The sequence below is a fragment of the Streptomyces sp. H39-C1 genome, assembly GCF_027158125.1.
GTDB classification, from domain to species: domain Bacteria; phylum Actinomycetota; class Actinomycetes; order Streptomycetales; family Streptomycetaceae; genus Actinacidiphila; species Actinacidiphila fildesensis.
In genome coordinates this window covers 1-55675 of record NZ_JAPVLS010000008.1, presented here as the reverse complement: position 1 = coordinate 55675, position 55675 = coordinate 1, and the positions used below count along the sequence as shown (strand labels likewise).

Below are 55675 nucleotides of genomic sequence, written 5' to 3'. Positions count from 1 at the left end.
GCCCTCGCCCATCTTGTGCCAGGCGACGGTGCCGCCCTCGCCGGAGTCGCCGAGGACCCGCAGCGCCCGCTCCTCGCCGACCTTCCACTTCGCCGACTTGACGAACTGGAACACCCCGATCGGCCACCCCTGGTTCCATGCGCGCAGCGCGAGCCCGAAGGCGGCCGTCGACTTCCCCTTGCCGATGCCGGTGTGCACGATGGTCAGCGGCCGGTTGCGGCGCTGGCGCGTCGTGAGCCCGTCGTCCGGCACGCTGCTCGGCTGTCCCTGCGGCATTACGCGGCCCTCCGCACATCACGTACGAGCGCGGACACGGTGTCCGCGCGCAGTTCCTCCAGCGTCACGGCGGTCCCGGCGAGGTCGAGCGCCAGCGCGCCCGCCAGGCCGAGCCGCACGGGACCCGACTCGCAGTCGACGACGACCGACGCCACGCCCTCGGCGTTCAGCAGCCGCGCCGCCCGCGAGGCCAGCTGTACGGGCTCGGGTCCGCCGGTCGCCCGGCCGTCCGTCACCACGACCAGCAGCGGCCGGCGGGACGCGTCCCGCAGCCGCTCGATCCGCAGCACCTCGCGCGCCTTCAGCAGCCCGGCCGCCAACGGCGTCCGGCCGCCCGTCGGCAGCACCTGCAGCCGCGCCGCGCCCGCCTCGACCGACGACGTCGGGGGCAGCGCCAGTTCGGCGTCCGCGCCGCGGAAGGTGATCATCCCGATCTTGTCGCGCCGCTGGTACGCGTCCATCAGCAGCGACAGGACGGCGCCCTTGACGGCGGTCATGCGCTGCCGGGCGGCCATGGAGCCGGAGGCGTCGACGACGAACAGCACCAGATTCGACTCCTTCCCCTCCCGCACCGCCTGCCGCAGATCGTCCTTCCGGATCACCAGACCGGGACCGCTGCGCCCGCGGGCCCGCTGGTGCGGGGCCGCCGCGTGCACCGTCGCCGCCAGATGCAGCTTCGTCAACTGGCCCTGCGGCCGCCGCGCGCTCGTCGTCCTGCCGTGCGCGGTCCGCGCCCGCGACCGGCGGCCTGCCGCGCCCTCGCCCATACCGGGGATGGTGAACGCCTTGGTCTTGAACGGCTCGCCCGCCGGCGCGGCACTCTGCTCGCCACCGCCCGACGCCCCGCCCTGCTGCTGACCGGCGGACTCGTCGGGTGCGGGAGTCTCCTCCGGACTCTCCTCGGGCCCGTCCTGCGGTCCGTCGTCAGGACCACCCTCCGGCGGCTGCCCGCCGCCGTCGTCGGGGCCGTCCGGATCCGGGTCGTCCTCCGGGTCCGGGCCGCCGCTGTTCTGCTCCAGCGTGTCGTCGAGCTTCGACTCGTCGAGGCCCGGCGCGTCGAAGGGGTTGCGGCGGCGCCGGTGCGGCAGCGCCAGCAGCGCCGCCTGCCGGACGTCCTCCGCGATGACCTCGGTCCGCCCGTCCCACGCGGCCAGCGCGGTCGCGGTACGCGCCATCACGATGTCCGCGCGCATCCCGTCGACCTCGAACGCCGCGCAGGTCGCGGCGATCTGGCGCAGCGCCCGGTCACCGAGCACCACGGACGGCAGCAGCGCCCGCGCCGCCACTATCCGCGCCCGCAGCGCGTCCTCGTCGCCCGACCACTTCCCGGCGAACGCCGCCGGGTCCTCGTCGTACGCGAGCCGGCGCCGTACGACCTCGACGCGCTCGTCCGTCTCGCGGGACGCCGCGACCTCCACCGTCAGCCCGAACCGGTCGAGGAGCTGCGGGCGCAGCTCGCCCTCCTCCGGGTTCATGGTGCCGACGAGCAGGAAGCGGGCCGCGTGCCGTACGGAGACGCCCTCGCGCTCGACGTAGGAGGCGCCCATGGCGGCGGCGTCCAGCAGCAGGTCGACCAAGTGGTCGTGCAGCAGGTTCACTTCGTCGACGTAGAGCACGCCCCGGTGCGCGTCGGCCAGCAGCCCCGGTTCGAACGACTTCTTGCCCTCGGACAGCGCCCGCTCGATGTCCAGCGAACCGACCAGCCGGTCCTCAGAGGCACCGACCGGCAGCTCCACCATCCGCGCGGCGCGGGCGGTGCCCGCGCCGATCGCGTGCGGGCCGTCCGGGCACGCCGGGTCCGGCGCCGCCGGATCGCACGAGAACCGGCACCCGCCGACGACGGCGACGTCCGGCAGCAGCGAGGAGAGTGCCCGCACGGCCGTCGACTTGGCGGTGCCCTTCTCGCCGCGCACGAGCACACCGCCGACCGCCGGCGATACGGCGTTCAGCAGCAGCGCGAGCCGCAGGTCGGTCATCCCGACGATCGCGGTGAACGGATAGGGGGTGCTCATGAGTCGCCTTCCAGGTCGCCTTCGAGCTGCAGATAGATCTCGCGGAGCTGGTTCAGGGTCTCCGGGTCGGGCTCGGCCCACAGACCTCGGTCGGCGGCCTCCAGCAGCCGTTCGCTGATGCCGCGCAGCGCCCAGGGGTTGGACTTCTTCATGAAGTCCTGGTTCTCCTTGTCGAACACGTACTCCGCCGCGAGCCGCTGGTACATCCAGTCGTCCACGACGCCGGCCGTCGCGTCGTACCCGAAGAGGTAGTCGACGGTCGCGGCCATCTCGAAGGCGCCCTTGTAGCCGTGCCGGCGCATGGCCGCCATCCAGCGGGGGTTGACCACGCGGGCGCGGAAGACGCGGTGCGTCTCCTCGCCCAGGGTGCGGGTCTTGACCTGGTCGGTGGTTGCGCTGTCGCCGACGTAGGCGGCGGGGGAGACACCCGTCAGGTGGCGGGTCATCGCCACCATGCCGCCGTGGTACTGGAAGTAGTCGTCGGCGTCGACGATGTCGTGCTCGCGGGTGTCGACGTTCTTCGCGGCGACCTGGATCCGGCGGAACGCCTGCTCCATGTCCCCGCGCGCCGCGCGGCCGCCCAGGCCGCGCCCGTACGCGTAGCCGCCCCAGACCGCGTAGACCTCGGCGAGGTCGGCGTCGGAGCGCCAGTTGCGGGCGTCGATCAGCGGCAGCAGGCCGGCCCCGTAGGCGCCCGGCTTGGAGCCGAAGATGCGGGCCGTGGCACGGCGGCGGTCGCCGTGTTCTGCCGTGTCCTCGTCGGCGTGGGCGCGGACGTAGTTGGACTCGGCGGGCTCGTCGAGTTCCGCGACGGCCTGGACGGCGTCGTCGAGGAGCTGGATGACGTGCGGGAAGGCGTCGCGGAAGAAGCCGGAGATGCGGACCGTCACATCGATGCGCGGGCGGCCCAGCTCCTCCAGGCCCACCACCTCGAACCCGGTGACGCGGCGTGAGGCGTCGTCCCAGACCGGGCGGCAGCCCAGCAGGGCGAGGATCTCGGCGATGTCGTCGCCCTGGGTGCGCATGCACGACGTGCCCCACACCGTCAGGCCGACGGACTTCGGGTACGCGCCGGTGTCGGTGAGGTGCCGCTCCAGCAGCGAGTCGGCCAGCGCCGTGCCGACGTCCCAGGCGAGCCGGGACGGGATGGCCTTCGGGTCGACGGAGTAGAAGTTGCGGCCGGTCGGCAGGACGTTGACCAGGCCGCGGGTCGGGGACCCGGACGGGCCGGCCGGTACGTAGCCGCCGCGCAGCGCCCGCAGGATGTTGTCGATCTCGTCGGTGGTGCGCTCCAGCCGGGGCACGACCTCCTCGGCGGCGAACTCCAGGATCCGCACGGCGTCCCGGACGGGCGAGCCGAGCACCTCCGTCACGATCCCGGGGGCCGCGGCCCGGCTCCAGCCGGACTCCTCCATCGCCCCGGCCAGCCGGCGCGCGAGTGTCTCCAGCAGGTCGACGGCGTCGGCAGCCGTTCGCGCCGGCCCGTCGGCCAGCGCGGTCAGTGAGGCCGGCACCGCGAGCCGGGCGCCGGGTTCGGCGAGCAGCGCCTTCTCGTCGAGGCCGAACGCCTCGGCCATCGCGGCCCGCAGTCCCGGCAGCGCGGCGCCGACGCCGCCCCACACCTGGGAGGAGCGCAGGATGGCGAGCACCAGGTTGACCCGGGCCCCGCCGACGGGGCCGCCGCCGAGGATGTGCAGACCGTCGCGGATCTGCACGTCCTTGATCTCGCAGAGCCAGCCGTCGATGTGCATGACGAACTCGTCGAAGGCGTCCTCGTCGGGCTGGTCGTCCACGTGCAGGTCGTGATGGAGCTCGGCGGCCCGCACCAGCGTCCAGATCTGGCTGCGGACGGCCGGGGTCTTCGTCGGGTCCAGGTCCGAGACGAGCGCGTACTCGTCGAGGAGCTGTTCCAGCTTGGCGAGGTCGCCGTAGGTGTCGGCGCGCGCCATCGGCGGCACCAGGTGGTCGACGACGGTGGCGTGGCCGCGCCGCTTGGCCTGCGTGCCCTCACCCGGGTCGTTGACGATGAACGGGTAGACGAGCGGCAGTTCGCCCAGCACCGCGTCCGGCGCGCAGCCCGCCGACAGGCCGAGGCCCTTGCCGGGCAGCCACTCCATGGTGCCGTGCTTGCCCATGTGGACGATGGCGTCGGCGCCGAACGTGTTGTCGAGCCAGCGGTAGGCCGCCATGTAGTGGTGCGACGGCGGCATGTCCGGGTCGTGGTAGATCGCGATCGGGTTCTCCCCGAAACCGCGCGGCGGCTGGATCATGACCACGACGTTCCCGAACTGCAGGGACGCCAGGACGATGTCCTCGCCGTCGAGGTAGAGGGTGCCCGGCGGCTCTCCCCAGTGCTCCAGCATCCCCGCGCGCAGCTCGGGGTCGAGCGTCGCGAACCACCGCTGGTAGTCGGCGAGCGGAACCCGGGCCGGGGCGGCGGACAACTGCTCCTCGGTGAGCCACTCGACGTCGTGGCCGCCGGCGGCGATCAACCGGTGGATCAGCTCGTCGCCGTTGTCCGGGTACCCGTCGACGGCGTATCCGGCGCCGCGCAGCGCGTCCAGCAGGCCGACGGCCGAGGCGGGGGTGTCGAGGCCGACCGCGTTGCCGACCCGCGAGTGCTTGGTGGGGTACGCGGTGAAGACGACCGCGAGCTTCTTCTCCGGGTTCGGCTTGTGCTTGAGCGCGGCGTGCCGGACCGCGATCCCGGCGACGCGCGCGGCGCGTTCGGGGTCGGCGACGTACACCGGGACATCGCCCTCGCCGGTCTCCTTGAAGGAGAACGGGACGGTGATCAGCCGGCCGTCGAACTCCGGGATCGCCACCTGCATCGCCGCGTCCATCGGCGACAGCGCCGCGTCGGAGGCCGCCCAGGCCGCGCGGGACGAGGTCAGGCACAGGCCCTGGAGGACCGGGATGTCCAGATCGGCGAGCGCGCCGATGTCCCAGGCCTCGTCGTCCCCGCCCGCCGAGGCGTCGGAGGCGCGGGTGCCGCCGGACGCCAGGACGGTCGCGACCAGTGCGTCCGCCCGGCCCAGCAGTGCGTACAGGCCGGCGTCCGCGCCGCGCAGCGTCCCGCAGTACACGGGCAGCGCGTTGGCGCCCTTCGCCTCGATCGCGGCGCACAGCGTGTCCACGAAGCCGGTGTTCCCGGACAGTTCGTGGGCGCGGTAGAAGAGCACCCCGACGGTCGGGCGGCCCTCGGTGAACGGGTACGCGCCGTGCGTCCCGTACTGCGGCATGGTGGCCGGGGGTTCGAAGCCCTCACCGGTCAGCAGCACCGTGTCCGACAGGAAGCGGGCCAGCTCCACCAGGTTCGCCGAGCCGCCCTCGACCAGATAGCGCAGCGCCTCCGCGACGACGCCCGCCGGAACCGAGGACTCCGCCATCAGTTCGGCGTCCGGCACCGACTCCCCGCCGAGCAGCACCGTCGGGATGCCGGACGTGCGCAGCGCGGCGAGTCCGTCCTCCCAGGCGCGCTTGCCGCCGAGCAGCCGCACGACGGCGATGTCCGCGCCCTCGGTCAGCGCGGCCAGGTCGCCGGGGCCGACCCGGGTCGGGTTGCCGATCCGGTAGTCCGCACCGGAGGCGCGGGCCGCCAGCAGGTCGGTGTCGGCGGTGGACAGCAGCAGAACGGTGGTCACGGTGCCCCCGGAGCAAGGAAGGGTAGGCCGGCGGGTGCGCCGTCCTCGATGAGCCGCATGAGCGCGGCGGTGTCCGCGTGTTCTTCGATCAGGTCGCCGAGGCGGTCGAGCTGTTCCTCGCGCAGCGCCCCGAAGGAGGTGCCGGGTGCGGGGACGAAGCGGCGGCCGGCCTGTTCGGCGATCCGGCGCAGGAAGGCGCGGCGGAAGCCGTCGCTCTCCAGCGAGCCGTGCCAGTGGGTGCCCCAGACGGCGCCCGACCGGCAGCCGTCCAGTGCCCGACCGTTGTCGGCGGTCATGAACGGCCCGTCGCCGCCGAGCACTTCCGCGACCCCGTGGTGGATCTCGTACCCCTCGACCGGTTCGCCGAGCGCCTCGCCGACCGGCCGGGCCAGGGTCTTCTCCGCCGCGAACCGGACGCGGACGGGCAGCAGTCCGAGCCCGTCCACCCGGCCGGCGCGCGACTCGATCTCGTCCTCGATCGTCCCGCCGAGGATCTGGTAGCCGCCGCAGATGCCCAGCACCGGACGGCCCTCCGCGGCCCGCCGGACGATCGCGTCGGCGAGCCCGCGCTCGCGCAGCCAGGCCAGCGCTCTGACAGTGCCCCGGGTGCCGGGCAGCACCACCAGGTCGGCGTCGGCGAGTTCCTGCGGCCGGTCGACGAAGCGCACGACGACGCCCGGCTCGGCGGCCAGCGCGTCGACGTCGGTGAAGTTCGACATCAGCGGCACGGCGACGACCGCGACCCGCAGGATGTCCTCGCCGTGCGGCGGGGTGACGACGGACTCCCGTACGGCGCCGCGCATCGAGACCCGCAGCCCGTCCTCCTCGTCGATGCCCAGCCCGTGCGCGAACGGCAGCACGCCGTACACCGACCGGCCGGTCAGCCCGCGCAGCATGTCCAGGCCCGGCTCCAGCAGCGAGACGTCGCCGCGGAACTTGTTGACGAGGTAGCCGCAGACCAGTTCCTGGTCCTCGGGGCTGAGCAGCGCCGTCGTGCCGAAGAACGAGGCGAAGACGCCGCCCCTGTCGATGTCGCCGACCACCACGACCGGCAGCCGTGCCGCGCGGGCCAGGCCCATGTTCACGATGTCGTTGTGCCGCAGGTTGATCTCGGCCGGACTGCCCGCCCCTTCACAGATCACCGCGTCATACGTGCCCCGCAGTTCGGCCAGGCACTCCACCACGACGGGGAGCAGCGTGGACTGTTTCCCACCGTGGTAACCGCGGGCGCTCATCTCTCCCACCGGCTTGCCGAGCAGCACCACCTGGCTGCTGCTGTCGCTGCCGGGCTTGAGCAGCACCGGGTTCATCAGCGCCGTCGGCTCGACCCGCGCCGCCTGCGCCTGCATGGCCTGCGCCCGCCCGATCTCCGCGCCCTCGCGCGTCACGAACGAGTTCAGTGACATGTTCTGCGCCTTGAAGGGCGCGACCTTCACACCCTGCCGGACCAGCCAGCGGCAGATGCCCGCCGTGACGACGCTCTTGCCCGCGTCGGACGTGGTCCCGGCGACCAGCAGCCCTCCGCCGGTGCGGCTCGCGCCGCGCGTACTGCTCATCGGGTTCCCTTCTCGGTGGATGCCGACAGCGCGGTGACGGCCAGCCGCCCGCCGGCGCAGACCGCCAGCGCCAGCACGCCGACGCGGCGCGAGAGCCGTACGGCGCGGGCGATGTCGGCGACCTCGGGCGGCCGGTTGCCGGCGCCCAGCACGGCGCGGTGCTCCACGCGGCCGGCGTAGGCGAGGGTCCCGCCGAGCCGGACGCCCAGCGCGCCCGCGAAGGAGGCTTCCACCGGGCCGGCATTGGGGCTGGGGTGGCCGGCGGCGTCGCGGCGCCAGGCGCGCAGCGCGCCGCGCGGATCGGGTCCCGCGAGCGTGGCGAGGACGGCGGTCAGCCGGGCGCCGGGCCAGCCGGCGACGTCGTCGAGGCGGGCGGAGGCCCAGCCGAACCGGCGGTAGCGCGGCGACTTGTGGCCGGCCATCGCGTCCAGGGTGTTGACGGCGCGGAAGCCGACGAGCCCCGGGACACCGGCGGCCGCGCCCCACACCAGGGCGCCGACGACCGCGTCCGAGGTGTTCTCGGCCACGGATTCCACGACGGCCCGTGCGATCTGCGCGGCGTCCAGGGCCTGCGGGTCGCGGCCGCACAGGTTCGGCAGCCGCTCACGGGCCGCTGCGAGGTCGCCCGCCTCCAGCGCCGCGGCGACCGCCAGCGCTTCACGGCCCAGCGAGGTGCCGCCCAGCACCGACCAGGTGGCGGCCGCGGTCAGGGCGACGGTGGCGGTGGGGGAGGAACGGACGGTCCGTGCGGCCAGCGCGGCGGCGGCGGTCGCGCCGCCCGCGCACAGCGCGGTGTACAGCGCGCCGTGGCCGCGGTGGTCGCGCCACAGCCGGCGTTCGGCGGCGGCCGCGGCGCGGCCGAACACGGCGACCGGGTGGCCGCGGCGTGGATCGCCCGCGATCAGGTCGCCGAGATGGCCGAGGGCGGCGCCGCACGCGAAGGCGTGTCCGGCTCGCACGGCGTCAGCCCGCCGTCACGCCTCGACGGGACAGGGCCTGGGGATCCGGTGGAGTACGACGGCGGCCGGGCATGGCAGGAGTCCTCACTCAGGGTCCGCGCCCTGGTTCGACGTGACCGGCGGTTGAGAGTCTCCTGGCTCCCGGGTCCGCGCACCCCGGACCGTCCGGCCGATCGCTCGGGCCTGACGTTCGGGTTGGGGTGCACTCCCCGGTGACAGTGGCGGGACCGCGCCGGATTCACACCGGACTTCCTCTCCTACCGCCGTATGGCACCGGGCAGTCCACCACGTGCCGCGAACCCCGTCAACTCGCTGTTGACCTGCGACGGAAGATGTGCGAAGGCCCACACCCGCGGGTTCGCGGATGCGGGCCTGCGCCGTCGGCGCGCCGTGCGTCGCAGAGGATCAGGCGACGATCAGGAAGATGCCGTACGCCACCGCCGCCGCGCAGAGCGCGAAGCACGCGTAGGCGCCGGTCCGGGTCAGGACGGCGGAACCGCCGGAGACGGCGGCTCCGTCCGTGCCGGACTCGCGCTTGGCGAGTCCGACGATGCCGAGGGTGAAGACGCCCACCAGCCCGATGGTCACCGCGAGGGTGACGCCGAGGACGGTACCGAGGGCCTGCCAGTCGATCTGCATGGTGCTGATTCCTTCCGTGCCGGGATCAGGCCGTGGCCGGTGCGGCGTCGGCGGGGGAGGCGACGGCCGCGGGAGCCGGGATGGTCGCGGCGAGCGGGGCGACCGGTCCGGCGGGCGGCGGGCTGACGGCCGCGATGGCGGCGGTGACCGCACCCTGCGACTCGACCGGGAGCTCGTTGACGTTGCTGTGGTCGATCGGCTTGCGGCGCGAGGCGAGCCAGATCGCGGTGCAGGCGGCGAGCGCCAGGACGGCGACCCCGGCGATGCCCCACGTGCCCTGGTCGGCCAGCAATGCGGCCCCTGCGGCCACCAGGCCGGCGGCGGGCAGCGTCAGGCCCCACGCGGCGACCATGCGGCCCGCGGTGCTCCAGCGGACCACCGCGCCCTTGCGGCCGACACCGGAGCCCATCACGGAGCCCGAGCAGACCTGGGTGGTGGAGAGCGCGAAACCGAGGTGCGAGGAGGCCAGGATGGTGGCCGCGGCGCCGGTCTGGGCGGCGAAGCCCTGCGGTGCCTCGATGTCGGTGAGGCCCTTGCCCATCGTGCGGATGATGCGCCAGCCGCCGAGGTAGGTGCCGAGCGCGATGGCGGTGCCGGCCGAGACGATGACCCACATCGGCGGGTCGGCGTGCGGGGCGACGACTCCGCCGGTGATCAGCGCGAGGGTGATGACGCCCATCGTCTTCTGCGCGTCGTTGGTGCCGTGCGCGAGCGAGACCAGGCCGGCCGAGGCGATCTGCCCGGCCCGGTAGCCCTTGGCGGTCGCCTTCGGGTCGCTGTTGCGGCCGATCCGGTAGGTGAGCTTGGTGGCGAGCATCGCCGCCAGGCCCGCGACGACCGGGGCGGCGAGCGCCGGGATCAGGACCTTCATGACGACCTTGTCGCCGTTGACGCCATGGGCGCCGACGGAGACCAGGGTCGCGCCGATGAGGCCGCCGAACAGTGCGTGGGAGGAGCTGGACGGGAGCCCGGCCAGCCAGGTCAGCATGTTCCAGACGATGGCGCCGACCAGACCCGCGAAGATGACTTCCGGTCGGATCCCCGCGCTCTCGTCGATGATGCCGCCGGAGATGGTCTTGGCGACTTCCACGGACAGGAAGGCGCCGAGGAGGTTCAGCACGGCGGACATGGCCACCGCCGTCTTGGGCTTGAGCGCGCCGGTGGAGATGGTGGTGGCCATCGCGTTGGCGGTGTCGTGGAAACCGTTCGTGAAATCAAACACGAGAGCGGTCACGATCACGATTCCGATCAGGAGCGTGATGTGTTCCATTTACCCAGGCAATCGTTTGATCGGACAGTGGCGGTGGCGACCGTACGGAGCCTGAGTGAACGGAAGGTTAACTGGCGGCGGCCGCATGGTGCCGGTGCCCGCGGACCGGATTCTTCAGGCCATGCCGGGTGTTGGGGCGACTGCGCTGCCGCCGGGGACCCGGCCCGGCACCGCCCCCGGAATTCGTTTCAGTGCCGCCCGGAGATCCGGTCCGCGACGCGTGCCACCGGGTCCGTTTCGCTGCTGCGCCCGGACAGCTCACGGCGGTCCGCGCCACGGTAGGCCGCGTACATTCCGTGCACCCCGATCCAGCGGAACGGCTCAGGCTCCCAACGCCGCACCCGGTGGCCCACCCAGGGCAGCGCGGTCAGTTCGGTGCCGTGCCCCTGACCCGAGTCCAGCTGCACCAGATCGCGCAGCGTGCGCGCCGCCAGGTTCGCCGTCGCGACGCCGCTGCCGACGTAGCCGCCCGCCCAGCCGAGCCCGGTGGCCCGGTCCAGCTCCACGCTCGCACACCAGTCGCGCGGCACGCCCAGCACCCCTGACCAGGCATGTTCGATCGCCACCCCGGCGGTCGCGGGGAAGAAGCGGACCAGGATCTCGCGCAGCGCCTCGACCGTGGCCGGCTGCGTCCGTCCGTCGTTGTCCGTCCGCGAACCGAAGCGGTACGGCACCCCGCGGCCGCCCAGCGCGATCCGGTCGTCGGCCGTGCGCTGCGCGTACATGTACGCGTGCGCCATGTCGCCGAGCGTCTCGCGGCCCTCCCAGCCGATGGTGTCCCACACCTGCCGCGGCAGCGGCTCGGTGGCGATCATCGAGGAGTTCATCGGCAGCCAGGACCGCTTCTGCCCCTTGAGTGAGGCCGTGAAGCCCTCCGTGCAGCGCAGCACGTACGGGGCGCGCACCGTTCCGTACGGGGTGATCGCGTGTTTCGGCTTGATCTCGGTCACCGTGGTGGACTCGTGGATCACTACGCCCAGCGCCTCGACGGCCTTCGCCAGCCCCTGCAGAAGCTTCACCGGATGTATACGGGCGCCGTGCGGCGTCCAGGTGCCGCCGGAGGTCCCGGCGACCCGGATCCGCTCCGCGGACTCGCCCGCGCCCAGCAGCAGCCGGTCCTTCTCGCCGAAGGCCACCTCCGCCGCGTGGAACGCCTTCAGCCGGGCGAGCTGCGCGGGGGAGTGCGCGACCTCCAGCACCCCGCCCTTGACGATGTCGGCGTCGATGCCCTCCTCGGCGGCGATCCGCACCACCTCGTCGACCGTCTCGTTCATCGCGTGCTGCAGCGCGACCGCGGCCTCATGGCCGTGCAGCTTCGCGTACCGGTCGCGGCCCGCGATGCCGTTGTACAGCCAGCCGCCGTTGCGCCCCGACGCCCCGTAGCCGCAGAACTTCTGCTCCAGCACCGTGATCCGCAGGAACGGCACGGCCTTCTTGAGGTAGTAGGCGGTCCACAGGCCCGTGTAGCCGCCACCGACGATGCAGACGTCCGCGGTCGTGTCACCCGGCAGTGGCTCGCGCGGCGCGGGTACGCCGGTCTGCGAGTACCAGAAGGAGATGCCGCCGTTGACGGTGGTCATGATGCCCCTGCAATCCGTGATGCGATCCGGTGGGCCGTGGTGTGCGGCCGGTGGTGTGCGGGACGGTACTGCGCCCCGCGAGGACGCGGCAACGCCCAACCTGTAAGGATCGACGGATGCGCGATGCCATGGAGAAAGCCTGGTCGGAGCTGGTCGCCACGGCCCGGCGCAGTGTCACGGACGGCCTGGTGGTCGGTACGTCCGGCAATGTCTCGGTCCGGGTGGGCGATCTGGTGCTGGTGACGCCGACCGGCGTCCCGTACGACCGGCTCGGCCCCGTCGACGCGGTCGCCGTCGATCTGGACGGCCGGCAGGTCGCCGGACGGCTGCGCCCCACCAGCGAGCTGCCGATGCACCTGGCCGTCTACCGCGGCACGGGTGCGCGGGCCATCGTGCACACCCATGCGGTGCACGCCACGGCCGTCTCGACCCTGGTGGACGAACTTCCGGCGATCCACTACATGGCGGCCGCGATGGGCGGCCGGATCCGGGTCGCGGGCTACGCCCCCTACGGCACGGACGAACTGGCCGCGCAGGTGTTGCGGGCACTGCGCGACCGCAGCGCGTGCCTGATGCGCAACCACGGCACGCTCGTGTACGGCGCCACACTCGATCAAGCGTACGACCGTACGGCGCAGCTGGAGTGGATGTGCCAGGTCTGGCTCACCGCCCGCTCGGTCCCCGGACTGACCCCCGCCCTGCTGTCGGACGCCGAGCTGGACGACGCGGGCGGGCGGCTGCGCGGCTACGGCCAGCCCGGCTGACACCGCCCGGCCGGAACCGCCGGTGACCCGGCCGGCCGCTGTCCACTGGCCGCATCGCGCCGCCCCGCCGACACTGGAACCGATGCGTATACGAACCGTGGCGGCCGTGGCCGCCACCACCGTGCTCGGTGCCGGCGCGGCCGCTGTGGCGGCCGGACGGTACGTGTCCGACCTCGCCCTCAAACCGTCCACCGACGGCCCGGAACCGGACGAGCGGGTCACCGTCCACGCCACCGCGCCCGGCCAGGTCAGCATGACCCGCGCCCTGGCCTCCCTGCGGCCGGGCGTCTACGGGCTGTCCGGCGACGGCGTGCACGCCGCGGTCGGCGAGGTGCTGTGGACGACACCGGACACGGTGGCCCGGCGCCTGGACCGCGTCTACAGCGGCGCCCTCGACCCCGGCACGATGGTCCGGATGACGGCCCAGGTCCACGCGGGCGACCCGCGCAGCGCCCTCGGTCTGGACTACGCCGAGGTGCTGGTGCCCGGCGAACTCGGTCCCCTGCCCGCCTGGTTCGTGCCCGGGGCCCGCTCGACGTGGGTGATCACCGTGCACGGCCTCGGCGCGACCCGCGAACTCCCGCTCAATGTCCTGCCGGCCCTGCACGGCCACCGTTTCCCGGTGCTCGACCTCGCCTACCGCAACGATTCCGGCGCCCCGCCCTCACCGGACGGCCTCGGACACCTCGGCGACACCGAATGGCGCGACCTCGACGCGGCGATGAAGTACGCCGCGGAGTACGGCGCCGAGCGGTTCGTCCTCTACGGGTGGTCGACGGGCGCCACGATGGCGCTGCGGGCCGCCGACCACTCGGCGCTCCGGGGCCGGATCAGCGGGCTGATCCTCGATTCACCCGTCCTGGACTGGAAATCGACCGTGCGCGCCGCGGCGTTTTCCCACGGCGTGCCGGGAGCGCTCGTACCGCTCGGGGTGCGCGCCGCGGAGGGCCGCACCGGGCTGCATGCGGAACGCATCGCGGACGCCGCGGACCCCGCCCGGCTGAGCGTTCCCGCACTGGTCGTGCACGGCCCGGACGACACCCTCTCGTCCTGGTCAGGATCGCGCCAACTCGCCGCGAGGCGACCGGATCTGGTCACGCTCCACACCGTCCCCGGCGCCTCCCACAGCGCTATGTGGAACGTCGACCCGGCGTCGTACGAAGAGGCCCTGCGACGCTTCCTGACCCCTCTGATGTAGCGCTCGGCACGGAGCCGGGAGCGCAGCGTGAGGGGCGCCGCCCCGGAGCGCGTTTGGGATTCTGGGGCCTCACCCGGGACACTGCTCCAGTGACGTCCCGTACTTCGCGAGACACGCCGCTCCGCCTTGTCCCCCGACGACCCTCCCTGGCCTTCGCGGTGGGGGGCTCCGCCGCCCGCCCCACGGCGACAGCGCGGCGCTCCCGCCCGCCGCGGCCGCCCGAGGGCACCCCCGCGCTGTCCGAGCTCGCCCGCCAGGCGCGCGCCGAACTCGCCGACACGGTCCGCCTCGCGCGGTGGGCCGAAGCGGGACCCGGTACCGCAGGTCCGACCGGGATACTTCCGGACGCCGACGTCCAGCAGGCAGCCGCCGCGCTGGAGTTGACGGAACGGCAGATCCGGTCCGGTTGGGACCGGGCCCGGCTCGCGGGCCTGATCGAACTCCATCAGGGCGCCGCCCGCCCCGGCTGGCGGCTGCGCGCCTGGGACCGCGACAACACCGCGGTGCTGCGCGGCTGGGTCGCGCTCTTCGACGCCTGGTCCCTCGCGCATCCGCCCGGCGACCCCGCCGAGGCGGATCCCTCGCTGGTGGCCGAGGTCATCGAGGCAACCCCTCAGCTGCTGTCCTTCCTGCACCTCTCCTCGGGCCCGGTACCGGTCGACACCCTGCTGGACCTGCTGCGCCAGCGGGTCGCGGAGCTGCGGACCGAACGGCACGAGCCGCCCGCCGACGGCGCCCACGACCCGCTGCCCGCGCTCCTGAACTGGGTGCTCGACGCGGTCGCCGGGGTCGGGGCGCTGTATCCGCGCGACGCCTGCTCCGACACCCAGGAGGCCGCGCTCACCCCGCTCGGCAACTGGGCGGTCTGGGTCAAGCTGGAACAGATCTGTGTGGCCGCCCAGGGCCCGGCCGGCCATATCGAGCAGTCCGCGGAGAAGATGCTGCGCGCCTGCGCTCGGCTCTCCCCGGGCCCGGCCCGCGCCGAGTACCGCGCCTGGCTCGCCGCCCGGCCCGTCGGCCTGGCCGTCGCCGAACTGCTGGAGACCGCCCGAGGTGAGGACGCGCTGCTGCGCGGTCTGGCCTTCGAGGCGCTCCGGGTGGTCGGCGCGCCCGCCGAGCCCGCCGTCCGCGCCTCCTCCGAGGAGCCGACGCTGCGCCCGTACGCGCTGCTGTGGCTGGCCGAGCAGGACGGCGGTGACCCGGAGGCCGTCGCGGGGCTGCTGACCCGCGAGGAGACCGCCTGGCTGTGGGTGGACACCGCCGCGGCCGTCGCCGACCACGGCGAGGGGCAGCTGCTGGTCAGCCATCTCGACGCGGCGGTGGAGGGCTCGGTGCGGTCGCTCCTGGTGGAGATCCGCGGCGCGGGGCACCCCCGTACTGTCCAGGTGCTCGTGGCGCTGGCCGCCGCGCACCCGGACCCCGCGGTCGCCAAGGCCGTCCGCCGGGCCGCCTTCCAGGTGCACACCGGCGGCGCCTGACCGCTCGGGCACCGGGACGACGACGATCGGCGACGGCCCGGCGGGAACACCCGCCGGGCCGTCGCCGTCCCTCCCTGCTGTGGGGCTATCCGAACGTGTCGCAGCGCGCCGGGTCACCGGTCTGCAGACCGGTGGTGAACCACTGCTGGCGCTGCGCCGACGAGCCGTGCGTCCAGTTGTCCGGGGTCACCCGACCCTGCGCGCGGGACTGGATCGCGTCGTCGCCGACCGCGGCCGCCGCGTCCAGGCCGCGGGCGATGTCGTCCGCCGTCACGGCGGTGATCAGCGGTCTGCCGGTGGCCGGGTTGATGGTCATGGTGGCGTTCTTCGACCACAGGCCCGCGTAGCAGTCCGCCTGCAGCTCGACCCGTACCGACTTGCTGGTGGCCCCGGTGCGCCCGTCCTGGGCGGCGCGCAGCGTCCCCAGCAGGTTCTGCACATGGTGCCCGTACTCGTGGGCGACGACGTAGCTCTCCGCGAACGGCCCGCCCTCGGCGCCGAACTGGCTCTGCAGCGTGGCGAAGAAGTTCAGGTCGATGTAGACCTTGCGGTCGACGGGGCAGTAGAACGGCCCGGTCCGCGGATCGGCGACGCCGCAGCCGGTGCGCATCGGCCGGTCGAAGAAGACGGTCGGCGCCGGCTGATAGGTGCCGCCACGCTGCCGGAACTCGTTCGTCCAGTACGCCTGGACGCTGTTGACCACCGCGACGATCCGGCACTGCCCCTGGGTGTTGGCGTCCCGGCCGGTCGCGCAGGTCTGCGCCAGATCGGCGGCCGCGCCGGTGCGCGGCGCGGTGTCCGTGGCGCTGCCGGACAGGCCCATCTGGTTGGGGCTGATGCCCAGGACGATCCCGATCACGACCACGATCAGGCCGACGATGCCGCCGCCGACCACCTTGCCGCTGGGAGCGCCACCACCGAACGGTCCGCCGCCGGACGAGCCGCCACCGCGCTGGTCCTGCACCTGTGACGTGTCCAGTTTCGCGTTGTCGTCGAACTGCATACGACGAGTATGGGTGATTTGCCCCACCCCGGCGCCCCAGGACCGAACGGGCGAAGCCCGCCCCGGCCCGCCCGTGTCGCCCGGCCGCCCTCCCGCGTGGTCCCCAGGGGCTCCGCGGTCGTCGTCGCCCAGCCGTGCGCGGATCCGCACACGGCCTGGACGGGTCAGCTGATCGCGGTCGACGGCCTCGGGCGCGTAGCACCTCATCGCACTCCCCTGGGCAACAACCGGCTTGCCACACCCCGGTAGACTGGCCTGTATGGCAGTCCCTCTCGTTCATTAGCCGGCGGCGTACGACCTCCCCCGCGCCCCTTTCTGTCGTTCGCCATGCCCTGGAGCTTTTCCCGTGATTACTGCCACTGGCCTCGAGCTGCGTGCTGGAGCCCGCATTCTCATCGAGTCCGCTTCCTTCCGTATCGCCAAGGGCGACCGCATCGGCCTCGTCGGCCGCAACGGCGCCGGCAAGACCACCCTCACCAAGGTCCTCGCCGGTGAGGGCCAGCCCGCCGGCGGCACCGTGACCCGGTCCGGCGAGGTCGGCTACCTCCCGCAGGACCCGCGCACCGGCGACCTGGAGACCCTCGCCCGCGACCGCATCCTCTCCGCCCGCGACCTGGACTCCGTCCTGCGCAAGATGCGGGAGAACGAGGAGCGGATGGCGAACGGCAAGGGCGCCACCCGCGAGAAGGCGATGCGGAAGTACTCCAACCTGGAGACCGAGTTCCTCACCAAGGGCGGCTACGCGGCCGAGGCCGAGGCGTCCACCATCGCCGCCGCCCTCGGACTGCCCGACCGGGTGCTCGGCCAGCCGCTGTCCACCCTGTCCGGCGGCCAGCGCCGCCGGGTGGAGCTGGCCCGGATCCTGTTCTCCGACGCCGACACCCTGCTGCTCGACGAGCCGACGAACCACCTGGACGCGGACTCCATCGTCTGGCTGCGCGACTACCTCAAGACGTACCGCGGCGGCTTCATCGTGATCTCCCACGACATCCAGCTCGTGGAGACGGTCGTCAACAAGGTCTTCTACCTGGACGCCAACCGCACCCAGATCGACGTCTACAACATGGGCTGGAAGCTCTACCAGGCCCAGCGCGAGGCCGACGAGAAGCGCCGCAAGCGCGAGCGCAGCAACGCCGAGAAGAAGGCCGCGTCGCTCAACTCGCAGGCCGACAAGATGCGCGCCAAGGCCACCAAGACGGTCGCCGCGCAGAACATGGCCAAGCGCGCGGACCGGCTGCTGGCGGGCCTCGACGCCGTCCGCGTCTCGGACAAGGTCGCCAAGCTCCGCTTCCCGGACCCCGCGCCCTGCGGCAAGACCCCGCTGATGGCGACCGGGCTGTCCAAGTCGTACGGCTCGCTGGAGATCTTCACCGACGTCGACCTGGCCATCGACCGCGGCTCCCGGGTCGTCATCCTCGGCCTCAACGGCGCCGGCAAGACCACGCTGCTGCGCCTGCTGGCGGGCGTCGAGACGCCCGACACCGGGAAGGTCGAGCCGGGCCACGGCCTCAAGCTCGGCTACTACGCCCAGGAGCACGAGACCCTGGACCCGGAGCGCACGGTCCTGGAGAACATGCGCTCGGCCGCCCCGGACACCGACCTGGTCGAGATCCGCAAGATCCTCGGCTCGTTCCTGTTCTCCGGCGACGACGTCAACAAGCCGGCCGGCGTCCTGTCCGGCGGTGAGAAGACCCGGCTGGCGCTCGCCTCGCTGGTGGTCTCCAGCGCCAACGTGCTGCTGCTCGACGAGCCCACCAACAACCTCGACCCGGCCAGCCGCGAGGAGATCCTCGGCGCGCTGCACACCTTCAGTGGCGCCGTCGTCCTGGTGACGCACGACGAGGGCGCGGTGCACGCACTGGCCCCCGAGAAGATCATCCTGCTGCCCGACGGTGTCGAGGACCTGTGGGGCGAGGACTACGCGGATCTGGTCTCGCTGGCCTGACCGCCGCGCCGCCGCGACCCGCCGGCCCGTCCGGCCGACCCGCCTGATCACTTGGCAGTGGATCATTCGGCCTACGGGTGATCCATCATCTGTGTGAGACGAGCTCATACCGCGCCACCCGGTGGCGCGGTATGACCGCCGCCCTGAGTCGATCAGTGGCGTGACGTCGGGAAACTCCTTACCGACCATGGATGACCTGCCACTTTTCGCGGCGCCCGGACAACTGTCCGGAAAGCGCCGGACGAAATCGGGGATCTTCGTGCGCCACCCGGCCGCCGGAAAAAGGTCCCCGGTTCAAATGTTGTCGTACGGACCTTGCCGAATGGGTGGCCAGGAAGGCGCCTAGGGGTGATCATGAGAGTCCAGAGCGCACTTCCCTAGAGGAGGCACGGGTGGCCGAGACTCTGAAGAAGGGCAGCCGGGTAACCGGCGCCGCGCGCGAGAAGCTCGCGGCAGACCTGAAGAAGAAGTACGACTCCGGTGCGAGCATCCGGGCGTTGGCCGAAGAAACCGGCCGCTCCTATGGATTCGTGCACCGGATGCTCAGCGAGTCCGGCGTGACCTTGCGCGGTCGCGGCGGTGCAACACGAGGTAAGTCGAAGGCCGCTACGGCCTGACGGGCAGGGCATCTCCCGCGACCCGGATTCCCCAGCGTGCCCACCCGGTCGACGACTGTGTCGACCCAGTGGTTACTCTTCGGTAATCAATTCCGCGGTTCGCTCGGAGGTGCCCGATGCCCGACCCCACCGTGCTGCTCGAGCGTGACGGAGTGCGGCTCACCGCCGACGACTCCGTCGCGACCGTCACACTGTGCAATCCGGCCAAACGCAATGCCCAGTCGCCCGCCCTGTGGCGGGCCCTGGTCGAAGCAGGCCGGCTCCTGCCGGGCAGCGTGCGCGTTGTCGTGCTCCGCGGCGAAGGCCAGTCCTTCTCCGCGGGGCTCGACCGGCAGGCCTTCACGCCCGAGGGCTTCGACGGCGAGCCGTCGTTCATCGACCTCGCGCGCGGTTCCGACAAGAAGCTCGACGCGACGATCGCCGAGTACCAGGACGCGTTCACCTGGTGGCGGCGCAGCGACATCGTGACCATCGCCGCCGTACAGGGCCATGCGATCGGTGCGGGCTTCCAGCTCGCTCTCGCCTGCGATCTGCGGGTGTGCGCGGACGACGCGCAGTTCGCCATGCGCGAGACCAGCCTCGGACTGGTGCCCGACCTCGGTGGCACCAAGCCGCTGGTCGACCTCGTCGGCTATGCGCGGGCCCTGGAGATCTGCGCCACCGGGCGGTTCGTGCACGGGTCGGAGGCCGAGCGCCTCGGCCTCGCCAACCTGGTCGTCCCGGTCGCCGAACTCGACGCCACGGTCCAGGACCTCGCCGGGGCGCTGCTCGCCGCGCCCCGGGACGCCGTCATCGAGACCAAGGCCCTGCTGCAGGGTGCCGCCGCTCGTTCGTACGAGGAGCAGCGCCCCGCCGAGCGCGCCGCCCAGGGCCGCCGGCTGCGCGACCTCGCCGGCGTCGGCGAGTAACTCCGTCCGGCAACTCCGTCCGGTCGATGTCCGGTCGTGGTCACCCGATGGCGGTGACCACGACCGCCGTCGTCCCAGGGCCCGGGGAACCGGGCTCGGCGGCCTCGGTGACCGCCACGGCCACCGCGCGGGCCACGTCCAGCGCGCGGTGGCCGGGCATGACCGCGATCTGCACCCGGACCTCCCGGGCCGGCGGATCGCCGCCGTCGGCCGTGCGGATCCCGGACGCGAAGCCGCCGAGCCGTGACGTCACCCGGGCGACACCCGGCACCAGGAGCGCCGCGGCGACCACCCCGTTGCCGGCGGGCGGCGGCCCGGTCTCCGTCAGATCCTGGCCCGTCGCACCGGCCGGGCCCTCGACGGCGGCCACCGGAGCAGGTCCGGCCTGGGGATCGATCAGGCCCGTGACGTCGAGGTCCACCGAGGTGACGGCCAGCCCCAGCAGATCGTGGGCCGCACTCCACAGCGCGGTCCGCAACTGATCCGCGGTGGCGGGCAGCGGCCGGTCGATGGCGGCCTCGAAGGCCGCGGCCACGCACAGCGGGCCGTACGGCACCGCACTCGGCGGTACGAGCGGCAGATTATTCGCATCCGTCGCCGGCTCCGTCGTCGGTTCTGCTTCCTGACGCGGCACCCGGACCGGCTCCGGGCCGATCCGCAGCGCGCCGACCCGCACGCCGGTGAGCCCGTTCACCGCCCCGCGCAGCGCGTCGGCCGCCGCGTTCTCGGTGATCCAGACACCGTCTCCCGCCCTGCCGAGCGGCAGCACGCGCCCGAACGCGATCTGCTCCCGTACCGCACGGGCCAAACGGTCCACAGCCACCGGTCTCCGCCTCCTTCGCCGCGCGCCACCCGAACGGCGGCCCGCTCCACGCTTCCTGACCGCATCTCCACGGCACGGCAGGGCATGCGCACATAGTGTGGTGCATGGAGCAGCCCAGACGAAGGGACGACTCGCCATGACCGAGGCGGCACAGCGCAACCTGTCCGAGCCGGAGGGCCCCGATTCCGTGGGCGAAGGCAGGACATTGGAGAAGGGCACGAGCGGGGGTGCCGGGACGCCCGGCCGGCGGGCGCCGCTGGGCGACCCCGCGACCCGCGGCCGGACCACCATCGCGGACGGAGTGGTCGAGAAGATCGCCGGGCTGGCGGCCCGTGATGTGCTGGGTGTGCACGCGATGGGCAGCGGCTTCGCCCGCACCTTCGGCGCCGTGCGTGACCGGGTGCCCGGCAGCAAGTCCGTCACCCGTGGGGTGAAGGCGGAGGTCGGCGAGGTGCAGACCGCGCTCGACCTGGACATCGTCGTCGAGTACGGGGTGTCCATCGTCGAGGTGGCCCGCGCGGTGCGGGAGAACGTGATCGCCGCGGTCGAGCGGATGACCGGTCTCGAGGTCGTCGAGGTCAATGTCGCGGTCGGCGACGTGAAGCTGCCGGACGAGGACGACGAGGACGACCGGGAGCAGAGGGTCCAGTGACGACCGGGTGGACGGGTGGGACGGCGGCCGGCGGTGCCGGCGACAGCGGTGAGGCGAGGACGGTGAGCGGACGATGAGAATGTCGCTGGTCGGACTGATCGTGGGCATGGCGCTCGGATTCGCCGGGTACTTCGGCGGGTTCGGCGCGTTCCTGCTGGTGGCCGCGCTCGGCGCGGTCGGGTTCGTGGCCGGGAAGTTCGTGGACGGCGATCTGGAGCCCGGAGAGTTCTTCCGCAGCCGCGACCGGCGGCGGTGATGGCCGCTGCGGCCCCGGTCACCCTGCCGGCCGCGGAGCGGGGCGCGCTCAGGATCGCGGACCGGGTGGTGGCGAAGATCGCCGCGCGGGCCGCGTCCGAGGTGCTCGCGGACATCCCGGAGTCCGGGCTCGTGCCGCCGGACCGTACGCCGCACGCGTCGGTCTCGGTGCGCAAGGAGACCGCCCGGGTGCGGTTGTCGGTGGAACTGGGCTATCCGGGTGACCTCGGTGCGGTCTGCGGCTCGGTGCGCCGCCATGTCGCGGACCGGGTGACGTCACTGACGGGTATGGAGGTACCTGAGGTCGCCGTCGAGATCGAGCGGCTGCACTCCGCGACGGCGCGGCAACAGAGCGAGGGGAGGGTGCGGTGACCGGGACCGGTGCGGAACCCGAACCCGAGGGCACGACACGGCAGCTGCCGGTCGTCGGGCCCTACGAACCGGACGAGCCCGACGGATCCGGCGGGTCCGCCGCCGAGCGCCCCGCCGAACCGCCGGCCGGCCGCGCGGGCCGGTTCTGGTCGGAGCGCCGGGTACCGTCGGCGCTGACCGCGCTGGTGGTGCTGGGGGCCGCCGGGATCCTGCTCTACGACATCGCCGCGGTCCGCACCGACCGCGCCGCGATGAGCTGGCGGCCACGGCTGGCCCGTGAACTGGCCACCCGGCCGCTGGACAACGTGCTCGTCATCACCGCCGCCGCGGCCGCCGTGGTGATCGGTCTGTGGCTGATCGTCCTGGCCGTCACCCCCGGCCTGCGCGACATCCTGCCGATGCGGCGCAGTGTCACCGGGGTGCGCGCGGGGCTGGACCGGCACGCCGCCGAACTCACGCTGCGCGACCGGGCGATGGAGGTCTCCGGCGTGCACACCGTCCGGGTCCGCGTCGGCCGCCGCCATGTCACCGCCCGCGCCGCGTCCCACTTCCGTGACCTGGACGAAGTACGGGCCGACCTGGACGCCGCCCTGGCCGAGGGCGTCGTCCAACTCGGGCTGGCCCGCCCGCCCAGCCTGGGCGTCCACGTCCAGCGCGCCCAGAAGGGCTGATCCGCCGATGCGCAGTTCCCTCAACCGGACCCTGCTGGCACTGACCGGCCTGCTCCTGCTGATCGCCGGCCTCGCGGTGCTGGTCGGCAGCCTGGACCTGCAGCGCCGCTGGGGATTCACCCTGCCGGGCTGGTGGCCGTTCGACGGCCCCGGGGACGTGCTCCTCACGGCCCGCGACCGCACCCGCTACCGCGGCGACGGCTGGTGGTGGCCCACCGTCCTGGCCGTCCTGGGCGTGCTGGTGCTGACGGCCCTGTGGTGGTTCCTGGCCCAGTTCCGCAGCCACCGGCTGCGCCAGCTGCGCATCGACAGCCGCGACGGCCAGGACGCCGTGCTGCGCGGCCGGGCCCTGGAGGACATCCTGGTCACCGAGACCGAGGCACTGGACGGTGTGGACCGGGCCGGCGCCGTCCTGACCGGCAAGCGCTCCGCGCCCCGCGCGCGCCTCACCCTCGCCCTGGCGCCGCACGCGGCCCCGGACACCGTCGTCTCCCGGCTGGACACCGAGATCCTGCAACGGGCGGGCGGCTCGGCGGGACTCGACCACCTCCCGGCCGAGGCGCGGCTGCGTGCCGTCAAGCACCGCGCCAGCCGCGTCAACTGACCGGCGTCCCAGGCGCCGTACGCAGCACGCCGTACGTCAGAAGCCGTGCCGGGCGCCGCCGTCGACCGGGAGCATGATGCCCGTCAGATACGAGGCGGCGGGGGAGAGCAGGAAGGCCGCGGCGCGGCCGAACTCCTCCGGGGTCCCGTAGCGGCCCAGCGGGATGGTGGCGCTGTGCCGGGCGCGGGAGGCCGCCGCGTCGCCGCTGAGGGCGTCGAGTTCCGCCACCCGCTCGGTGTCGATCCGGGAGGGCAGCAGGCCCACGACGCGGATGCCGCGCGGGCCCAGTTCATCGGCGAGGTTCTTGGCGAAGCCGGCCAGCCCGGGCCGCAGCCCGTTGGAGACCGCCAGGCCGGGGATCGGCTCGTACACCGACCCGGAGAGCACGAAGCCGATCACGCCGCCCTCGCCGAGCGCCGCCGCGGCGGCCCGGGCGAGCCGTACCGCACCGAGGAAGACCGTCTCGAACGCGTCCCGCCACTGGTCGTCCGTGATGGTCTCGGAGAGGCCGACGGCCGGGCCGCCGACGCTGATCAGTACGCCGTCCAGCCGTCCGAACTCCTCGCGGGCGGCGCCGATGAGCCGGTCGGGGGTGTCCGCGCCGGAGTTGTCGGCGGCCATCCCGATCGTGTTCCCCGGGCCGCCCAGCGCGGCGGCCGCCGCGTCCGCCGACTCCTGCGAGCGCCCGGAGACGACCAGCTTCGCACCGTCGGCCGCCAGCTCACGGGCGGCCGCCATGCCCAGCCCGCGGGTGGCGCCGGTGACGACGTACACCCGGTCCTTCAGTCCCAGATCCATGCGCTCATGCTCCCTTACGGACTCCGGACAGGCTCAGTGCGGTGTTGACGAGCCCGATGTGGCTGAAGGCCTGCGGGAAGTTGCCGAGCTGGCGGCGGGAGACCGGGTCCCACTCCTCGGCGAGCAGCCCGACGTCGTTGCGCAGACTCAGCAGGTGCCCGAACAGCTCGCGGGCCTCCCGCTCGCGGCCGGTCGTGTGCAGGGCGTCGGCCAGCCAGAACGAGCAGGCCAGGAAGGCGCCCTCGTCGCCCGGCAGGCCGTCCACGGCCTTCTCGTCGAGGGTGTAGCGGCGGACGAGGCCGCCGTGGTTCAGCTCCCTGCGCACCGCGTCGACCGTGCCGATCACCCGCGGATCGGAGGGCGGCAGGAAGCCGACCTGGGGGATGAGCAGCGTCGCCGCGTCGAGCTGGGTGGAGCCGTAGAACTGGGTGAACGTGCTGCGCTCGTTGTCGTAGCCGCGCTTGCACACCTCCAGGTGCACCTGGTCGCGCATGGCCCGCCAGCCGGCCAGGTCGCCGCCGCGCTTCGGCTGCGCCTCCAGGGTGCGGACCGCGCGGTCCGCGGCGACCCACGCCATCACCTTGGAGTGCACGAAGTGCCGGCGCGGCCCGCGGACCTCCCACAGGCCCTCGTCCGGCTCGCGCCAGTTGGACTCCAGGAAGTCCATCAGGGCGCGCTGCAGGCTCCAGGCGTGCTTGTCGTCGGAGAGTCCGCTGTTCCGGGCCAGGTGGAGAGAGTCGAGCACCTCGCCGTAGACGTCGAGCTGCAGCTGCCCGGCCGCCGCGTTGCCGATCCGGACCGGGGCGGACGTCTCGTACCCCTTCAGCCACGGCACCTCGTACTCGGGCAGCCGCCGCTCACCGGAGATCCCGTACATGATCTGCAGGTCGGCGGGGTCTCCGGCGACCGCGCGCAGCAGCCAGTCCCGCCACTTCGCGGCCTCCTGGAGATAGCCGCTGGAGACCATCGCGTTGAGTGTCAGGGTGGCGTCGCGGAGCCAGCAGAAGCGGTAGTCCCAGTTGCGCACCCCGCCGATCTCCTCCGGCAGCGAGGTGGTGACGGCCGCGGCGATACCGCCGGTCGGCGCGTACGTCAGTGCCTTGAGGGTGATGAGGGAGCGCAGCACGGCCTCCCGCCAGGGGCCGTCGTAGGTGCACTGCGCCGACCACTTCTCCCAGTCCTCGATGGCGTGGGGCAGCGCATCGTACGGGTCGACCCGGCGCGGCCGGGTCTCGTGCGACGGGTGCCAGGTGAGGACGAAGGCGACGCTCTCGCCCGCCGAGACGGAGAAGTCGGCGTAGGTGCAGAAGTCCTTGCCGTACATCGGCACCTGCGGCGGATAGCTGCGCAGCCAGACCGAGTCGGGCCCCGCGACGGCGATGCGGTGGCCCTCGGCGCGCCGCATCCAGGGCACGATGCTGCCGTAGTCGAAGCGCAGCCGCAGCTCGCCGCGCATCTGCACGGTGCCGGAGACGCCCTCAACGATCCGCATGACATCGGGGGCGCGGTCGCGCTGCGGCATGAAGTCGATGACCTTGACGATGCCGGTGGCGGTCTCCCAGAACGTCTCCAGCACCAGGGTGTCGCCGCGGTACGCCCGCCGGGTGCACTGGTCCGCGCCGGCCGGGGCGATCCGCCACTGGCCGTTCTCCTCGTCCCCGAGCAGCGCCGCGAAGCACGCGGCGGAGTCGAAGCGCGGCAGGCACAGCCAGTCGATGGAGCCGTCCTTGCCGACCAGCGCCGCGGTCTGCAGATCACCGATGAGCGCGTAGTCCTCGATCAGTCCTGGCACGGGGCCGCCTTTCGTCCACACTCCTGCTCGTAGCGTGCCGGGGACGCCGTTACACCGCGACCGGAACGCTCTTCTGTGACTCCTGCCCGGAGACCCGCTCCTTGCGCTCGCGGCGCACCAGGATGACCCAGCCGACCGGGACCATCGCCGAGAACAGCCACCACTGGATCGCGTACGCCATGTGCGGGCCGATGCTGGAGTCGTCCGGCTCGGGGATCAGTTCGGGCTGGGCGCCGGAGGGCTTGGGGGAGGTGGTGGCCAGCTCCAGATAGCCGCCGAGCAACTGCCGCGGGCCGGTCTTCGCCAGGTCGGTGGAGTTGATGAGCATGATCATGCGGTCCGGCAGCCCGCTCTTGTTCCTGATCCCGGTGCTGGAACTCGTCTCGTCGGGGCGCAGCCGCCCGGTGACGGTGATCTCGCCGGACTCGGCGGCCGGGATCTTCGGCAGTGCGGTGAGCCCGCCGTCGGCGTCGATCCAGCCGCGGTTCACCAGGATCGCCCGGCCGTCGTCCAGCACCAGCGGGGTGATGACGTGGTACCCGTTCTTCTGCCCGTCGGCCGCGGTGCGCTGGCGGGCGACGACCTCGTGCGCGGTGTCGTAGTGACCGGTCGCGCTCACCGACCGGTACAGGTCCTTGCGGGGTACGGCCTTGCCGGGCGCGGCCAGCCGCTCGACCGGGACGGCGGCGGCCTTGACGTTCTGACTGATCAGGTGGTTGTTGGCCACCCGGTGCTCGTGACGGTGCAGCTGCCAGTAGCCCAGCTTGATCATCGTGGGAATCATGACCAGGCCGAGCAGCGTGAGGATCACCCACTGGCGGGAGAGCAGAAAGCGGTACACCCCACGACCGTACTCGGTCGTGGGGCGCCCTCCGGTAGGGGGTCGGTGGGGGACGGATCAGGAGATCGGGACGGAGCCGACACGGTCGACGAGGCCGTGCACGCCCTCGGCCTTGGCACAGTGCGCACTGCAGTACCAGCGGCCGTCGGCCTCGACGCCGTGGCCGACGACCTGCACCCGGCAGTGCTCACAGATGGGCGCCATACGGTGGATGGCGCATTCGAAGCTGTCGAAGACGTGCACCGCACCTTGGGCGTGCACCTCGAAGCTCATGACGTAGTCGTTTCCGCACACTTCACATCGGGCCATGGGGCACAGATTGCGCGGCGCGGGGGCGGCGGGCAACAGGTCGCCGGGCGCGTCGTCGCCGCGCCACTCGATCAGCCGTGTACCCCGGGCGCCGGGGTCACCGCCTTGAGGAGTTCCGCGAAGCGCCGCTCGTCGATGACGGGGGTGCCGAACGCGCGGGCCTTGGCGGCCTTGCTCGTCGGGGAGTCCGGGTCGTTGGTGACGAGCAGGCTGGTGAGACGGCTGACGCTGGACGCGACATGCAGCCCGGCGTCGGTCGCGCGGTCCTCCAGCAGTTCGCGGTCGATCCCGGTGTCACCGGAGAACGCCACCCGCATCCCCTGCATGAGCGGGCCCTCGGGCGCCATCCGGCCCGGGTTGGGGTACGGGCAGGACGACCGCTTGCGCGCCGGGCGCCAGCTGCTGGGGCGGTAGGAGCCGTACGACCCGCCGGCCGGCGCGGGGCGGGCCGCCGGCACGCTGCCCTCGGTCCACTCGGTGAGCGGCCGGCAGGTGTGCAGCGGCAGCGGCAGGCCGGCCGCGGCCGCCAGGTGCAGGCTGGGGCGGAACGCCTCGGCGAGCACCCGCGCGTCGTCCAGGGCGTGGTGGGCGCGCTGCTGGACGACGCCGTAGTGCGCGGCGAGCGACTCCAGCTTGTGGTTGGCCAGCGGCAGCCGGAGCTCCTTGGCCAGCACGATCGTGCACAGCCGCTGCTCGACCGGGGCGGTGGACTTCGCCCGCGCGTACTCACGGGCCAGCATCGACCAGTCGAAGACCGCGTTGTGCGCGACGAGCACCCGGCCGGCCAGCCGCTCGGCGAGCTCGGCGGCGATGTCCGGGAAGAGCGGGGCGTCGGCGAGCATCGCGCTGGTCAGTCCGTGGATCCACACCGGGCCCGGATCGCGCAGCGGGTTGACCGGTGAGTACCAGTGGTCCTGGACCTCGCCCCGGGAGTCCAGCCGGTAGACGGCGGCGGACACTATCCGGTCGTCGCGGCCGAGACCGGTGGTCTCGACGTCGACCACGGCATATCCGTCCGGGTAGGCGGCGGGCCACGGGGACGGGGAGGCGGTCGGCTCGGTGCGGTTGTCCAGCATGGTCATTGAGAATAAGGGGCGCCGCTGACACTCAGACACACAGCAGGGAGCCGACCAGGGCGCGCGTGGTGGTGGTGAAGAGGCGTTCGGGGTCGGGCGGGGCGGCCAGTGCGCGGGCCAGCGCCGGGTCGTGGCCGGCCGTGGCGGTGTCCCACAAGTCCTGTTCCGCGGGGCTCTGGGCGGGGGAACGTTCGCGGTTGCGTTCGACCAGAACGAAGCCGATGACGTGGAACTCGATGGCGCGCAGCGCCTCGGCGGCCCGCGCCCCGCGCAGCCCCGCGTCGTGCAGCTCATGGACCAGGGCCTGCTGGGCGGGGAGGAACATCAGCTCGGTGAGGCCGCGTTCGTGCACCATCGCGATCAGATGCGGCCGGTCGCGCAGCATCCGGCGCTGGGCGCGGGCGATGGACAGCACCCGGTCGAGCGGCCCGCGGCCGGTGGGCGCGATGGCGCCCATCTCCCGCACGGTACGGGCCACCAGTTCGTCGAGCAGCGATTCGCGGTTGCCCACATGCCAGTAGATCGACGTGACGGCGGTGCCCAGTTCGGCCGCGAGCTTGCGCATGGTCAGCGCCTCGGGGCCGAGCTGCCGGACAAGTGCGGCAGCGGCGTCGAGTACATCGTCGCGGGTCAGGGCGGTGCGCGGCATGGTGCTCCCATTGTGGACCGTGCACGCCTATTTACCCTTCGAGCGCGTCGGTGTAACTGTGTTACAGAGCTCGTCCCGAATCTCTCATGACGCACCCGTGTGACTGACATGAACGAAGGGCGGCACGACATGGCGCGAGTACGGTACGGCCCGCGGAGCGAAGCGGAAATGCAGGCGGCGAAGGCGGGCGGCGGCAAGCTCCCCGACATCTGGTCGACCGGGGTGGTGGCGGTCTGGGAGACCGACCCCGACGTGGTGGCACAGGTCCTGCCGCCGCCGCTCAAGCCGGGAGAACGGCCCCTGGTGCGGGTGAACATCAGCCGCGTCGACCTGTTCGGACACCCGCTGGGTGCCGGCTCGGTCGCGGTCTCCGCCCGGCACGACGGTGTCGAGGGCTGGTATCCGCTGGTGATGCCGATGACGACCGAACGGGCGCTGATCGGCGGCCGGGAGGTCTTCGGCGAACCGAAGAAGCTCGGCGAGGTCACCGTGGAGCGGGTCGGCGACGTCGTGATGGCGAAGCTCGCCCGGCACGGCATCGCGTTCGTCGAGGTCGCCGGCGCGGTCAGCGGCGCGCTGCCGCTGCCGGGAGTCACCGAGAAGACCGACTTCTACTTCAAGTTCCTCCCCGCGGTGGACGGCAACGGCTTCGACGGCGACCCGGTGCTGGTGCGCTGCACCCGGCACGAACGGGTGCGCAAGCTCGAAGCGATGACCGGCAGCGTGGTGCTGCGCGAGTCCGCGTACGACCCGGTCGCCGACCTCTCGGTGCGCCGGCTCGTCGAGATCACCATCGGCGAGAAGACCAGCGACCAGTCGGGCCAGGTCGTCGAACGGGTCAGCGCGCAGGCGCTGCTGCCCTACATCCACCAGCGCTACGACGACGTCCAGCAGATCCTCGACGCGCCCCACCGGGAGGCCTGATGGACCTGCTGGCCGGACAGACGGCCGTGGTGACCGGCGCCGCGAGCGGCATCGGCTACGCCATGGCGGAACGGTTCGCCGCGGACGGGCTGAAGGTGGTCCTCGCCGATGTGGAGGAGGACGCGCTCGACAAGGCCGTCGGGCGGCTGCGGGAGAACGGCGCCGAAGCCGTCGGGCAGCTCACCGATGTGAGCGACCGCGCCTCCGTCGAAGCCCTCGCCGAGGCCGCGTACCAGGCCTTCGGCGCCGTCCATGTGCTGTGCAACAACGCCGGGGTCGGCTCCGGCGCCGAGGGCCGGATGTGGGAGCACGACCCCAAGGACTGGCAGTGGGCCTTCTCGGTCAACGTATGGGGCGTCTTCCACGGCATCCAGGCGTTCCTGCCCCGGATGCTCGCGGCCGGTGAGCCGGGACACGTCGTCAACACCTCCTCGGGAGACGGCGGGATCGCGCCGCTGCCGACCGCCTCGGTGTACGCCGTCACCAAGGCCGCGGTGGTGACGATGACGGAGTCGCTCTACGCCCATCTCAAAGCCGAGCGCGCGGCCATCGGCGCCTCCGTGCTCTTCCCGGGCCCCCACATGCTCCGCACCGGACTGTGGGAGTCGCACCGCAACCGGCCCGAGCGGTACGCCAAGTCCGCGCCCCGCCGCACCCCGTACCGCAGCCTCGACCAGTGGGAGGCCGCGATGAAGGAGGCCGGGCACGAGGTGGCGTTCACCCCCGTGGAGGAGGTCGCCGGCTTCGTGGCCGACGGCATCCGGGCCGGCCGCTTCTGGCTGCTGCCCGCCAGCGACCGCACCGACGCCCAGATCAGGGCGCGTTCGCAGTCGATGCTCGACCGGGCCGACCCGGGCTATCTGGAGAACTTCATTCTCGACTGAACGAGGGGACAGGAGACACCATGACGGATCCGTACCTGATCATCTCCTCGGACTGCCACGCGGGCCTGCCGACGGAGCAGTACCGGCCGTATCTCGACAGCAGGTTCCACGCGGACTTCGACGAGGTCCTCGGGCAGCGCCAGGCGCGCCGCGAGGCGATGACGCGGCTCGGGGTGCGCAACGAGGCGTTCGCGGAGAAGTGGTTCAGCGACAACGAGGAGGGGCTGCGCGGCGGCTGGGACAGCGCGCAGCGCGACAAGGAACTCGACGGTGACGGGGTGGCGGCCGAGGTCGTCTTCCCGGACGCCGACGCCGTCGACAGCCAGACCGCCGCGCCCTTCGGGGTGGGCCTCGGGCTCTCCGGCGACCAGGACCCGGCGCTGGGGATGGCGGGCGCGCAGGCGCACAACCGCTGGCTCGCGGAGTTCTGTGCCGAGCGCAGCCCGGAACGCCGCTGCGGGGTGGCGCTGCTGCCCATCACCGGCGACGTGGACGCGGTGGTGGCCGAGGTCCGCAGGGCGAAGGCGTCCGGCCTCGGCGCCCTGATGATCCCCGCCCGGTGGGTCGACAAGGCGGCGTACCACGACGCCCGTTACGACCCGGTGTGGGCGGTGGCGCAGGAGCTGGAGATGCCCATCGTGACCCACTCCGGATCGGCCCCGCACCACGAGTACGGGGACCATCTGGGCATCTACGTCAGCGAAGTGACGTTCTGGCCGTCCCGGCCGCTCTGGTTCCTGCTGTGGGCCGGGGTCTTCGAGCGCTTCCCCGGGCTGAAGTTCGGCATCGCCGAGTCCGGCTGCTGGTGGCTGCCGAACCAGCTGTGGTTCATGGACCGGCTCTACCTCGGCGCCCACGGCGGCAAGAAGCTCTCGCCGTTCGCCGAGCTGAAGCGGCCGCCGAGCGAGTACCTGGACCGCCAGGTGTTCATCTGCGCGACCAACACCAAGCGCCGCGAGCTGGCCCAGCGCTACGAGATCGGGGTCGGCAACATCCTGTGGGGCAGCGACTTCCCGCACCCGGAGGGCACCTGGCCCGCGACCCAGGAGTGGCTGAAGAACACGTTCCACGACATCCCGGTGACCGAGACCCGGCAGATGCTGGGGCTGGCCGCCGCCGAGGCCTTCGGCTTCGACACCGAGGCGTTGGCGCCGATCGCCCGCCGGATCGGCCCGACCCCGGCCGAACTGGGCCAGCCGGACGACCAGTCGGCCGTCGAGGCGTCCTGGGCGCGCGCCCGCGACACCGGACGGCACTGGCTGACCGGGCACGACTTCCCGTACGTGGGGATGGAGGCGGGCACATGACACCCTCCGGTCCCGACGACCGCTACACGGTGATCTCGGCGGACTGCCACGCCGGCGCCGACCTGCTCGACTACCGGCCGTACCTGGCGGCCGGCCACCACGAGGAGTTCGACGCGTGGGCGGCCACGTACGTCAATCCGTACGAGGACCTGATCGCCCCCGAGGCGCCGCGCAACTGGGACTCCGGCCGCCGGCTCGCGGAGCTGGAGGCGGACGGCATCGTCGCCGAGGTCGTCTTCCCCAACACCGTGCCGCCGTTCTTCCCCAGCGGTTCGCTGCTGGCCCCCGCGCCCTCGAAGGAGGAGTTCGAGCTGCGCTGGGCCGGACTGCGGGCCCACAACCGGTGGCTCGCCGACTTCTGCGCGCAGGCCCCCGGCCGGCGCGCAGGCGTCGCACAGATCCTCCTCAACGATGTGGACGCGGCGGTCCGCGAGGTGCGGTGGGCCAAGGAGCACGGGCTGACCGGCGGCATCCTGCTGCCGGGCGCACCACCGGGCTCCGGCGTCCCCGAGCTGTACTCGGCGGTGTACGACCCGCTCTGGGCGGTCTGCGACGAGCTGGACGTACCGGTGAACCACCACGGCGGCTCGGCCTCCCCGCCGCTCGGCGACGAACCCGCGGCCCGCGCGGTGTTCATGGTCGAGACGACATGGTTCTCGCACCGGGCGCTGTGGCACCTGATCTTCGGCGGGGCGTTCCAACGGCACCCCGGGCTGCGGCTGGTGCTCACCGAGCAGGGTTCGGGGTGGATCCCCGCCGTGCTCGACATGCTGGAGTACTACCACGGGCGGCTGGTCAGCGCCGCGACCCGGGCGGCCACCGCCGAGGCCAAGTTCGGCACCGGGCTGGCGGACGCGATGGGCAAGGGACCGAAGGCCGTCTGGCGGGACAACTGCTTCGTCGGGGCGAGCTTCATGCGCCCCCACGAGGTGCCGCTGCGCGACCGGATCGGCCTGGAGAAGATCATGTGGGGCAGCGACTACCCGCATGACGAGGGCACGTATCCCTACACCAGGGAGGGGCTGCGGATCGCGTTCGCCGGGCTCCCGGCCGAGGAGGTCGCCACGATGGTGGGCGGCAACACGGCCCGTGTCTACGGCTTCGACCTCGGGCTGCTGGACGCGGTCGCCGCGAAGTCCGGCCCCACGGTGGCGGAGATCGCCGAGCCGCTGGAGGAGCCGCCCGCCGACGCGACCAGTCCGGCGTTCGCACCGGGAGGTTCGGTCCGCGTCTGGTGACGGTGGCGGGGCGGTGATGACGGCCGGCGTGTTACCTCCGGCGGCGGGGAATACGGGGGAGAACCCCGCCGCCGGAAGACCGGGTGGACCGCGGTGTGCCGCGGTCTAACGCGATGACACCGTCCTGAACAGGGCGGACAGTGCCGCTCCGGGCCGCGCCGTGGAGGCGTGCCCGGACGGATCCTGGGTCGGTGACGGACGTGCGGCGTCCTTGGAGCCGCCGCCCGCCGTCACCAGCACGAACACGGAAAGGGCAAGCACGGCCAGGCTTACCGCGGTGGGCAGGCTCGGCCTGTGCATGAGGGTTCCCCCGGTGGATCGGCTACAGGCTCCACAGTGCCCGGGGCGGGGGTACCCGGCCATCGTGGACCACCACGAGATCAACCACGACAACACCACGGCATATCCTGGGACCGCGGCGGCGGAAGGGGTGCGGTGGCCACGGTGGGGGAGCAGCTCGGTCTGCGCGAACGGGACGGCCAGCTGGCCGTCGCGGCACGCCTCGCGGAACGGGCCGAGGCGGGCGCGGGCGCCCTGCTGGTGGTGCGCGGCGGCACGGGCAGCGGCCGGACCGCCCTCCTGGACGCGGCGGCCGAACTCGCCCGGCGGCAGGGCCTGGACGTCCGCCGTACCCGCTGCGCGCAGCACGACCAGGACGCCGGCAGCGTGCCGTCCGTCGTGCGGCGGCTGCTGGACGGCGCCCCCGAGGCCGCGTCCATCGACGAGTTGTCGCCCGGCGGCATACCGCTCGCACTGGCCGTCGACGACGTCCACCTGGCGGATCCGGCCTCCCGCGGCTGGTTCGGCCGGCTGGTGCCCCGGCTCGACCGGCTGCCGGTCCTGCTGATCCTGACCGAGCGTCACCAGTACGACATGACGCCGGCCCCGCGCGGCATCGCCTGGGGCCTGGCCCCCTCGCTCGTCCACACGGTGCGGTTGCCGCCGCTGAGCGGGCCGTCCGTCGACGCGATCGCCCGCGAACGGCTCGGCGGCGACCCGCCGCCCGGCCTCGCCGCGGCGACCGCGGGCAACCCGCTGCTGCTGCACGCCCTGTTGCAGGACCTGGCCGAGCTGCACCCCGGCGGCCCGCCGGAGCGGACCCCGTCGAGCGTCGCCGAACTCCACCCCGGTGCCTACGCCGACGCCGTCGCCTGGCTGCTGGCCGCGGCGGGCCCGCAGACCGCCGACGCCGGCTGCGCGCTCGCCCTGGTGCAGGACGAGCACGACCCGCTCGGCCTGCTGGCCGAGTGGCAGCGCGGCGAGCGCCGCCGCACCGGGCGGAAGGGCTTCACGGTGCCGGGACACGTCGGCGCGGGGCCGGCGCGCGGCGAGCCGGAGCCCGCCGATCCCGCACGGCTGGCCGGCGGGGCCGCCGCGCTGCGGCACCACGGCTTCCTGGCCGCAGGACGCGGCGAAGCCGGCGGGCCGGCCATGTTCGCCCACCCGCTGCTGCGCGACGCGGTGCTGCACACCCTGCCCCGCGAACGCCGGGACGCGGCGCACCGCACCGCGGCCCGGCTGCTGCACGAGCGCGGCGACCGGGCCGGCGCCGTCGCCGGGCATCTGCTGCCGGTCCCGCCGGTCGGCGAGGCGTGGGCGGCCGATGTGCTGCTCGCCGCCGCGCAGGAGACCCGCTCGGAACCGGCGGGCGTTCCGCGGGCCGTCGCCCACTTGCGCCGGGCGCTGGACGAGCCTCTCACCACCGAGCGGCGCGGCAGCGTGCTCACCGAACTGGGCTGCCTGGAGGTCCGGATCGACCGGGCGGCGGGGGTCCGGCGGCTCGCCGAGGCGCTGCGCGTGCAGCAGGACGGGCACGGCCGGGTGCTGGTGGCCAGCGCGCTGGGCACGGCGCTCGCCGCGCACGGCGAGGTGCCCGCGGCCATCGCCGTGCTGCGCGAACTCGCCGACGGCTTCGCCGGCCGCCCCGACCTGCTGAGCGCGGTGCAGGCGGCGACCGCGCTCATCGCCTCGCACGACGGGGAGAGCTGGCGGCAGATGATCTCCGAACTGCTGCGGCTGCGGCATCTCGGCGACCCGGACCCGATGGCCGAGATGATGCTCACCGAGTACGAGTCGGCCGCCGGGCTGCTCTCGGCGGAACAGGCCTGGGAGCAGGTGTGTCCGCTGCTCGCGCACGGCTCGGTGGACCCGCTGCTGGAGCCGTACGTGCTGGGGTCGGTCGCCACCGTCGCGCAGTGGGCCGACCTGCTGGACGAGGCGGAACGGTACGCCGCCCGGATCCCGCTCGGCGAGCCGGTGCTGCATCCGGGCCATGAGTGCCTGGTGAGCGTGCGGGCCGAGGCCGCCGTCATGCGGGGGGACTTCGCGCGGCTCGTCGACGACCAGGACCCCGCCGCCAATGTGCACGTCGGCGCCCAGACCATGATCGCGCTCACCGAACTCGACCGGCTGGACGAGGCGGCCGGGCTCGCCGGGAAGCTCGCGGGCCCCGGTCCCGACAACTCCTGGCAGTGGTGCGAGTTCCTGTACGCGCGCGGTCTGCTGCGCGCTGCGCGGGGTGATGACGGGGGCGCGCTGGAGGACCTCACCGACTGCGGCCGGCGGCAGGTCGCCCGCGGTGTGGTGAGCCCGGTCGTCACCGCCTGGCGCTCGGCGGCCGCCGACAGTCTGGTGCGGACCGGCCGGGCCGGCGAGGCGGTGCCGCTCGCCGCCGAGGAGCTGCGGCTGGCCAGGATCTGGGGCACGGCCCGTACCGAGGGTCGCGCCCTGCGCGCGCTCGGCTCGGCCACCGGCGGCCGGCGCGGCATCGAACTGCTCGAGGAGGCCGTCACCCGCCTGCGCGAGGAGCCGGCCGCCGAGCCGGAACTGATCGCCGCGCAGCTCGGCCTGGGCCGCTCCCTCACCGCCGCCGGGCGCTCAGGACAGGCCCGCGACGTGCTGCGGGAGGCCGCCGCGCGCGCCGAGCGGCTCGGCGCCGTACGCCTGGGCCGGCTCGCGCGGCAGGCGCTGCGGGACGGCGGCGCCCGCCCGCGCCGGATCCCGCACACCGGAACCGGCGCCCTGACGGGCAGCGAGCGGCGGATAGCGGAGCTTGCCGCCGCGGGCCACGGCAACGTCGAGATAGCGGAGCTGCTGCATCTGGCCCGCCGGACCGTCGAGACCCATCTGACCAGCACCTATCGGAAGCTCGGCATCCGGCAGCGGGCCGATCTGCCGACGGCGCTGGCGGCGGCTCCGGGGGACCCGGCCGGACGGTGACCGGCCGCGGCGCAGCACCTGCCGGCCGGTGCCCTGACCAGCCGTGACCCGCGGAGTGCGGCCCCCGGACCGCTGGCGTACCGTGAAGTCACCCCATTGAGCTGAGCAGCAAGGACACCCCCATGCGCGCCACCGCCATCCACGCCCCGTTCGACATCAGGGTGGAGGACGTGCCCGACGCCGCGATCCGGCAGCCCGGCGACGCCGTCGTCCGGGTGGTCCGCGCCTGCATCTGCGGCAGCGACCTGTGGGCGTACCGCGGCGAGGCCGCCCGCGAGCCGGGGCAGCGCATCGGCCACGAGTTCCTCGGCGTCGTCGAGGAGACCGGCTCCGAGGTGTCGGGACTGACGGCCGGCGACCTGGTCGTCGCCCCCTTCATGTGGTCCGACGGCGTCTGCGAGTACTGCGCCGACGGCCTGACGACCTCCTGTGTGCACGGCGGCTTCTGGGGCTCGGTCGGCTCCGACGGCGGCCAGGGCGAGGCCGTCCGGGTGCCCTTCGCCGACGCCACCCTGGTCAAGCTGCCCGCCGAGGCGCTCTCCGACGACCGTCTGCTGTCCGCGCTGCTCGCGCTGTCCGACGTCATGGGCACCGGCCACCACGCCGCCATCGGCGCCGGGGTCGGCCCCGGCACGACGGTGGCGGTCGTCGGTGACGGCGCGGTCGGCCTGTGCGGTGTGCTCGCCGCCAAGCGGCTGGGCGCCGAGCGGATCATCGCGCTCGGCCGGCACACGGCGCGCACCGACATCGCCCGCACGTTCGGCGCCACCGACGTCGTCGCCGAGCGCGGCGAGGCCGCCGTCGCGGCGGTCCGCGACCTGACCCGCGGGCAGGGCGCGCACGCCGTCATCGAGGCGGTCGGCACCGAGCAGTCCATGCGGACGGCCGTCGGCATCACCCGCGACGGCGGCGCGATCGGCTACGTCGGCGTCCCGCACGGCAGCGGCACCGGCCTGGACCTCGGCGAGATGTTCAACCGCAACATCGCCCTGCGCGGCGGCGTCGCCCCGGTCCGCAGCTACATCCCGGAGCTGCTCCCCGACATCCTGTCCGGCGCCATCGACCCGTCCCCGGTCTTCGACCACGCGGTCGGCCTGGAGGGCGTCCCCGGCGGCTACAAGGCGATGGACGAGCGCACCGCCCTGAAGGTCATCGTCAAGCTCTGACGATGCAACGCCGGGCGGGCCCGTCCATCGGGCCCGCCCGGCGTCATCGGCAGCCGTTCGTTACTTGGTGACGGCGTCCAGGGCGTCGACGATGCCGTACCCGTAGAAGCTGTTCAGCCGCTTCGGGCCGGTGCAGGTGGCGTCCTGCACTCCGTTGCCGTCCGGGTCGTACAGGCCCGTCGGGCAGCCGGGGTTGTCGGCCTCGGCCTTGAGCAGCCACTGGATCTGCTCGGGCGTGGCGTGCGGGTGCCTGCTCTTGATGAGCGCCGCGACGGCCGCCACGTGCGGGCTGGCCATCGAGGTGCCCTGCAGGTATCCGTAGGTGTTGCCGGGCAGCGTGGCCAGGATCCGGCCGTTCTTGTCCGGGGTTCCCGGGATCTGGTACTTGTCCCCGCCGGGGGCGGCGACGTCGATGACGCCCCGGCCGTAGCTGGAGTAGTACGACTTGAGGTTCTGCACGCCGGTCGCGGAGACCGTGACGACGCCGGGCAGCTGGGTCGGGATGTCGAAGCACTTGTGCGGGTCGACGGTGCGGTCGACCGGGGTGCCGTCGTCCGGGCTGGACGCGTCGGAGAGCGCGTTCGAGTCCAGGTCGTCGTTGGAGTTGCCGGCCGACGCGACGTTCAGTACGCCCTTGCGCTCGGAGTACTTCGACGCGCGGTTGACCGCGTCGACGATCGCGCGCTGGTCGGGGTCGTCCAGGCAGTTGTAGAGCCACGGGTCGATGTAATAGCTGTTGTTCGTCACGGAGATGCCGTGGTCGGCGGCGAAGACGAACGCGCAGACCACGCTCTCCGGGTAGAACAGGCTGGTGACGGGGTCGCTGACCTTGATGGCCGCGACCTTGACGTTGGGTGCGACACCGGCCACGCCGATGCCGTTGCGCGCCGCGGCGATCTCGCCCGCCACATGCGTGCCGTGGTAGTCACTGGCCGGGTCGTACGGGCGCCAGGCGCCCGGGGTGGTGTCGGCCACTCCGCCCACGCAGTTCGCGGACTGCGAGGCGGAGAAGTTCGCGGCGAGATCCGGGTGGGTGTCATCGATACCGGTGTCGATGACACCGACCGTGACCTTCCGGCTGCCCGGGTTGATCTTCGCGGCCTTGTCGGCCTTGATGGCCACCAGGTCCCACTGGTTCGCCTCCAGCGGTTCCTGCTCGGTGCCGGCCTTCGCGTTGGCCGCGGTCGCCGCGGCGACCTGTGCGGCCGTGAGCCGCTCCGGCGCACCCAGTTCGGTGGTCGAGGCCGGGGCGATGGCGGCGGTGCGGGTGGCGCCCGCGGTCTGTACTCCATGGGCCTTGCGTATCGCGGCGGCGAAGCCCGGGTTCGCCGAGTGCACGACGATGACGCCGATCTTCTCGTACGAGATGACCACCTGGCCGCCGGCCCGGGATATCGCGTGTTCGACGCTCTTGACGGTGCCGTGGTCCACGTTGGTGTTGACCACGTAGGACAGCAGCGGGCCGTCGGCCGCCACCGTGCTGTCCGCCGCCGACGCCGAAGCGGCGCCCGGCAGTACGGCGACGGCTGCCGCCAGCGCCATCCCGACGGTCGCCGCGAGCATGCGGCGCCGTCCGGACCGTCTGTGAAGAGGAACCATGGGATCTCCAATCGTCCAACGACCCGCCCTGACGGCACGGTTGCCGTTGGACGGGTACATGACGATGGAAGCTATCGTCGTACCGGTGGCGCCATCAATGGATTGCGGTGGAAATCCCGGATTCCTACCGGATTCCCGTTCGAACCGGTGGCGCGTCAGCCACCGCTGTGGCCGGACCGCAGCGCCTCGATGCTCAACAGGGGTATGACCACCCGCGGTCCGTACCACCGCCCGGGCGCCGCGCGGCCGGCCGGCTGCGGTGCCGCGGCCACCGGGACGGTCAACCGGACGGCCCCGTAGGGCAGTCGGTGCGGACCCGGGGGCGGGGAACTCGGCGGGGTGTTCACGGGCGATGTCCTCGGTGCTGCGTCACGGCCGCGTCCGGGCCGCTTCGTGGCGGTGCTGGGCACTCTGTACAACGAAGCGCCCCGGTCCCGGTGTCGGCCCTGATCCGGATGGCGGCAGATTTCACCCATGGCCTGTTGAACACCCGCCGTCACACCTCTAACATGCGGTCTCCGATCATCGACGTGACGCAGATCACTCATGGAGGCACCGTGGATCCCGCACCACCGTCCGCCACCCCGGGCCCGCCGACCCCCGCCTCGTACTCCGAGGTCGAGGCGAGCCCGGAATTCGGCGAACTACGGCACTCCTACCGGGTGTTCGCGTTCCCGGTCACCGTCGCCTTCCTCGCCTGGTACCTGCTGTACGTACTCCTGTCGAGTTACGCGGGCGGGTTCATGGCGACCAAGGTCGTCGGGCACATCAACGTGGCCTTCGTCTTCGGCCTCGCGCAGTTCCTCACCACGTTCCTCATCGCGTGGATATACGCCAGGTACGCGAATGCCCGGCTCGACCCGGGGGCCGAGGCCCTCAAGGCGCGGCTGGAGAACCGCACCGCGTGGGTCGGCCTCGACCCGGCGGCCGAGGTTCCCGGGGCGCGGCTGGAGAACGACGCTACGTTGGAGGACCGCTCATGACCACCGGCACGATCAACCTGGCGGCCGAGGCGGCGGCGTCCGAGCACCGCACCCTGATCATCACGCTCTTCTCCGTGTTCGTCGTCATCACCCTCGGCATCACCGTCTGGGCGGGCCGCCAGACGAAGGACGCCACCGACTTCTACGCGGGCGGCCGCGGCTTCACCGGGTTCCAGAACGGTCTGGCGATCTCCGGCGACTACATGTCCGCCGCGTCGTTCCTCGGTATCGCCGGCGCCATCGCGCTCGTCGGCTACGACGGCTTCCTCTACTCGATCGGCTTCCTGGTCGCCTGGCTGGTCGCCCTGCTGCTGGTCGCGGAACCGCTGCGCAACTCCGGCCGCTTCACCATGGCCGACGTGCTCGCGTACCGGCTGCGCCAGCGACCGGTGCGCACCGCCGCCGGCACCTCGACCATCGTCGTGTCGATCTTCTATCTGCTGGCCCAGATGGTCGGCGCGGGCGCCCTGGTCTCGCTGCTGCTCGGTGTCACCGGCGAGGGCCCGAAGCGGCTGATCGTGGCGCTGGTCGGCATCGTCATGGTGCTGTACGTGACGATCGGCGGCATGAAGGGCACGACCTGGGTGCAGATCATCAAGGCCGTGATGCTGATCCTCGGCACCCTGCTGATCACCATCCTGGTGCTCAACAAGTTCCACTGGAACCCGTCCACGCTGCTGGGCGCCGCGGCCGAGAAGAGCGGCCAGGGGCACAAGTTCCTGGAGCCCGGCCTCAAGTACGGCATCGACAGCACCAGCAAGATCAACTTCATCTCGCTGGGCCTGGCTCTTGTGCTGGGCACCGCCGGGCTGCCGCACATCCTGGTGCGCTTCTACACCGTGCCGTCCGCGAAGGTCGCCCGTAAGTCCGTGAACTGGGCGATCGGCATCATCGGCGGCTTCTATCTGATGACCATCGCCCTCGGGTTCGGTGCGGCGGCGCTGGTCGGCGCCGCCAAGATCAAGGCGAGCGACAAGTCCGGCAACACCGCGGCGCCGCTGCTCGCCGAGTACGTCGGCGGCGGCCCCGGCACCACCGGCGGCGCGATCCTGCTCGCGGTGATCTCCGCGGTGGCCTTCGCCACCATCCTCGCCGTCGTCGCCGGCCTCACCCTCGCCTCGTCGGCCTCGTTCGCGCACGACCTGTGGGCCAACGTGATCCGCAAGGGCAAGGTGAGCGAGAAGAACGAGGTCATCACCGCCAAGATCGCCGCGGTCGCGATCGGCGCGGTCTCCATCGGGCTCGGCATGTACGCCACCAAACTCAACGCGGCGGCCCTGGTGGCGCTCGCCTTCGCGGTGGCCGCCTCCGCCAACCTGCCGACCATCCTCTACAGCCTGTACTGGAAGAAGTTCACCACCTCGGGAGCGACCTGGTCGATCTACGGAGGACTGGTCTCCTCGGTCGCCCTGGTGATCTTCTCGCCGGTCGTCTCCGGCGCCCCCGACTCCCTCTTCACCGGCAGCGACTTCCACTGGTTCCCGCTGGGCAACCCGGGCATCGTCTCCATCCCGCTGGGCTTCCTGCTCGGCTGGCTGGGCACGGTTCTGTCCAAGGAGGAGCCGGACCTCGAGAAGTACAAGGAGCTGGAGGTCCGCTCCATGACCGGCGCCGGGGCACACTGACCGGCCTGCCCCCCACGAGAGACCACGGTTCAACAAACTGTTGCAATATGGGGCCCATCGCGTACGCTGCGGCGATACGCGGTGGGTCACCGTGGTCCTAAGCTGGAGTGGCGGGCGCACCTGGTGCCCGCGAGGGAGGCGGAACGCGTGCTGATCGACACCTACGGACGCGTGGCCACCGATCTGCGGGTCTCGCTGACCGACCGGTGCAATCTGCGCTGCACGTACTGCATGCCCGAGGAGGGCCTGCAGTGGCTGGCCAAGCCCGAGCTGCTCACCGACGACGAGATCGTCCGGATGGTACGGATCGGCGTCACCGACCTCGGCGTCAAGGACGTCCGCTTCACCGGCGGCGAGCCGCTGCTGCGCCCCGGCCTGGTCGGCATCATCGAACGCGTCGCGGCCCTCGAACCCCGCCCCCGGATATCGCTGACCACCAACGGCATCGGCCTCGGACGCACCGCAGCCGCGCTGCGCGACGCCGGCCTGAACCGGGTCAACGTCTCCCTCGACACCTTGCGCCCCGAGGTCTTCCAGGCCATGACCCGGCGCAAGCGCCACCACGACGTCATCGGCGGGCTGGAAGCGGCCCGCGCCGCCGGCCTGGCCCCGGTGAAGGTCAACGCGGTCCTCATGCGCGGCGTCAACGACGACGAGGCCCCGGACCTGCTCCAGTGGGCCGTCGAGAACGACTACGAGCTGCGCTTCATCGAGCAGATGCCGCTGGACGCGCAGCACGGCTGGCAGCGCAGCGACATGGTGACGGCCGAGGAGATCCTGGAGAGCCTCAGGACCCGCTTCACGCTCACCCCCGAGCCCAACGGAGCCCGCGGCTCCGCGCCCGCCGAACGCTGGCTGGTGGACGGCGGCCCGGCCCGGGTCGGCGTCATCGCCTCCGTGACCCGCCCCTTCTGCCGCGCCTGCGACCGTACCCGGCTCACCGCCGACGGCCAGGTCCGCGACTGCCTCTTCGCCCGCACCGAGTCCGACCTGCGCGCCCCGCTGCGCTCCGGTGCCACCGACGCGGAGATCGCCGCGCTGTGGAAGACCGCGATGTGGGGCAAGAAGGCCGGCTCCGGGCTCGACGACCCGTCGTTCCTGCAGCCCGACCGCCCGATGTCGGCGATCGGCGGCTAGTACCCGCCCGACCCCGGAGTCCGACCCCGGAGTCCGACCCCGGAGTCCGACCCCGGAGTCCGACCCCGGAATCCGGAGCCGGAATCCGGAGCCGGAGTCTGCGTCTGGGCCCGACGGGCCGGACCGCGGGTCCGTCCGCTATCAGGACGCCGCCGGGCTCCCCGGTGCCGCGGGATTCTCCGGCGCGACGGGGTCCGCGGGGTCAGCAGGGTCCCGCCAGTCCGCGAACGGCACGACGTCCTTCAGGAACCCCCGCAGGTCCAGGAACTGCGACAGGTGCTCCCGGTGCTCGTCACAGGCGAGCCAGGTCTTCCGGCGGTCCGGGGTGTGCAGTTTGGGGTTGTTCCACGCCAGCACCCACGCGGCGGTGGTGCGGCAGCCCTTGGCCGAGCAGATCGGCGTCACGTCGTTCATAGCTGCCAGTAAACATGGCGACGCCGGGCAGCCACGGGGGGAGCCGCCCGGCGTCGGTCCGTCGCTCCGACGGGGGATGCGGAGCGCGTACGAAGTATGTCACGCGTGCACCCCGGTCGAGGAGTGGATCCTCATGATTGATCTGAGCTTTTCTTGAGGTTTCCGGCCAGCCGCGGCTCAGTTTCGACTGCTGTACGGACCCTCCGGATATTCCGTTCCGGGCTCCACGTGACCCTCCAGGACGACCGGTTCCAGCATCGGCCGGGTCGGCGGCGGGACGAAGGACGACGGCAGCGACGGCGCGTTCGCCCGTCCCGCGTTGGCGATGACCACCGCGACATAGGGCAGCAGCGCGCCCAGCACCAGCGCGACCCAGGCCAGCGGCCGCTGTACGTTCCACAAGGTCACGGTCGCGATGACCGAGGCGGTACGGACCAGCATCGAGATGACGTAGCGGCGCTGCCTGCCCTGTACATCCTGAGTGAGACCGGTCCGGGCTCCGGTGATCCGGAAGACCTCGCCGTCACTGTGCTTCCGCATCACATTCCACCGCCTGCTCGGCCCACCGGGCCGTACCGAATTCTGTTGCGGGGACCCGCCCCAGGCCCTTCTCACGGTACGCCGCGGGTCCGCCGCATTCGAGACCGGGGCCGCCCCGCGAGTGGCGTGCCGACCCCGTCGTACGGCGTATGGACGCCCCCGACATGCGGCGTAGCCCACCCCGGATCAGACTGACGTCACGAGTGCATCGTCACTCGAACGCGAGGAGGCGTGTGACATGAGTTGGTTGTGGGCGATCATCGTCGGTCTGGTTCTGGGTCTGATCGCGAAAGCGATCCTGCCCGGCAAGCAGTCCATCCCGCTGTGGCTGACCGCGATCTTCGGCATGCTCGGCAGCATCCTGGGCAACGCGGTGGCGACCTGGATCGGCGTCAACGACACCAGTGGCATCGACTGGACCCGGCACCTGCTGCAGTTGCTCGGCGCCATCGCGGTGGTGGCGGTCGGTGACGGACTGTGGGCGGCGATCCGAGGCAAGAAGGAAGCCGCCTGACGACCCTCAGACCGGGCGCTGTCGCAACCGCGCCGGCGGAACCCGGTCGGTCAGCCACACGCCGTTGGCGCTGACCCGGAACACATGGCCCTCGGCGGCCAGCCCGGCAGCGTCCACCTCCAGCACCACCGGACGGCCGTGCCGCGCACCCACGCGCACGGCCGTCTCCACGTCCGCCGACAGATGGACGTCCTGACGGGACATCGGCAGCAGCCCGTCCCGGAGGATCAGCGGCAGCGTCGTGGTCGCGGTGCCGTGGAACAGCACGTCGGGCGGCGGCGCGGCCGCCAGTCCGAGGTCCACCGGGACCGAGTGCCCCTGGCTGGCCCGGATGAGCCGGCCGTCCGGCGAGTACTCGTACCGCTTCTTGTTGTTCGTCGCGACGACATGGTCCAGCTCGGCGCGCGAGAAGCGGCGGCCCGCCCGGTCGCAGGCGGCGATCAGCTCGTCCACCGCCACCCAGCCGCCCTCGTCGAGGGTCACCCCGACCGCTCCCGGATCGTGCCGCAGCACCAGGGCCAGGAACTTCGAGACCTTGACCGTCCGCTTCTCGTCCACCGTCGTCATCCTCCTGGCAGGGTCAGACGCCCTGGCTGACCGAACTCATGTTGAAGTCCGGGATCCGCATGGCCGGTGCCGCGGCCCGGGTGAAGTAGTCGCTCCACTCGCGCGGCAGCGTCCGCTCGGTGCGGCCGGTCTCGGCGACCCGGCCGAGCAGGTCCACCGGCGACTCGTTGAACCGGAAGTTGTTCACCGCGCCCGTCACCTCGCCGTTCTCGACCAGGTAGACCCCGTCCCGGGTGAGGCCGGTGAGCAGCAGCGTCGCCGGATCGACCTCGCGGATGTACCACAGGCAGGTCAGCAGCAGCCCGCGGTCGGTGGCCGCGACCATCTCCTCCAGCGACTTCGTGCCGCCGCCGTCCAGGATCAGGTTGTCGCCGGCCGGGGTCACCGGCAGGCCGGTGAGGCCCGCGCTGTGCCGGGTGGTGGGCAGCCGGTTGAGGACCCCGTCCCGGATCCAGTCGACCGGACCGACCGGCAGGCCGTTGTCGAACACCGAGGAGTCGTCGCCCGAGGCGTGCGCGATGACGAACGGCGCCGACTCCAGACCGGGCGCCTGCGGGTCGCTGCGCAGCGTCAGCGGCAGGTCGGAGAGTTTCTCCCCGACCCGGGTGCCGCCGCCGGGCTTGCTGAAGACGGTGCGGCCCTCGGCCGCGTCCCGGGCTCCGGACGACCACAGCTGGTAGATCGCCAGGTCCGCGACGGCGGTCGGCGGCAGCAGCGTCTCGTAGCGGCCGGCGGGCAGCTCGATCCGGCGCTCCGCCCAGGCGAGCCGCTGCGCGAGCTCCGCGTCGAGCGCCGCCGGGTCGACGTCCTTGAAGTCCCGGGTCGAGGCACCGGCCCAGGCGGACCGGGAGCGGTCCGGCGACTTGGCGTTGAGTTCCATGGTGCCGGTCGGCTGGTCGTGCCGCAGCCGCAGCCCGGTGGAACTGCCCAGGTAGCTGGAGGTCACCGAGTGGAAGGCGAAGCCGTACAGCTGCCGTCCGCCGGCCCGCGCGGTCGCGAAGGACTCGCCCAGCGCCGGTGCGAACGACCCGAAGACCTCGGAGGAGGTCTCGGCGGGCGGCTCGGTGAAGGCGGCGGAGTGCGCGGTCCCCTCGACGAGCGGCTGCGCGTCCTCGGCCGGTCCCGCGGCGCGGGCCGCCTCCTCAGCGGCCCGGACCAGCGGCTCCAGATCGTCGGTGGTCACCGCGGAGCGGGACACCACACCGGAGGCGGCGCCCTGCGAGCCGTTCACCGTCGCGATGACGGTGAGGGTGCGGCCCCGGGTCACGCCGTTGGTGGTCAGCGCGTTGCCCGCCCAGCGCAGGTTGGCGCTGGACTCCTCGTCCGCGATGACGACGCAGCCGTCGGCGCGGGACAGTGCCAGGGCGCGCTCGACGATCTCGTGCGGAGCGGTGCTGCGGGGGCTCATCGGCCGGCCTCCTGGGTCGTGTTCAGGATGTTGACACCGCGGAACAGCGCGGACGGGCAGCCGTGGCTGACCGCCGCGACCTGGCCGGGCTGGGCCTTGCCGCAGTTGAAGGCGCCGCCGAGCACATACGTCTGCGGGCCGCCGACGGCTTCCATCGAGCCCCAGAAGTTGGTGGTCGTGGCCTGGTAGGCGACGTCCTTGAGCTGGCCCGCGAGCCGGCCGTTCTCGATCCGGAAGAACCGCTGGCCGGTGAACTGGAAGTTGTAGCGCTGCATGTCGATGGACCAGGAACGGTCGCCGACGATGTAGATCCCGCGCTCGACGCCGCCGATCAGCTCCTGCGTCGACGGTCCGTCCGGCGCCGGCTGGAGCGACACGTTCGCCATCCGCTGCACCGGCACATGGCCGGGGGAGTCGGCGTACGCGCAGCCGTTGGACCGCTCGAAGCCGGTGAGCTTCGCGATCCGGCGGTCCAACTGGTACCCGACCAGGGTGCCGTCCTTCACCAGGTCCCAGGTCTGCCCGGCGACGCCCTCGTCGTCGTAGCCGACCGTCGCGAGGCCGTGCTCCGCGGTGCGGTCCCCGGTGACGTTCATCAGCGCGGAGCCGTACTTCAACGTGCCCAGCTGGTCGAAGGTCGCGAAGGAGGTGCCCGCGTAGGCCGCTTCGTAGCCCAGCGCCCGGTCCAGCTCGGTGGCGTGGCCGATCGACTCGTGGATCGTCAGCCACAGGTTGGACGGGTCGACGACGACGTCGTACGAACCGGCCTCCACGGTCGGCGCGAGCATCTTCTCCGCCAGCAGCTCCGGGATCTCCGCGAGTTCGGCGTCCCAGTCCCAGCCGGTGCCCGTCAGGTACTCCCAGCCGCGGCCGGCCGGCGGGGCCAGGGTGCGCATGGAGTCGAAGTCGCCGCTGCCGGGGTCCACCGCGACCGCGGTGAGCTGCGGGTGCAGCCGCACCCGCTGCTGCGTGGTGCTGGTGCCCGCGGTGTCCGCGTAGAACTTGTTCTCCTGGACGGTCATCAGGGACGCGTCCGCGTGCGCGACGCCCTTCGCGGCGAGCAGCCGGCCGCTCCACTCGGCGAGCAGCGCCGTCTTCTCCGCGTCCGGGACGTCGAAGGGGTTGGTCCCGTACTCGGAGACCCACACCTTCTCCGCGTGCACCGGCTCGTCCGCCAGCTCGACCCGTTCGTCGGATCCCGCGGCGGCGATCACCTTCGCCGACAGCTTCGCCATGGCGACCGCCTGGCCGGCGACCCGCGCCGCCGCGTCCATCGTCAGATCGACGCCGGACGCGAAGCCCCAGGCGCCGCCGTGCACGACCCGGACCGCGTAGCCGGTGTCCGTGGTGTCCGACGTGCCGGACGGCCTGGCGTCCCGTAGCCGGTACGTGGCGCTGCGGATCCGTTCGAAGCGGAAGTCCGCGTGCTCGGCTCCGAGCGCCCTGGCCCGGGCGAGTGCCGCGTCGGCCAGCGCCCGCAGCGGCAGTGCCAGGAATGACTGATCGACCTCGTGAGGCACAGCGGCCTCCTCCTTCGCCCGATTCGACAGGTCTGATGCGACAGGTCTGCGCAGTGAATCATGCCGCTCGGACAGCACGGACGGCCACGGTATATCCGGCGCGTTCCGGGAATTGATGATGCTCCGTCAGAAGCCGGTAGCCGCAGGCCTCTTGTCGTTGGTCCAGACCAATCCTATGCTCAGTTCTGCTGTCCCCCCACGCCCCTGTCCGCGCAGTCACCAGCCACAGCACGACAAGGAGCCCCCACATGTCAGCCCCCCACCTGCCGGCACTCCGTGTACCCCCGCCGCGGCTTCCCGCGTTCCGCCATGCCGCGGCCGTCGGCGCCGCGGGCGCCGCGGCACTGGCGCTCGTCGCCCTCACCCCGGTGTCCGCGAGCGCGCACGGCGCCCTCAGCAGCCCCGTCAGCCGGATATCCGCCTGCTACGCCGAAGGCCCGGAACACCCGCAGTCGCAGGTCTGCAAGGACCTGGTCGCCATGAGCGGCACCCAGCCGCTCTACGACTGGAACGAGGTGAACATCGCCAACGCCGACGGACACAGCCGGGACATCATTCCCGACGGCAAGCTGTGCTCGGCCAACCGCGACAAGTACAAGGCCCTCGACATGGCCCGCACCGACTGGCCCGCCACCAGCGTCGCCACCGGCTCGTTCAACGTCGGCTTCCGTGTCACCGCGCCCCACCGCGGCGTCATGACCCTGTACATCACCAAGGCCGGCTACGACCCGACGAAACCGCTCAAGTGGTCCGACCTGGACGCCACTCCGATCGCCACCTACACGACCAGCTCCACCGCGACGAGCGGCTACTACAACTTCACCGCGAAGCTGCCCAGCCGCTCCGGCCGCCACCTGATCTACCAGGTCTGGCAGCGCACCGACAGCCCCGAGGCGTTCTACGGCTGCTCCGATGTCGTCTTCGGACAGGGCGCCGCCGCCAAGGCCCCGGCCGCGCCCAGCGACCAGCAGATCGCCGCCGGGGCGAGCCGGTCGACGGTCAGCCACCAGGGCCACGGCGGGGACACCACTCTCGTCACCCAGAACACGGCAGCGAGCGGCCAGGCCGCCGGCACCCTGAAGACGGCACTCGGCGGCAGCGCCGTTCTCGCCGCGGGAGCCGTCGGAATGATCCTCCGCGGCCGCCGCCGGACCGCAGCCCGCACACAGGCGTAACTCCGCCGACTGTAGGGACCCGACAGGGACAGCTGGATGCCCCTGTCGGGGCCGGTTCCCTGTATCGCTGCCCGGACCGATAGTTTCGTGGTGATAGCCACAACTATGGGAAAGGGTGATCCGTTGAGCCGCTCGGTTCTCGTCACCGGAGGAAACCGGGGCATCGGCCTCGCCATCGCCCAGGCCTTCGCCGACGCGGGTGACAAGGTCGCCATCACCTACCGCTCGGGCGAGCCACCAGCGGGCTTCCTCGCGGTGCGGTGCGACATCACGGACGCCGAACAGGTCGAGCAGGCCTACAAGGAGATCGAGGAGAAGCACGGCGCGGTCGAGGTGCTGATCGCCAACGCCGGCGTCACCCGCGACCAGCTGCTGCTCCGGATGACCGACGAGGACTTCACCTCGGTCCTGGAGACGAACCTCACGGGCACCTTCCGTGTGGTCAAGGCCGCCGCTCGGAAGATGCTGCGGGCCCGCAAGGGACGCATCGTGCTCATCTCGTCGGTCGTGGGCCTGCTCGGCTCCGCCGGCCAGTCGAACTACGCCGCCTCCAAGGCCGGCCTGGTCGGCTTCGCGCGCTCGCTGGCCCGTGAGCTCGGCTCGCGCAACATCACCGTGAACGTCGTAGCCCCCGGCTTCGTGGACACCGACATGACCCGCACGCTCAGCGACGAGCAGCGCGAGAAGATCGTCGGCCAGATCCCGCTGGGCCGTTACGCGCAGACCGCGGAGATCGCCTCCTCGGTCCGCTTTCTCGCCTCCGAAGAGGCCGCATACATCACTGGTGCCGTCATTCCCGTAGACGGCGGATTGGGCATGGGTCACTGATCACCATGAGTGGAATTCTCGAAGGCAAGCGTATCCTGATCACCGGAGTGCTGATGGAGTCCTCCATCGCGTTCCACACCGCCAAGCTGGCGCAGGAGCAGGGCGCTGAGATCATCCTCACCGCCTTCCCGCGGCCCACCCTGACCGAGCGCATCGCCAGGAAGCTGCCGAAGCCCACCAAGGTCATCGAGCTGGACGTGACCAACCCCGAGCACCTCGGGTCGCTCGCGGACACCGTACGCACCGAGCTCGGCAGCCTGGACGGGGTCGTGCACTCCATCGGCTTCGCGCCCCAGGACGCGCTGGGCGGCAACTTCCTCAACGCCCCGTGGGAGTCCGTCGCCACCGCGATGCACGTCTCCGCGTTCTCGCTGAAGTCGCTCACCATGGCGTGCCTGCCGCTGATGAGCAACGGCGGCGGCTCGGTCGTCGGCCTCACCTTCGACGCGCAGTACGCCTGGCCGCAGTACGACTGGATGGGCCCGGCCAAGGCCGCGCTGGAGGCGACGTCCCGCTACCTCGCCCGTGACCTGGGCAAGCAGAACGTCCGCTGCAACCTGATCTCCGCCGGACCGATCGGCTCGATGGCCGCCAAGTCCATCCCGGGCTTCTCGGAGCTGGCGGACGTCTGGAACCACCGCTCCCCGCTGGAGTGGGACATGTCCGACCCGGAGCCCACCGGCCGCGGTGTCGTCGCCCTGCTCTCGGACTGGTTCCCGAAGACCACCGGCGAGATCATCCACGTCGACGGCGGCCTGCACGCGGTCGGTGCCTGACCCGTACCGCTCCTGACGCACGGCGAACGCCCGGTCCCCGACGCTTCCACAGCGTCCGGGGCCGGGCGTTCTCCGTGCTCTGCGGGGGTCAGGGCGTGCCGAGCCCCCGGCAGTGGAAGGCGTGCCCGGCGGCCTCGGCCGACGCCGTCCCCGCGTCGCCCGCGCGGATCGCCTCCACCAGCCGGGCGTGGTCCAGGTGCTGCTCGGGGCGCAGCACCTCGCCGACGTCCGCGCGCAGGAAGTCGCGCAGCACCTCGCCGAGGTCCGCGTAGAGCTCGGCCAGCACGTCGTTGTGCGAGGCGCCGACGACCGCCAGGTGCAGCGTCGCGTCCGCGTCGACGAACGCGGCGGCGTCCCCCGACTCCCAGGCCCGCTCGCGGCGCTCCAGCAGGGTGTCGAGATGCCGCAGATCGCGGTCGGTGCGGCGGGCGGCGGCCAGTCCCGCGGCGGACGCCTCCAGGGCGCTGCGCAGCTCGGCGACATGCCGCGGATCGGCGTCCGCGAACCGGCGCTGCATCACGCCCGCCAACTCGCTGGTGGCCAGGACATAGGTGCCGGAGCCCTGCCGGATGTCGAGCAGCCCGTTATGGGCCAGCGCTCTGACCGCCTCACGGACGGTGTTGCGGGCGACGCCGAGCTGGTCGACCAGCTCGGGTTCGGTCGGGATACGGGAGCCGACCGGCCACTCACCGGACGTGATCTGGGTACGCAGCCGGGCGATCACCTGGTCGGCGAGCGTGGACTGCCGGGGGAGTGGACCGAGATTCATCCCATCATTCTATGATGGGTGCATGCGCGATGACGAACCCCTCACCCTCGACCGCGACAAGGCCGTGTCCATACCGGGCATACCGGGATCCGCACCCGGGTCCGCACCGGCTCCCGGACCGGATTCCCTACCGGCTCCCTTGCCGGAGACGGCGGCGCTCCCCGTCTGGACGCGCCGCCTCGTGCTCGCCGGGCTGGTGCTCGCCGCGCTCAACCTCCGCCCCGCGGTCACCAGCCTCGGGCCGCTCATGAAGGAGGTCAGGGCCGGCCTCGGCATGAGCGGCGCCGTGGCCGGGTTCCTCACCTCCGTGCCCGCCCTGTGCTTCGCGCTCTTCGGCATCGCCGCCCCGCGACTGGCCCGCCGCTTCGGCGCGGGCGCCGTGGTCTGCGCGGGCATGGCGGCCATCGCCACCGGGCTGCTGCTGCGCCCGTTCGCGAGCGGCACCGTGCTCTTCCTCGCCGCCAGCGCCGTGGCCCTGGCCGGTATCGCGGTGAGCAACATCCTGATGCCGGTGATCGTCAAGCGGTACTTCCCCGACCGGGTCGGCGCGATGACCGGGCTCTACTCGATGGCGCTCTCCCTCGGCACCGCGGCCGCCGCCGCGGCGACCGTGCCCCTGACCTCCGCCATGGGCCACGGCTGGCGGCTCGGCCTGGGCGTCTGGGCGGCGCTCGCCGTCGTCGCGATCGTGCCGTGGCTCGGCCTGGTCCGGGACCGCAGCTCCGCCGCGCGGCCCGCCCCCGCAGGTTCTGGCCCCGCCACCGACGGGAACACCGACGGCAACACCGGCCGGATCATCCGCAGCCGTACGGCCTGGGCGCTCGCCTGCTTCTTCGGGCTGCAGGCCACCGCCGCCTACGTCACGATGGGCTGGATGCCGCAGATCTTCCGCGACGCCGGGCTCTCCGCCGGCACCGCGGGGGCGCTGCTCGCCGTGACGATGGTGATGGGCGTCCCGCTCTCCTTCGCGCTGCCCTCGCTCGCCGGCCGGATGCGGCACCAGGGTCCGCTCGTCGTCGTCCTCGCGCTCTTCGGCCTCGCCGGGTACACCGGCCTGTGGCTGGCCCCCGCCGGCGCCCCCTGGGTGTGGGCGCTGCTGCTCGGCATCGCCAACTGCGCCTTCCCGCTGGCCCTGACGATGGTCGGGATGCGCTCGCGCACCGGCGCGGGAGTGGTCCGGCTGTCCGCCTTCGCGCAGAGCACCGGCTATCTGATCTCGATCCCGGGGCCGATCCTGGTCGGCGCCCTCTACCAGCACAGCGGCGGCTGGGACCTGCCCATCGCGCTGATGGCGGCGCTCATGGTGCCGCAGATCGTCGTCGGCGTGCTGGCCGGACGCAACCGGTACATCGAGGACGAACTGTGACCGCGCCGCGGTCCTCTTCGGCGCCGGTGCGAGACTGGGCCCATGCCCGTACTTGAGCCCAACCCCCCGCACAGCCAGAAGCGGCTGATGATCATCATCGGTCTGATGCTGGCTGTTCCGGCCTTCGTCGCGATCATCGCGACCGTCGCGGCCAAGTTCGGCTGAACCGCCGCCCCTGAGGCCGATGGTGGGGACAACCCCACCATCCCTAGGGGGGCCAGGTCAGGGTCGAGTGGGTGGCCCGCCCGATGGGATCTTCGAGTGCCCTTCCGTAGTTTCGAAGGGTCAGAACATTCCAGCACTTCACGGAGGCGGTCACCGTGTCCACCCAGTCCATCCAGGCACCCACCCGCCCCTCGCGGCACACGGTCGGCCAGGGGGCCGGCGGGGTCCAGACGCGCCTCCCGTGGTGGGCCGTCGCGCTGCCCGCGCTCGCCTTCGCCGCGCTGCTCATGCTGATCGCCGGACCCGGCCAGGGCGACACCTCGGCGGCCGAGCCCGCCGGCCACCTCATCGCCCGCATCGCGGACGCGCTCCCCGGTTTCGCCCAGCACCTCCTGTGATGCCGCGGCCTCTGATGAGCGGCGCCCACGGGCCGGTGCGGGCCGTAACGGCCAGCCCGCGCCTGATCGCGGATTTTCTGGAAAGCTGAGGGGCATGAGCGTCGACTCGCCCCGCACGATCGTCCTACTCCGTCACGCCAAGGCCGACTGGCCCTCGGTCGCCGACCACGAGCGGCCGCTGGCCGAGCGCGGCCGTACGGACGCCTCCGTGGCGGGCCGCCGGCTCGCCGACGCGGGGATCGCCCCTGACCTGGTCCTGTGCTCCACCGCCGCCCGCACCCGTGAGACCTGGAAGCTCGCCGCGCACGAGATGCCGCAGCGACCCAGGACGGTCTACGAGGAGCGGCTGTACGAAGCGAGCCTGGGCGAGCTGCTGGCCCTGCTCAACGAGACCCCCGACGACATCGGCACCCTGCTGGTCATCGGCCACAACCCCGGCATGCACGCCCTCGCCGACGCCCTCGCGGGCACCGCCGAGGCGGACGCCCTGGCCCGGATGAACCGCGGCGGCTTCCCGACCGCGGCCTTCGGCGTCGTCACGTTCTCCGGTTCCTGGAAGTCCGTGGAGCACGGCGTCGGCCGGCTGGCCGACTACTGGGTGCCGCACGAGGCCTGAGCCCGGCCGGACGGATCGCGCGGCGAGGCCTGACGCGATCCCCTCCCGGCCTAGCGGGATTCGGTCGGGGCGCCGTCCAGCGCGTCGGCCGCCTCGACCTCTTCCCGCGTGATGCCCAGCAGGTACAGGACGGTGTCCAGGAACGGCACGTTGACCGCGGTGTCGGCGGCCTGCCGGACGACCGGCTTCGCGTTGAACGCCACGCCGAGCCCCGCCGCGTTCAGCATGTCGAGGTCGTTCGCCCCGTCACCGATCGCTACGGTCTGGCTCAGCGGCACCCCGGCCTGTTCCGCGAAGCTCCGCAGCAGCCGCGCCTTGCCGGCCCGGTCCACGATCGGTCCTGTCACCCGGCCGGTGAACTTCCCGTCCACCACCTCCAGGGTGTTCGCGGCCGCGAAGTCCAGCCCCAGCCGCTCCTTGAGGTCGTCGGTGACCTGGGTGAAGCCGCCCGAGACGATCCCCACCTGGTAGCCGAGCCGCTTGAGCGTGCGGATCAGGGTCCGGGCGCCCTTGGTGAGCCGGACCTCGGCGCGGACCTTGTCCACCACCGACGCGTCCAGCCCGGCCAGCAGCGCGACCCGGGCGTGCAGCGACTGCTCGAAGTCCAGTTCGCCGCGCATCGCGGCGGCGGTGACCTCGGCGACCTCCGCCTCGCACCCGGCGTGCGCGGCGAAGAGCTCGATCACCTCGTCCTGGATGACGGTGGAGTCCACATCCATCACCACCAGCCGCTGGGCCCGGCGCTGCAGCCCGGCCGGGACCACCGCCACATCCACCCCGCGCGCGGCGGCCTCCGTCGCCAGCGCGGAGCGCAGCGCCAGCGGATCGGCACCCGAGACGGCGAACTCGACCGCCGTCACCGGGTACTTCGCGAGCCGGAAGATCCGGTCGATGTTGCCGCCGGTGGCGGTGATGCAAGCCGCTATGGCGGCTGTCGACTCGGCGGTCAGCGGGTGGCCCAGGACCGTCACATGGGAACGTCCCTCACCGCGCGGCCGGTTGTCACCGATACCGGAGATGATCTCGGCCTGCATCTTGATCGACTCGGACCAGCTGTGCACGGTGGACCGCAGCTCGCCCTCGGCGCCGGGCGCGGTCGGCGCGGTCACCAGCGCGCACAGCACCATCCGGCCCCGCGTGACGACCTGTTCGATGTCGACGACGTCCACGCCGAACGCGGCGAGGGTGTCGAAAAGTCCGGCGGTGATGCCTGGGCGGTCCTTGCCGAAGATCTTGACGAGGAGGGTGGGCGCGTCCGCGGAGGGAACGGCGGCGACAGGGATGGGCTGCGTGGCGTCGTTCATGGTGGGACCACCGTATCCGGCGGCCTCAAGGACGCGACGAGCCGTCCCGCGTGGCGGACACCCATCCGGACCCGCGAAGGCGGAATCCGCCCCGAATGCCCGCCGGCACCCCTTACTGCCTGCGGGGCGCTCCCGGCGGGGGCGGTGGTTCGCCCGGCGGGTCGGGCCATTTGTCGGTGCGGCCGCCGCCACGCGAGCGGCGCGGCAGCGGCGGGGGCAGCGGGGCGCCGGCCATCGTCTGGGTCGCGTGCGGCGAGTCGTTGCCGGCGCTTCCGGCGGGATCCGCCGGCTGCTTGTACGGGTTCGGCCCGGCCTCCTCGGGGTGGTACGCCGGACTGGGAACGTAGGGACCCGGCTCGTAGGCGATGACCGGGTACGTCCGCGCGGAATCGCCGGAAGTGCTCCCCGGCGCCGGGCCGAGCGCCAGCGGCGCGGCCTGCCGCCCGGCGGCGCCGGTCGCCAGCGCCAGCAGCGCGCCCACGCCGCCCGCACCCGCGCCCCAGGCGGCGCCCAGCAGCAGCGCCGGCGGAACGCTGCCGTGC

Annotated in this window: 54 protein-coding genes, 1 pseudogene and 1 riboswitch (1 of these 56 cut by a window edge); of the genes and pseudogenes, 28 read left to right on the top strand and 27 right to left on the bottom strand. The window is 72.6% G+C overall.

Annotated features, from left to right (window positions below):
* From cobO to O3W51_RS07685, 8 genes are all read right to left on the bottom strand, one after another.
* Positions 1-276: the start of a cob(I)yrinic acid a,c-diamide adenosyltransferase gene (gene cobO, locus O3W51_RS07720; protein WP_138355013.1), read on the bottom strand. 321 nt of this gene lie to the left of the window's left edge; only the first 276 of its 597 coding nucleotides appear in the window; the start codon lies at positions 274-276; the stop codon falls past the left edge of the window.
* Complete coding sequence (locus tag O3W51_RS07715; protein ID WP_198357182.1) at positions 276-2288, bottom strand: putative cobaltochelatase; 2013 nt, start codon at positions 2286-2288, stop codon at positions 276-278. The genes cobO and O3W51_RS07715 overlap by 1 nt, the downstream gene beginning before the upstream one ends.
* Positions 2285-5932: a cobaltochelatase subunit CobN gene (cobN, locus tag O3W51_RS07710; protein ID WP_138355011.1), complete on the bottom strand. Its 3648-nt coding sequence runs from the start codon at positions 5930-5932 to the stop codon at positions 2285-2287. The genes O3W51_RS07715 and cobN overlap by 4 nt, the downstream gene beginning before the upstream one ends.
* Positions 5929-7488 carry a cobyric acid synthase gene (locus O3W51_RS07705; RefSeq protein ID WP_138355010.1) on the bottom strand — a complete coding sequence of 520 codons (1560 nt, stop codon included), beginning with the start codon at positions 7486-7488 and terminating at the stop codon, positions 5929-5931. The genes cobN and O3W51_RS07705 overlap by 4 nt, the downstream gene beginning before the upstream one ends.
* Positions 7485-8447: a cobalamin biosynthesis protein gene (locus tag O3W51_RS07700; protein ID WP_138355009.1), complete on the bottom strand. Its 963-nt coding sequence runs from the start codon at positions 8445-8447 to the stop codon at positions 7485-7487. Before O3W51_RS07700 ends, O3W51_RS07705 begins: the two co-directional genes overlap by 4 nt.
* A 107-nt stretch (positions 8448-8554) precedes the next feature.
* Positions 8555-8749, bottom strand: a riboswitch (cobalamin riboswitch).
* A 103-nt stretch (positions 8750-8852) separates the two neighbouring features.
* On the bottom strand, positions 8853-9086 hold the full coding sequence (locus O3W51_RS07695; protein ID WP_138355008.1) for a hypothetical protein: 234 nt from the start codon (positions 9084-9086) through the stop codon (positions 8853-8855).
* A gap of 25 nt (positions 9087-9111) precedes the next feature.
* Positions 9112-10356, bottom strand: coding sequence for an inorganic phosphate transporter (locus O3W51_RS07690; RefSeq protein WP_138355007.1), 1245 nt, complete (start codon positions 10354-10356; stop codon positions 9112-9114).
* Between the two features lie 188 nt (positions 10357-10544).
* On the bottom strand, positions 10545-11936 hold the full coding sequence (locus O3W51_RS07685) for an NAD(P)/FAD-dependent oxidoreductase (protein WP_138355006.1): 1392 nt from the start codon (positions 11934-11936) through the stop codon (positions 10545-10547).
* 116 nt (positions 11937-12052) lie between these two features.
* Between O3W51_RS07685 and O3W51_RS07680 the strand changes: the two genes are divergently transcribed.
* From O3W51_RS07680 to O3W51_RS07670, 3 genes are all read left to right on the top strand, one after another.
* Positions 12053-12700, top strand: coding sequence for a class II aldolase/adducin family protein (locus O3W51_RS07680; RefSeq protein WP_232484797.1), 648 nt, complete (start codon positions 12053-12055; stop codon positions 12698-12700).
* 82 nt (positions 12701-12782) lie between these two features.
* A complete protein-coding gene (locus O3W51_RS07675) occupies positions 12783-13898 on the top strand; it encodes an alpha/beta hydrolase (RefSeq protein ID WP_138355005.1) in 1116 nt (371 codons plus the stop codon).
* An 89-nt stretch (positions 13899-13987) separates the two neighbouring features.
* On the top strand, positions 13988-15376 hold the full coding sequence (locus O3W51_RS07670; protein ID WP_187144826.1) for a hypothetical protein: 1389 nt from the start codon (positions 13988-13990) through the stop codon (positions 15374-15376).
* 85 nt (positions 15377-15461) lie between these two features.
* Here the strand turns inward: O3W51_RS07670 and ypfJ are convergent, their stop codons facing one another.
* A complete protein-coding gene (ypfJ, locus tag O3W51_RS07665) occupies positions 15462-16379 on the bottom strand; it encodes a KPN_02809 family neutral zinc metallopeptidase (protein ID WP_138355004.1) in 918 nt (305 codons plus the stop codon).
* 346 nt (positions 16380-16725) lie between these two features.
* On the opposite strand from ypfJ, the gene O3W51_RS07660 reads away from it, so the two are divergent.
* From O3W51_RS07660 to O3W51_RS07650, 3 genes are all read left to right on the top strand, one after another.
* A complete protein-coding gene (locus O3W51_RS07660; RefSeq protein WP_138355003.1) occupies positions 16726-18324 on the top strand; it encodes an ABC-F family ATP-binding cassette domain-containing protein in 1599 nt (532 codons plus the stop codon).
* Positions 18325-18716: 392 nt separating this feature from the next.
* Positions 18717-18941 (top strand): helix-turn-helix domain-containing protein, encoded by a 225-nt coding sequence (locus O3W51_RS07655; RefSeq protein WP_187144825.1) that lies wholly within the window; start codon positions 18717-18719, stop codon positions 18939-18941.
* A 116-nt stretch (positions 18942-19057) separates the two neighbouring features.
* Positions 19058-19849 carry an enoyl-CoA hydratase/isomerase family protein gene (locus O3W51_RS07650; RefSeq protein WP_138355002.1) on the top strand — a complete coding sequence of 264 codons (792 nt, stop codon included), beginning with the start codon at positions 19058-19060 and terminating at the stop codon, positions 19847-19849.
* 40 nt (positions 19850-19889) lie between these two features.
* Here the strand turns inward: O3W51_RS07650 and O3W51_RS07645 are convergent, their stop codons facing one another.
* Complete coding sequence (locus O3W51_RS07645) at positions 19890-20672, bottom strand: hypothetical protein (RefSeq protein WP_269284844.1); 783 nt, start codon at positions 20670-20672, stop codon at positions 19890-19892.
* 136 nt (positions 20673-20808) lie between these two features.
* Between O3W51_RS07645 and O3W51_RS07640 the strand changes: the two genes are divergently transcribed.
* From O3W51_RS07640 to amaP, 5 genes are all read left to right on the top strand, one after another.
* Positions 20809-21324 carry an Asp23/Gls24 family envelope stress response protein gene (locus O3W51_RS07640; protein WP_138355000.1) on the top strand — a complete coding sequence of 172 codons (516 nt, stop codon included), beginning with the start codon at positions 20809-20811 and terminating at the stop codon, positions 21322-21324.
* Positions 21325-21397: 73 nt separating this feature from the next.
* Entirely contained in the window at positions 21398-21580 is a 183-nt protein-coding gene (locus O3W51_RS07635) for a hypothetical protein (protein ID WP_138354999.1), read from the top strand.
* Positions 21580-21951, top strand: a complete 372-nt coding sequence (locus O3W51_RS07630) for an Asp23/Gls24 family envelope stress response protein (protein WP_138354998.1) — start codon at positions 21580-21582, stop codon at positions 21949-21951. Before O3W51_RS07635 ends, O3W51_RS07630 begins: the two co-directional genes overlap by 1 nt.
* Entirely contained in the window at positions 21948-22622 is a 675-nt protein-coding gene (locus O3W51_RS07625; protein ID WP_138354997.1) for a DUF6286 domain-containing protein, read from the top strand. Before O3W51_RS07630 ends, O3W51_RS07625 begins: the two co-directional genes overlap by 4 nt.
* Before the next feature lie 7 nt (positions 22623-22629).
* On the top strand, positions 22630-23226 hold the full coding sequence (gene amaP / locus O3W51_RS07620; RefSeq protein ID WP_138354996.1) for an alkaline shock response membrane anchor protein AmaP: 597 nt from the start codon (positions 22630-22632) through the stop codon (positions 23224-23226).
* A 36-nt stretch (positions 23227-23262) separates the two neighbouring features.
* Here amaP and O3W51_RS07615 read toward each other — a convergent pair whose 3' ends face one another.
* The 6 genes from O3W51_RS07615 to O3W51_RS07590 form a co-directional block, all read right to left on the bottom strand.
* The gene (locus O3W51_RS07615; protein ID WP_138354995.1) at positions 23263-24024 is read right to left on the bottom strand and encodes an SDR family oxidoreductase; all 762 of its coding nucleotides are present in this window, start codon (positions 24022-24024) and stop codon (positions 23263-23265) included.
* Positions 24025-24028: 4 nt separating this feature from the next.
* A complete protein-coding gene (locus O3W51_RS07610) occupies positions 24029-25837 on the bottom strand; it encodes a glycoside hydrolase family 15 protein (RefSeq protein ID WP_269284839.1) in 1809 nt (602 codons plus the stop codon).
* Between the two features lie 28 nt (positions 25838-25865).
* Positions 25866-26657, bottom strand: a complete 792-nt coding sequence (locus tag O3W51_RS07605; protein WP_164299148.1) for an SURF1 family cytochrome oxidase biogenesis protein — start codon at positions 26655-26657, stop codon at positions 25866-25868.
* 57 nt (positions 26658-26714) lie between these two features.
* Positions 26715-26966 carry a hypothetical protein gene (locus tag O3W51_RS07600; protein ID WP_138354992.1) on the bottom strand — a complete coding sequence of 84 codons (252 nt, stop codon included), beginning with the start codon at positions 26964-26966 and terminating at the stop codon, positions 26715-26717.
* Positions 26967-27037: 71 nt separating this feature from the next.
* Positions 27038-28048 carry a DEDDh family exonuclease gene (locus O3W51_RS07595; protein WP_381587503.1) on the bottom strand — a complete coding sequence of 337 codons (1011 nt, stop codon included), beginning with the start codon at positions 28046-28048 and terminating at the stop codon, positions 27038-27040.
* A 25-nt stretch (positions 28049-28073) separates the two neighbouring features.
* On the bottom strand, positions 28074-28691 hold the full coding sequence (locus tag O3W51_RS07590; protein ID WP_138354990.1) for a TetR/AcrR family transcriptional regulator: 618 nt from the start codon (positions 28689-28691) through the stop codon (positions 28074-28076).
* Positions 28692-28820: 129 nt separating this feature from the next.
* Between O3W51_RS07590 and O3W51_RS07585 the strand changes: the two genes are divergently transcribed.
* Genes O3W51_RS07585 through O3W51_RS07570 form a run of 4 tightly spaced genes read left to right on the top strand, consistent with a single transcriptional unit; the run spans position 28821 to position 33044 of the window.
* The gene (locus O3W51_RS07585; RefSeq protein WP_269284934.1) at positions 28821-29615 is read left to right on the top strand and encodes an acetoacetate decarboxylase family protein; all 795 of its coding nucleotides are present in this window, start codon (positions 28821-28823) and stop codon (positions 29613-29615) included.
* Positions 29615-30499, top strand: coding sequence for an SDR family NAD(P)-dependent oxidoreductase (locus tag O3W51_RS07580; RefSeq protein ID WP_269284832.1), 885 nt, complete (start codon positions 29615-29617; stop codon positions 30497-30499). The genes O3W51_RS07585 and O3W51_RS07580 overlap by 1 nt, the downstream gene beginning before the upstream one ends.
* Before the next feature lie 20 nt (positions 30500-30519).
* Positions 30520-31806 carry an amidohydrolase family protein gene (locus O3W51_RS07575; RefSeq protein ID WP_269284830.1) on the top strand — a complete coding sequence of 429 codons (1287 nt, stop codon included), beginning with the start codon at positions 30520-30522 and terminating at the stop codon, positions 31804-31806.
* Positions 31803-33044 carry an amidohydrolase family protein gene (locus tag O3W51_RS07570; protein WP_269284828.1) on the top strand — a complete coding sequence of 414 codons (1242 nt, stop codon included), beginning with the start codon at positions 31803-31805 and terminating at the stop codon, positions 33042-33044. Before O3W51_RS07575 ends, O3W51_RS07570 begins: the two co-directional genes overlap by 4 nt.
* A gap of 105 nt (positions 33045-33149) precedes the next feature.
* On the opposite strand, the gene O3W51_RS07565 is transcribed toward O3W51_RS07570, so the two are convergent.
* Entirely contained in the window at positions 33150-33344 is a 195-nt protein-coding gene (locus O3W51_RS07565) for a hypothetical protein (protein ID WP_138354986.1), read from the bottom strand.
* A gap of 135 nt (positions 33345-33479) precedes the next feature.
* On the opposite strand from O3W51_RS07565, the gene O3W51_RS07560 reads away from it, so the two are divergent.
* Positions 33480-36263: a LuxR C-terminal-related transcriptional regulator gene (locus O3W51_RS07560; RefSeq protein ID WP_269284825.1), complete on the top strand. Its 2784-nt coding sequence runs from the start codon at positions 33480-33482 to the stop codon at positions 36261-36263.
* A 122-nt stretch (positions 36264-36385) separates the two neighbouring features.
* Positions 36386-37429, top strand: coding sequence for a zinc-dependent alcohol dehydrogenase family protein (locus tag O3W51_RS07555; protein ID WP_269284822.1), 1044 nt, complete (start codon positions 36386-36388; stop codon positions 37427-37429).
* Between the two features lie 60 nt (positions 37430-37489).
* Here the strand turns inward: O3W51_RS07555 and O3W51_RS07550 are convergent, their stop codons facing one another.
* A complete protein-coding gene (locus O3W51_RS07550; RefSeq protein WP_232484798.1) occupies positions 37490-38992 on the bottom strand; it encodes a S8 family peptidase in 1503 nt (500 codons plus the stop codon).
* A 191-nt stretch (positions 38993-39183) separates the two neighbouring features.
* Positions 39184-39375, bottom strand: coding sequence for a hypothetical protein (locus tag O3W51_RS07545; RefSeq protein WP_138354982.1), 192 nt, complete (start codon positions 39373-39375; stop codon positions 39184-39186).
* A gap of 162 nt (positions 39376-39537) precedes the next feature.
* Here O3W51_RS07545 and O3W51_RS07540 point away from each other — a divergent pair, with 162 nt between their 5' ends.
* The 3 genes from O3W51_RS07540 (at position 39538) to moaA (ending at position 42773) form a co-directional block, all read left to right on the top strand.
* The gene (locus O3W51_RS07540) at positions 39538-40011 is read left to right on the top strand and encodes a DUF485 domain-containing protein (protein ID WP_443048251.1); all 474 of its coding nucleotides are present in this window, start codon (positions 39538-39540) and stop codon (positions 40009-40011) included.
* Positions 40008-41636 (top strand): solute symporter family protein, encoded by a 1629-nt coding sequence (locus O3W51_RS07535; RefSeq protein WP_138354980.1) that lies wholly within the window; start codon positions 40008-40010, stop codon positions 41634-41636. The genes O3W51_RS07540 and O3W51_RS07535 overlap by 4 nt, the downstream gene beginning before the upstream one ends.
* 147 nt (positions 41637-41783) lie before the next feature.
* Positions 41784-42773: a GTP 3',8-cyclase MoaA gene (gene moaA / locus O3W51_RS07530; protein ID WP_244809124.1), complete on the top strand. Its 990-nt coding sequence runs from the start codon at positions 41784-41786 to the stop codon at positions 42771-42773.
* 141 nt (positions 42774-42914) lie between these two features.
* On the opposite strand, the gene O3W51_RS07525 is transcribed toward moaA, so the two are convergent.
* Positions 42915-43187 (bottom strand): hypothetical protein, encoded by a 273-nt coding sequence (locus O3W51_RS07525; protein ID WP_138354978.1) that lies wholly within the window; start codon positions 43185-43187, stop codon positions 42915-42917.
* A 177-nt stretch (positions 43188-43364) separates the two neighbouring features.
* Positions 43365-43727 (bottom strand): DUF3099 domain-containing protein, encoded by a 363-nt coding sequence (locus O3W51_RS07520; protein ID WP_138354977.1) that lies wholly within the window; start codon positions 43725-43727, stop codon positions 43365-43367.
* A 238-nt stretch (positions 43728-43965) separates the two neighbouring features.
* Between O3W51_RS07520 and O3W51_RS07515 the strand changes: the two genes are divergently transcribed.
* Complete coding sequence (locus O3W51_RS07515) at positions 43966-44241, top strand: GlsB/YeaQ/YmgE family stress response membrane protein (protein WP_138354976.1); 276 nt, start codon at positions 43966-43968, stop codon at positions 44239-44241.
* Positions 44242-44247: 6 nt separating this feature from the next.
* On the opposite strand, the gene O3W51_RS07510 is transcribed toward O3W51_RS07515, so the two are convergent.
* From O3W51_RS07510 to O3W51_RS07500, 3 genes are read right to left on the bottom strand one after another with little or no spacing between them, the layout of a single operon-like run.
* On the bottom strand, positions 44248-44799 hold the full coding sequence (locus tag O3W51_RS07510; RefSeq protein WP_138355038.1) for an RNA 2'-phosphotransferase: 552 nt from the start codon (positions 44797-44799) through the stop codon (positions 44248-44250).
* A 22-nt stretch (positions 44800-44821) separates the two neighbouring features.
* Positions 44822-46216: a metallopeptidase TldD-related protein gene (locus tag O3W51_RS07505; RefSeq protein WP_138354975.1), complete on the bottom strand. Its 1395-nt coding sequence runs from the start codon at positions 46214-46216 to the stop codon at positions 44822-44824.
* Positions 46213-47736 carry a TldD/PmbA family protein gene (locus tag O3W51_RS07500; RefSeq protein ID WP_198357191.1) on the bottom strand — a complete coding sequence of 508 codons (1524 nt, stop codon included), beginning with the start codon at positions 47734-47736 and terminating at the stop codon, positions 46213-46215. Before O3W51_RS07500 ends, O3W51_RS07505 begins: the two co-directional genes overlap by 4 nt.
* A 248-nt stretch (positions 47737-47984) precedes the next feature.
* On the opposite strand from O3W51_RS07500, the gene O3W51_RS07495 reads away from it, so the two are divergent.
* The 3 genes from O3W51_RS07495 (at position 47985) to fabI (ending at position 50515) form a co-directional block, all read left to right on the top strand.
* The gene (locus tag O3W51_RS07495; protein ID WP_138354973.1) at positions 47985-48911 is read left to right on the top strand and encodes a lytic polysaccharide monooxygenase auxiliary activity family 9 protein; all 927 of its coding nucleotides are present in this window, start codon (positions 47985-47987) and stop codon (positions 48909-48911) included.
* 123 nt (positions 48912-49034) lie between these two features.
* On the top strand, positions 49035-49739 hold the full coding sequence (fabG, locus tag O3W51_RS07490) for a 3-oxoacyl-[acyl-carrier-protein] reductase (RefSeq protein ID WP_138354972.1): 705 nt from the start codon (positions 49035-49037) through the stop codon (positions 49737-49739).
* Between the two features lie 5 nt (positions 49740-49744).
* Positions 49745-50515 carry an enoyl-ACP reductase FabI gene (gene fabI / locus O3W51_RS07485; RefSeq protein WP_138354971.1) on the top strand — a complete coding sequence of 257 codons (771 nt, stop codon included), beginning with the start codon at positions 49745-49747 and terminating at the stop codon, positions 50513-50515.
* Positions 50516-50603: 88 nt separating this feature from the next.
* Here the strand turns inward: fabI and O3W51_RS07480 are convergent, their stop codons facing one another.
* Positions 50604-51284, bottom strand: coding sequence for a FadR/GntR family transcriptional regulator (locus O3W51_RS07480; protein ID WP_138354970.1), 681 nt, complete (start codon positions 51282-51284; stop codon positions 50604-50606).
* Positions 51285-51306: 22 nt separating this feature from the next.
* On the opposite strand from O3W51_RS07480, the gene O3W51_RS07475 reads away from it, so the two are divergent.
* The 4 genes from O3W51_RS07475 to O3W51_RS07460 all read left to right on the top strand — a co-directional run bounded on the left by O3W51_RS07475 (position 51307) and on the right by O3W51_RS07460 (position 53829).
* Positions 51307-52650, top strand: a complete 1344-nt coding sequence (locus O3W51_RS07475; protein WP_269284799.1) for a CynX/NimT family MFS transporter — start codon at positions 51307-51309, stop codon at positions 52648-52650.
* 42 nt (positions 52651-52692) lie between these two features.
* Positions 52693-52815: an SGM_5486 family transporter-associated protein gene (locus tag O3W51_RS07470; RefSeq protein ID WP_250975239.1), complete on the top strand. Its 123-nt coding sequence runs from the start codon at positions 52693-52695 to the stop codon at positions 52813-52815.
* A 170-nt stretch (positions 52816-52985) separates the two neighbouring features.
* Positions 52986-53213: a hypothetical protein gene (locus O3W51_RS07465; protein WP_269284930.1), complete on the top strand. Its 228-nt coding sequence runs from the start codon at positions 52986-52988 to the stop codon at positions 53211-53213.
* A gap of 94 nt (positions 53214-53307) precedes the next feature.
* Positions 53308-53829, top strand: coding sequence for a SixA phosphatase family protein (locus O3W51_RS07460; protein WP_138354968.1), 522 nt, complete (start codon positions 53308-53310; stop codon positions 53827-53829).
* 50 nt (positions 53830-53879) lie between these two features.
* On the opposite strand, the gene serB is transcribed toward O3W51_RS07460, so the two are convergent.
* A complete protein-coding gene (gene serB, locus O3W51_RS07455; protein ID WP_138354967.1) occupies positions 53880-55133 on the bottom strand; it encodes a phosphoserine phosphatase SerB in 1254 nt (417 codons plus the stop codon).
* Positions 55134-55245: 112 nt separating this feature from the next.
* Positions 55246-55675 (bottom strand): annotated as a pseudogene (locus O3W51_RS07450) (streptophobe family protein); the annotation flags it as partial.

Bases quoted from the DNA above. Each gene is read 5' to 3' on its own strand.
- O3W51_RS07555 (WP_269284822.1), top strand. From the start codon at position 36,386: ATGCGCGCCACCGCCATCCACGCCCCGTTCGACATCAGGGTGGAGGAC.
- O3W51_RS07505 (WP_138354975.1), bottom strand. From the start codon at position 46,216: ATGAGCCCCCGCAGCACCGCTCCGCACGAGATCGTCGAGCGCGCCCTG.
- O3W51_RS07715 (WP_198357182.1), bottom strand. From the start codon at position 2,288: ATGAGCACCCCCTATCCGTTCACCGCGATCGTCGGGATGACCGACCTG.
- O3W51_RS07615 (WP_138354995.1), bottom strand. From the start codon at position 24,024: ATGGATCTGGGACTGAAGGACCGGGTGTACGTCGTCACCGGCGCCACC.
- O3W51_RS07635 (WP_138354999.1), top strand. From the start codon at position 21,398: ATGAGAATGTCGCTGGTCGGACTGATCGTGGGCATGGCGCTCGGATTC.
- O3W51_RS07580 (WP_269284832.1), top strand. From the start codon at position 29,615: ATGGACCTGCTGGCCGGACAGACGGCCGTGGTGACCGGCGCCGCGAGC.
- O3W51_RS07525 (WP_138354978.1), bottom strand. From the start codon at position 43,187: ATGAACGACGTGACGCCGATCTGCTCGGCCAAGGGCTGCCGCACCACC.
- fabI (WP_138354971.1), top strand. From the start codon at position 49,745: ATGAGTGGAATTCTCGAAGGCAAGCGTATCCTGATCACCGGAGTGCTG.
- O3W51_RS07595 (WP_381587503.1), bottom strand. From the start codon at position 28,048: ATGACCATGCTGGACAACCGCACCGAGCCGACCGCCTCCCCGTCCCCG.
- O3W51_RS07685 (WP_138355006.1), bottom strand. From the start codon at position 11,936: ATGACCACCGTCAACGGCGGCATCTCCTTCTGGTACTCGCAGACCGGC.
- O3W51_RS07630 (WP_138354998.1), top strand. From the start codon at position 21,580: ATGGCCGCTGCGGCCCCGGTCACCCTGCCGGCCGCGGAGCGGGGCGCG.
- O3W51_RS07495 (WP_138354973.1), top strand. From the start codon at position 47,985: ATGTCAGCCCCCCACCTGCCGGCACTCCGTGTACCCCCGCCGCGGCTT.
- O3W51_RS07680 (WP_232484797.1), top strand. From the start codon at position 12,053: ATGCGCGATGCCATGGAGAAAGCCTGGTCGGAGCTGGTCGCCACGGCC.
- serB (WP_138354967.1), bottom strand. From the start codon at position 55,133: ATGAACGACGCCACGCAGCCCATCCCTGTCGCCGCCGTTCCCTCCGCG.
- O3W51_RS07480 (WP_138354970.1), bottom strand. From the start codon at position 51,284: ATGAATCTCGGTCCACTCCCCCGGCAGTCCACGCTCGCCGACCAGGTG.
- O3W51_RS07550 (WP_232484798.1), bottom strand. From the start codon at position 38,992: ATGCTCGCGGCGACCGTCGGGATGGCGCTGGCGGCAGCCGTCGCCGTA.
- amaP (WP_138354996.1), top strand. From the start codon at position 22,630: ATGCGCAGTTCCCTCAACCGGACCCTGCTGGCACTGACCGGCCTGCTC.
- O3W51_RS07585 (WP_269284934.1), top strand. From the start codon at position 28,821: ATGGCGCGAGTACGGTACGGCCCGCGGAGCGAAGCGGAAATGCAGGCG.
- O3W51_RS07535 (WP_138354980.1), top strand. From the start codon at position 40,008: ATGACCACCGGCACGATCAACCTGGCGGCCGAGGCGGCGGCGTCCGAG.
- O3W51_RS07475 (WP_269284799.1), top strand. From the start codon at position 51,307: ATGCGCGATGACGAACCCCTCACCCTCGACCGCGACAAGGCCGTGTCC.
- O3W51_RS07695 (WP_138355008.1), bottom strand. From the start codon at position 9,086: ATGCAGATCGACTGGCAGGCCCTCGGTACCGTCCTCGGCGTCACCCTC.
- O3W51_RS07590 (WP_138354990.1), bottom strand. From the start codon at position 28,691: ATGCCGCGCACCGCCCTGACCCGCGACGATGTACTCGACGCCGCTGCC.
- O3W51_RS07690 (WP_138355007.1), bottom strand. From the start codon at position 10,356: ATGGAACACATCACGCTCCTGATCGGAATCGTGATCGTGACCGCTCTC.
- O3W51_RS07675 (WP_138355005.1), top strand. From the start codon at position 12,783: ATGCGTATACGAACCGTGGCGGCCGTGGCCGCCACCACCGTGCTCGGT.
- O3W51_RS07640 (WP_138355000.1), top strand. From the start codon at position 20,809: ATGACCGAGGCGGCACAGCGCAACCTGTCCGAGCCGGAGGGCCCCGAT.
- O3W51_RS07540 (WP_443048251.1), top strand. From the start codon at position 39,538: ATGCGGTCTCCGATCATCGACGTGACGCAGATCACTCATGGAGGCACC.
- O3W51_RS07600 (WP_138354992.1), bottom strand. From the start codon at position 26,966: ATGGCCCGATGTGAAGTGTGCGGAAACGACTACGTCATGAGCTTCGAG.
- O3W51_RS07650 (WP_138355002.1), top strand. From the start codon at position 19,058: ATGCCCGACCCCACCGTGCTGCTCGAGCGTGACGGAGTGCGGCTCACC.
- O3W51_RS07575 (WP_269284830.1), top strand. From the start codon at position 30,520: ATGACGGATCCGTACCTGATCATCTCCTCGGACTGCCACGCGGGCCTG.
- O3W51_RS07570 (WP_269284828.1), top strand. From the start codon at position 31,803: ATGACACCCTCCGGTCCCGACGACCGCTACACGGTGATCTCGGCGGAC.
- O3W51_RS07460 (WP_138354968.1), top strand. From the start codon at position 53,308: ATGAGCGTCGACTCGCCCCGCACGATCGTCCTACTCCGTCACGCCAAG.
- O3W51_RS07565 (WP_138354986.1), bottom strand. From the start codon at position 33,344: ATGCACAGGCCGAGCCTGCCCACCGCGGTAAGCCTGGCCGTGCTTGCC.
- ypfJ (WP_138355004.1), bottom strand. From the start codon at position 16,379: ATGCAGTTCGACGACAACGCGAAACTGGACACGTCACAGGTGCAGGAC.
- O3W51_RS07470 (WP_250975239.1), top strand. From the start codon at position 52,693: ATGCCCGTACTTGAGCCCAACCCCCCGCACAGCCAGAAGCGGCTGATG.
- O3W51_RS07705 (WP_138355010.1), bottom strand. From the start codon at position 7,488: ATGAGCAGTACGCGCGGCGCGAGCCGCACCGGCGGAGGGCTGCTGGTC.
- O3W51_RS07520 (WP_138354977.1), bottom strand. From the start codon at position 43,727: ATGCGGAAGCACAGTGACGGCGAGGTCTTCCGGATCACCGGAGCCCGG.
- O3W51_RS07515 (WP_138354976.1), top strand. From the start codon at position 43,966: ATGAGTTGGTTGTGGGCGATCATCGTCGGTCTGGTTCTGGGTCTGATC.